Consider the following 57,671-nt stretch of genomic DNA (forward strand, 5'->3'; position numbering starts at 1 on the left):
GCTCGACTGCTGCAGCTCGCGATAGGCTAGCGGACCGTTAGCCGTCAGCAGTGCGGGCCGGTCTGGCGGCACTTGAGCGAGAAACTGCTCCAGGCGTACAGCCGATGCCTCTTCAGATTTCACAGCATCTGCCGATTGATCCGCTGAAAGGCGTGCCGCAAGATGATGTTTCGGAATCAGCGGCAGCACTTCCGCCTCCCATAGGGCAGGTTCTGTTGCCATGCGGGCAATGAGCTTGGCATAGGCTTGCTCCATATCGTCAATCATGCCGGCGGGGAAAAATGCCTCCAGCAGATCCCAGACATAATACAGACGCCCATCATCCAACTCCCAAAATTGATGGTCCAGCATGACCTGGGACGTTTCCAGGCAGCTGTAATCCGGCCGCTTGTAGCCCTCCATAAACAGTCCGCTGCCGACGACGAACGGAATCGGCGCTTGACCGAATCCGCCCCGGTCGCGGTTGAATGCCTGCATGACTTGCATGCCGCCCCATTCCCGATGGCGGGCATCGCGAATGACCTGCTCTTGCACGCGGCGCGCCCGATCCAGGAAGCGATCGCTCGGGCGGAAATCAATCTCCAGCGGATAGAGCGAGGCAAAGTTGCCGGCTATTTCCCAAATGTCCGGATGAAAGTCCAAGCGGCGCGTCATCATATTGCTCAGCACAAAATGCCGGCTGTTGCTCCAGGCGGACAACACCTCTGCATAAAGCGCAAACATCGCATTGGAAGGCGTTACGCCGATCATTTGGGCTTGTTCCTTGAACGAGCGCCATATATGGGCTGGCAGCAGTGTTTCCCTGCGATTCAAGGCAGATCGGCAGCGCCGCTCCATGCCGGAACGGACCGGGAGCTCGGGCGGACCGGGCAGGCGGGGAATGCGTTCCTCCCAGTAGCGCCGGGCAGCCTGCCCCCGGGGGGATGCAGCCAGCTTGTCCAAGGCAAGCACAGCATCCCGATAACTAAGCGCAATGCCAGGCATGGTCAAGTCCGGATTGCGGTAGTAAGCCTCCACTTCTTCCAGCAGCCGGTTCGTGCCGTAGCCGTCCCAGAAGAAATTGTTGTGATTGTAGTGAATGCGAAAGCGGTCGCGCCCCTTGTCCTGCCAGATCGTGATGCGCAGGTCCAGCCACGGCCACTTGTCAAGCGGAAGGACGGAGCGCTCCATCGTCATCCGTGTCTGCTCCAGCGCCGAATTGACTGCTTGCTCCGTGTACCCGCGCAGGTCCGAAATACGGCAGCGGATTGGCTCCGGATCGGTTGCCGTTTGCAAATTCCCATCCGGCAGAACAATCGCGATTTCCTTGCTGTGCCGTGCCAGAGCCTTGTTCCAGGCATTCTCGTAGCGGACGATGTCCAGCTCCTCCCGATCCTTCTCCGAGTAATAGTGCGGCCTGACGTGAAATTCCATATACGGGTCATCCGCCATATAAAACCCCAACTGCAAATCGCCCAAAGGAAAAGGATCATACAGCGCCTCCGGCGCAGGAACACAGGCGAAATCCTCCACTTCCGTCTCCTCTGCCTTCTCATGCAAAAATTCGAGCAATTCCGATTTTGCTTCCCGCAATTGTGCCAGCAGGTCGGGGGTCAGGGCCTCTTTTTTGCCTTGCACCTTGATCGCATCGCCAGTTCTTCTAAGTGCAATGCCGCGGCTTCTGAGCTCTTCAAGGAAGTTCAGCATATTCATATGACCAGCTCCTCCATATCTCCGTCAGCAGAACGGACTTCATCATCCCGCTCTGCTGCGCTTAAAGACAGGAGCAGCACCCTCTGGCGGATGAGCTGCAAGACGTCTTTCACCAAGCCACCCCCAATAAATTGGTGTGCCGGGATGTCTGCACCTACCCATGCCCGGATTCTGCTTCGAAGCTCCATGGCCATTAGGGAATCCAGTCCGAGCGCGGAAAGCTTGACCTGCTCCCACTGCTGCTTCCGAGCCCACGGCTCATCTAATTTCAGGCGCATCACTTCGCTGACCATGCTGCGCAAGCCGTCGGCGATCGCCTCTTGCATCAACCCCGGCTCCATATGAACAAGCTGTTCAGCCGGAGTCAGGGCAATCGAATGTGCCGGCTTCTCCGCAGGCTCGGACCGTTCGGCGTCCATCTCTGCAAGCACCCGCTCATCGGCCCGAATGGCCACCAGCTGACGTGCGGGCAGAACTAACGCCTGTTCGATGACGCGCATGCCTTCTTCGATAGAAATCGAGCCGATACCCTGCTTCGCCAACCGCTGCTTATAATAGTCGTCTGAAGCGACACCGACTTGCCCCCAATAGCCCCAATTGATGCTCTTGATCGGATAATCCGCCCTCTTGTCCATCCATTCAGCCAGCGCATCCTGAGCTGTGCAGGCAGCTGCATAGTTCGCTTGTCCAGCATTGCCGATGAACGATTGCGCCGAGGAGAAGAACAGGAGGAAATCCAGCGATTCGTCCCGTACCGCACTATACAAATTCATGCTTCCAACCGTCTTGGGAGCAAGCACGCTCCGCATTTCCTCCTCCTGCATATGGGCGATCGCCCGGTCTTGCAGCATTACAGCCGAATGAATGACGCCATTCAATTGCCCATAACGGGATTTCGTATTAGCAACGGCATTCCGAATCTGCTCCGGCTCGCTCGCATCGGCCTCGATATAGAGGGCTTTCCCGCCGAGCGCCTCTAATTCCCGGATCAATGCCCTGTGCTGGTCGTTGTAAGGACTGCGGCCGACAAGCGCCAGGCCTGCCTGGACTTCCTTGGCCAGCTTTCGGGCAAGCTCCAGGCCGATGCCGCTTGCTCCGCCGATAATCAGGTACGTTCCTTTCTCCTTGAACGGAGACTGATCAAGCTTGGCTGGCGGCGGCAATTCTCGAAGCACACGCTGATAAAATTTGCCATAGCGAAGCGCTAACTCCGCAACAGGATAGCTGTGCCTTTGCTTCACCAAGGGATGAACAAGCGATGCGACCGCCTCCTCGCTTTCCGGCAATCCGATATCTGTCAATTCGAACTGCCAGTCGGGGAATTCCCGCTGTGCCGTGCGCACGAATCCGGAAATCGCAGCGCTGTGCGGATGCAGATTGTCCGGCGGCAGCACCCCGTACACACCGCTTGTGACAAGCTTGAACACGACACGGCGCTGATCGGCGCCAAGCCTCGCGAGCGCCTTGACCAATCGGAACATACCGATGACACCTGCTTCTTCGCCGTGCTTCAGCATTAAAGAAGGATCGATGTCAGGCTTGCCAGTCAGGACCCCGCCCAGATAATAGATCTTCTGTACAGCATTGGCTTCATCCGCTATCCGTTCGGCCCATTCGTCCTCAGAGAGCTGCAGCGTCTTTTTATCCAGCGGGAATGTGCGGCATGCATCCTTGCTGTATTGCTGCGCAATCGCGCGCTTCAGCTGCTCTGCTTCCGGAGGATAGAAAATCCATACAGAGCCGCTTCCTGCAGCTTCTTGTACAACCGCCGAATTCACCGGCGATTGTTCCATTTCTGTCCATACCGGCACCCAGCACGGCACATCCTTTTTTTGCTCCATGGCTGCTGCATCTTTCGCATTTGCCCAGATGGTTTGCAGGCCGGTTGCTTGTGCCGCCAGTTCGCCTGATTCCGTGCGAATCCATAGATCTGCAATGGCGCCGCTCTCCGACACTTCCTGCAAGCTCGTAGTGACATGCATACGGCCGGTTAACCACTTGTGTACAGTCAGTGAGCCGATTCCCGCAGGTAGCGGGACTCTGTTCCGATCATCGTGATCGAGCAGCAATTGGCCCAAGGTTTGAAATGCGGCATCCATCACGATGGCATGCAGCAACCCGGCATACTCCCCATCGTCGGGGACGTCCAGCCAGGCTGACGCCTGCTTGCCTGACTGCTCCAACGAAGCAATGGCCCTGAATTTGCCTGCATAGCTCATATCCCGCGTAGCCCAGCGCGCATAAAATGCCGCTGCATCCGCTTCCTGCCTGACGTAGCCGGAAAGTTCCAGCATATCCGTCCGCTGCTCCAGTGCCTGCACAGGCTCAAGCGTGCCGGAAGCATAGGCTTCCCAGTCCCGATGCTCATCCCGTCGTCCCATGATCTCGATTTGCCACAGCTGTTTGTTTTTGTCCGCTCGCCGCAAAATCGTCTGAATGCGCATCGTGCGGTCCGTCAGATCCATCGGACGGTAAAAGCTGAAGTTATCCAAGCGAACCGCGGCTCCCTCTGGAACTATTTGCGCCTCTATCGCTGCGTCAATGGCGAGGCTGATCGAGCCGGCGGCGGGCATAATGCTTCTCCCGCCTACTTGGTGATCGAGCAGATGCCGGTTTGACGGGCCGGACAAGTGCGTCTCGAAAACGATCCAATCCGCTGCCGCGACGTCTATGCGCCAACCGCAGAAGCTTGTCTGCTTGCCAGCTACGTCTGCTCTAGTCTTTGCACGCTGCTCGAACCAGTAGGCTTTGCGATCAAAAGGATAGGCTGGCAGCGCCGCCCTTGGTACAACGACATCCTCATCCATGCGTTTGAAGTGAACCTGTGCGCCATGCACAAATACTTCCGCTGCTGCCCGTTTCAGCTGCACGCAATCATCCGTGTCCCGCCGCAAGCTCGTTACCCACCGTCCGCCTGGCAGGCTTCTTCGTCCCAACCCGGCAAGCACCGCAGTCGGCCCCAATTCCAGGAACAGATTGGCGCCTTCTTCTTTCAGCTTGTCAACAGCATCGGCGAATCGCACCGGCAAGCGGATTTGATCCGCCCAATAGCTTGCATCCGCCAGAGATCGGTTGGCGCTCCCGCCGGTCGAGATCAGCTTGACCGAAGGGGAACCGAACTGGAACCTCCGGCATTCCTGCAGAAATGGATCGAGAATCGGGTCCATGTGCCGAGAATGAAAGGCTCGGTTGACCTGGAGCTCGGCAACGTCCAAACCATGGGCGCGCAACAAGCTAACAACACGTTGAACCAGGTCGACTGAACCGGACAGAACAACTTGATCAGGGGCATTGACTGCCGCCAAATCCAATTGACCCCAGTAATTGGCCAAGATTTCTCTGGCCTCGCTCTCTCCGCAATTGACCGAAATCATTCGACCCGCTTCTTCTACCGAGTCCATGAGGCGTCCGCGCATGGCGACGAGACGCAGAACCGTTTCCATATCCATCAACCCGGCAACATAGGCAGCCGCATATTCGCCCACGCTATGACCAACAGCATAAGCTGGTTCGATTCCCCAATAGCGCCATTGCTCGGCCAGCGCTATCTCTAGCGCGACTATTGCCGGCTGAGCATATTGTGTTTCCTGCAGCAGCTCGGTGCGTTCTCCGAACATGATCGCTCGCAAGGAAACTTCCAAGATAGGAGTCAGCACTTCGTCGCAGCGGTCAATCACCGAACGGAAAACCGATTCGGACGCATAGAGTCGTCTGCCCATTCCCGCATACTGTGAACCTTGGCCGGTAAACAGAAAAGCTGTTTTCGGCGATGGATTGGCTCTTCCGCGAATTGTCCCTCCTTTCTTTCCGTCATCGTTTGCTGCTTGTATTAATGCGTGCAATATTTCGCCCGCGCTTTCCCCTGCAACCGCCAGCCGTTCCGGCAGCTGTGCCCGCGATTGATTGGCAGTGCGGCATAGAGCATACAAGCGGCGATTCGCATCCGGTTGCTCGATGCATGCCGCATATTGATTCGCCAGCTCAAGCAAGCTCGCTTCACTCTGGGCGGACAAGGCGAGCAAGTATCCGCGACCCGGATCGGATAGCTGAGCGGCATCTCTGGCTTCCGCAGGATCGGGCACATATTGTTCGACAATTACATGCGCATTCGTTCCGCCGAACCCGAAGGAACTGACGCCAGCCCGCCTCGGATGGTGCTCTGGCACCGGCCATGGAACAGCTTCATCCGGAATGCGCAGACGGCTTTCCGCCAGATCGATCTGCGGGTTCAACTTGTTGAAATGGAAATTCCCCGGAATGACTCCGTTTTGCAAGACTAGTACAGCTTTGATCAACCCGGCAATGCCTGCAGACGATTCCAGATGGCCGATATTTGTCTTGACAGCGCCAAGCCAGCAAGGTGCAGGCTCCCCGTTAGTGTCCCGATCCAACACAGCTTGAAGAGACCGGACCTCAATGGGGTCGCCAAGCGGCGTGCCTGTGCCATGCGTTTCCACATAACCGATCGTACTTCCCTCTATGCCTGCCCGTTTCAGCGCGCTGCCGACAACGCGCTGCTGGGACAAGCCATTTGGCGCTGTCAGTCCATTGCTGTACCCGTCCTGATTGACGGCTGAGCCCCGGATGACGGCAAGCACCTGATCTTGATCTCGTATGGCATCAGACAAGCGCTTCAGCACAATGATGCCGACGCCTTCCCCCCTTACGTAACCGTCGGCTGCCTCGTCAAACGTGTGGCATTTGCCAGTCGGCGACAGCATGCCCGCTTGCGTGAAGATTTCGCCGTAATCGGAGGACAGCACGAGATTGACGCCTCCAGCCAATGCCAGGCTGCATTCGCCGGATGCCAGGCTTCTGCAAGCTTGATGGACGGCAACCAACGAAGAGGAGCAAGCCGTATCGATTGCCATGCTCGGGCCTTGCAGGCCGAATACATAGGAGATTCGGTTGGCTGCGATGCTGAAGGCATTGCCTGTGCCTGCGTAAGGGTCGCCATGGCCCCCGGCTTCGTGCTGCAAGCGGAAATAATCATGGGTGCTGATGCCGACAAAAACGCCAGTGCTCGATCCGCTTAGGCGATCTGGCGCGATATAAGCCGATTCAAGCGCCCTCCATGCTGTTTCCAGCAGCAGACGCTGCTGCGGGTCCATGCTTGCCGCTTCGCGCGGCGTAATATTGAACAGAGCCGCATCGAACAGATCAATATTTTCCAGAAAGCCTCCCCAGCGAAACGGCGCATGCGCCTCAGCCTTGTAACCGGTCCGTTCCCGGCGCTGCTCAGATACTTCCCGCACAGCTTCTCGATTCTCCATGAGCAGCTCCCAGAATTGCCGCGGATCTTCCGCATCCGGGAATCGGCAATCGAGCCCGATTATGGCAACGGGCTCGAATTCGCCCCCATCTGAAGCAAGCTCCTTGACACTGCCGCTTAAGTACTCCGCCAATGAGGAAATCGTCGGGTATTCAAAAGCCAGTGACGGCGGCAAGGAGAGATCGAAGGCATGTCCAATCTCGGCAATCATTTCCACGACCTGCACAGAACCGAGCCCCAGTGAGGAAAAGGATTGATTCGGACTCATTTCCGCAAGCGGTATCCCGGTCCATGCTGCCAGCAGGTTTCTCATCCAATCGACCATTTCGCCCGGAGCAATGGCTTTTTGTTCCGCATGCGGACGGGCGCCCGCCGCTGCGGCTGCGGGGCGCTGCCACCTGCCGATTTCCTCTAGTTCTCCCTGTTCGAACATCTTCTTGCACGCACGCCGCTGCAACTTGCCGCTTGACGTTTTTGGCACTTTGCCCGGCGGCACGAACACAACTGTGTCCAAGTCAATGCCATGGCATTCGGAAATGGCCTGTGCCATAGCGCGTCCGGTTTTCCCGACATCAATGCGCTTGCGGGCTGTGCGCTCGACTTCCTGAACAACAATGAGCTTCTGTTCGCCGCCGTCGGTCACATCGAATGCAATGCCCCAACCGCCCTGACGCAGCTCATCGCTGACCGAAGCGGCTGTCCTTTCTATATCCTGCGGATAATGATTGGCTCCGCGAATAATGATCATATCCTTCAGGCGCCCGGTCATGTAAAGCTCGCCTTCATGGATAAAACCGAGATCGCCCGAGCGCAAATAGCGTACGCCGGGCTCATCAAGCAGCTCGATGCCGAAAGTTTCGGCTGTCGCATCCGGCCGGTTCCAGTACCCCGGACATACGCAGCTGCCTGCAATCCAGATTTCGCCGATGCGGTCCGGCGGACACGCCTTGCCGCTCTTCGGATCAACGATCCGAATCTGGGGATCGTCCAGCAAGTATCCGCATGAAACGAAGGCCTGGACGTTGCCGGCATGCTCGTCGCGAATGACAACATGATCCAGTTCGAGCGCCGGCCTGTCCAAGTACAGCACGCGCGTAGCTTGATCGTTTTTGCCGAACGTTGCAAACAAAGTGGATTCAGCCATGCCGTAACCGCCAACCCAGGCATTCTCTGCAAAGCTGCTCGCCCTGAATTTATTGACAAACGCACGCATGGTGTCGATCGAAATCGGTTCAGCGCCGTTCAAGGCAACAGACCAGGAGGACAGATCCAATTGCTTCGCTTCCTCCTCTGATACTTTGCGCACACACAGATCATAAGCGAAATTCGGAGCGCATGAGAATTCCCCTTTGTAGCGATCCAAGGCTTGCAGCCAGCGAATGGGCTTGTCAACGAAGGCAATGGGCGGCATGAACACAGCCGTACCGCCGAGAATCAGCGGATACAAAATTCCTTTCACCAGACCCAAATCATGAAAGAGCGGCAGCCAGGAAACGATTACAATCCCTTCATGAAGACCGAATGGAGCCACAATCTCACAGTTTCGAATGGGATCCTGGTGCCGCACCATCACGCCTTTGGGATTTCCCGTCGATCCTGAGGTATACTGAAGATAAGAAACGTCATCTGCGGCCACTTCTTCATTCGTCCAGCCGGGCCCGGTCAAGTCGAAATCCTCCAAGGCCATGACCTGCACCGAAATGTCGGCGAAACGGCTGATGCGGGCATGAATATCTTGACGCAAATGATCCGGCGCAAGCGCCGTTCGGGCTCCGGAATCCCTGGCAATGATCGCCACCCGCTCAGCATGGTAATTGTTGCGCGGCGGGTAGACAGGAATCGCGATCACCCCTGCATACATGCAAGCCAGAAATGATACCACATAATCAATGCCAGAAGGAAATAGCAGCAAAACCCGCTCGCCTGTCAACCTGCGTTCCCTCAATTGCAGGGCTGCTGCACGGGCGCGCGTGCGGAGCTCGGCGTACGTCAATGACTCCGATTCATCTGACCCATTTTCCAAAAACACTAGTGCTCGCTTGTTCGGCTGGGTCTCTGCCCATCGATCCAGCAAGCTGCTCATCCGATAATCACGCCCGATGTTCATCACCTGAATCCCTCCACTCTTTTTTTTCTTCTCTCTTTTTCTCTTCTCTAGTACAGTATGGTAGTTTTTATGATTATTTTCGATTATAGAGCACGGCGAAATAAGCCGACAACAACCAGATGCGGCATTTATGTTCATAATTGGATGTTGTCTGCCATTCTGTTCGGTAACGCACAAAAAAATATGACATGCTTTGTACATGTCATTGTTTCATCTTAATGAGTGATGGGTTCCACCGATGCCTGTATGCTCGGCAGGATCAGCGTATGGAAGATTTGGTCCATTTTTTCCGTCGGATAAGGCATATCATGGTCCAGCCACCAATTCAGCAGTGACATGTAGGCATTGGAAATATAGTAGACGAGCACCTCCAGCGGCAAGGTGTACCGGTAGGAGTTTTCCAACACCTCCAACTCCTCTCGCACCAGCTCGCGGAACAGCTCCAACATTTGCTCCTGGACCATGGCGCCGCTCTGTTTGCCGACAAAAGCCTGATAAAGCCGATAGTATTCACGGGCGTGTTCAAACATGATCAAGCTGAATGAAAAGTAAAAGTGCTGCGGGCTGACTAGCCGCTTTTGCGATAGGGGACATTGTGCTGTCAGCATTTCCTTCAACATTTGAAAGCCGTTTTGCAGCAGATCGCGCTTATCGTAGAAATGGGCGTAAAAGGTTGACCGGCCTACATTGGCGCGGTCAATAATGTCCTGGACCGTAATCGCTTCATAGCCCTTCTCCAGGATGAGCGACAGCAGCGCTTCATGCAGAAATTGCCGGGTACGGGATACCCTGCGATCCACTTTCTTGATCTTCATAGCTCCCTCCTCTGTTTCGATTATGATTGATTCACCATCATTGGTAGATTATATCAGATGATGGCATTTATTCAAAACAGTGTGTCTGGTTTGGCCTCGGCCCTTTTTTTATGAACAATCTTGTATATCATGTCTGTTTACGAACATCTCTTTCTACATTGGTTGTTGTATCAGGCAATTCCGCTTTTTATAATAAAGGCGTTCGTTGATGCGAACGATTGCCTGAAGGAAGGAGCGTGGACAGTGTACTTTCACGCGTCACGCATCCGCTTGAGACGACTCACCCTGTTCCAGACAATTTTGTGGCGCCTCTGGACGCTGCTGATGCGCTTCGTGAAACCGAAAGGATTGCGCAGGGTCTCGTTAAGAACGGATAATGGATTTAATTGGATACTTGAGGAGTGGGATTCCAAGAAGGCCATGATCACATTCCGTCGTGGCGGCGGGCACCAGCATATGGCCAAGAAGGTGCGAGCATTTGTTGCGATTATGGAAAGCCGTCCGATCCATACAGTAGATCGTCCTGATTGGGAAACAGTCCGTCACGTCTTTGACAGCTCGCCGCGACATGCCGCCGACGGCCAAATCGATCATGTACAGGAGGTTTAAATGAATGCCTGATACGCTTCATCCGGTACTCTTGCATTTTCCCATCGTCATGTTGATTGTAGGGTCCATCAGTTTATGGATAGCAGTCTGGAAGCCGGACTTTTACAACCGTTTGGCGAACTTCATGCTGGTTGGCGGGGTCATCACAATGGTTCCGACTATGATTACGGGGATGAGGAGCACGGAATACGCTATAGAGACTTTTCAAGTTGAAGAAGAACTTATCCTTGCCCATCAAAATGCTTCGTTTGTCACATTCGGCGTTTTTTTGGCTCTCGTCATCCTCAAGCTGATATTCAGGAAGAAGCCCAACCGAATTGTTACCGGCATTCTGCTGGCATTATCCATTATCGGGATTGTTATGCTGTTCATATCCAGCGATTACGGCGGGCGCATCGTGTACGGTTAATATTGTGCAGCAAGCCTGTCGAGACGCTTCGATGGGCTTGTTCATGATTTATTCCCCACCGTAAAAGTCATTCAGCTCCTCCTTGATAAGCACCTCGATTTCCTCTATGCACGCCTCTGGCGTTTTGGCATACACCCGCCTTTCATTTACCAACGCGTAAGGTCTTGCCCGGCACAAATTGCACATATTCAAGCAGTTCGTCCGTATGACGGCCACCTCCGGATATTTCGTTTCCAGCTCTTCCAGAGCTTCCAAGGCTAGCGCGTTCCGGTCGCAGATCTCAACGACAATAATTCCGAGACTCATCAGTTCACATCCTCTTGTTCATGGCGATATCCCTATCCTCTAGTGTGTTGCTTTTCCAGAAAAGGTATGAAGCCAAATGGGACTTGGGCGCCAAAAATAAATCGGACTGCCGGTTGTCGACAGTCCGAGAAAATCGCTATGCCTGCTTGACCAGGTTATCGGCAGTCCGGAACGCCAGGGCCAGTATCGTCAATACCGGGTTCACGCCGCCGTTCGTTACATGTACGGAACCGTCGCACACCCACAGGTTATCGTAGCCGTGTACGCGTCCCGTCGGGTCGGTGACAGATGTCGCAGGATCGTTCCCCATCCTCAGGGTGCCGGCCTGATGCTGCCCGCCGCTTAGCCCGCTGTTTGGCGTTGTCCGCCAGACCTGCTTGGCGCCGGAAGCCCAAAGCCACTTCTCCGCCTGCTCGCCCAGCATGGCTGCGGCCCGGCTTGATGCTGGATGGACTTTTCCGGAAAGCTGTACAACCGGCAGTCCGAATCGATCCTTCACCGCAGGCGAAAGACGTACTCTCGACTCGCCTGTCGGAATCTCCTGAATCGGCCCCTGAATTTGGCTCGTCCGCAAGAAAGTCTCGCGCATCGTCTCCTTGCCTGCGATCCCCCACCGCTTCGCGCCGGGCGCAAGCGCGCGGTACCAGTGAACCAGCGGCAAACGCGTGAATTCATTGGCCAGAAAACCGCCGCCGACAATGCCGTTCCCGTTCCCATGAGCGAAGTGGAAAGTCGCAATGCTGACCCCCGGGCCCAGTCCGTCTTGCACCGGCTCGTCAAAGAGGCCGTAAGCGCCTGAATACACGTGTCCTTGCAGGTGCCTTCCTACATGACCGGACCGGTTGCCAATTCCGTCCGGCTCCGCATCGCTGGCCGAATTTAGAAACAGACGTGCGCTTTCAATCGCTCCGGCCGCAACCACGACATGCCCTGCTCGAATGTGCCGCCGCTGGATAGAGCCTCCAGCTTCCTGCACAAGCCGCACGCCTGTAGCATGCTTGCCTGCCTCTGTATCAATGCGTTCGACCATCGTGTCGCAGATCAAATCGCAGTTGCCGGTAGCGAGAGCTCGCACGAGCATTGTATTGTGGCCGCCGTTCTTGCTGTCTGTCGGACAAGCGAATCCGACGCATTGTCCGCAGCGCACGCAGGCCGCCCGACCGTCCCGTTCCACGGAGTTAATGAGCAAAGGTACCGGGCCTACCTCCCAACCGAGCTTTGCCGCTCCTTCGGCAAGCCGTTCTGCTTCAAGTGTTCTGGACAGTGGCGGCATCGGATAAGGACGCTGCCGCTGTCCGAGCCGGGAATGAGCGCTTCCGTCACCGGACACGCCGACCTCCCATTCAGCCCGATCATAGTAAGGCTCAAGATCCTCATAGCGGATCGGCCAATCGCTTAAGGAGCTTCCCTCAGGTATGCCGTAGCGGGTAGCCATGCGGAAATCATCCGGGAGAAACCGCCATGCCTGCGCTCCGTATACCCGGGTACCGCCGCCTACGGTCATGGCATTGTTATGGTAGTCGCCTTCGAATGGAACGGTGGTCCGCTCCCCGTCATCTGTCAATATCGTGCGCGGATGCCCTTCCAGGTCAGGGCCCGTGTTATGCCCGTATTTGCTCAATCGATGATTGCGCAAATGATCGCCGGCAATCTGGTTGTAGCGAAGCCAGCTTCCCCGTTCGACGACCAGCACGCGCATTCCTGATTCGGCCAGCACTGCCGCCGCAACCGACCCTCCGGCTCCAGCGCCCACGACAACTGCGTCATACTTGTCTCGAAGCTGGTCGAGGGATCGCTGCGGCAATTTCCGTTCTTGTACTGGAGACGGCGGGCTGTCGGACATGGGATAAGGGCGAAATCCGATCATGTCCCACGATTTTCTCTCCTGCTTCCCGCCTGGTTCCGGGCTTCCATAATAGCCCTCCGCGACCAGGCTCAGCAATGTGCTGAAAAAGAGTGATGGAGAAACCGGCCATTCCTGTACGCGATCCTGCTCCACTTCTTGCAGCAGACGATCTTGCTCATCAGCGGACAGTTCGGAAAAGGACTGTCCTTGTTGGGACGACGCTTCAGCATCCAAGGCGCGGAGGCCTGGGACGAGCAGCTCCGTCCAGGTAGCCGCATCTTCGCGCGCGCGGCGTTCCAGATAGGCAAGTACCCCTTCGTCGCTTGCCGAAGGCCATGCATCGCCAGGAATCATGCGGTCGGCAACCGCTTCCAAAACCGTCTGTACACTGTTCCAATTGTTCCACTGGTTCATGAATTTCCTCTCCTTTTTATCCTGTTGCCAAGTACGACTCGCCATCTTGCGCTTGATGAAGAGGTCTGGTCCATATACTTATGCTCAACAATAACAACGAATGTCTGCGGCTGCAATTGAATATTTTAAGATTTTACCGGGTGTTTTTTACCGATTTACATCTCTATGCGGGTTGCACATTGGCTAAAAGGCTAAAAGCTCCCCACTATGAAGTACAGGAAAGGCAAAACAATGAGCAGCAACCCCGTATTCAGCAGCCAGCTGGAATTTGCCAGATCCTGATCCAGTTTATAAAGTTGAGGAGGAATTAAGGAAATAAATGCGGGAGGCATCGCCGATAAAATGATAATTACCTTCAATACCATGCCGTCATACAGCTGCCCCATCCCAAGCAAGACAGCCAGGGAGGTGATCGTGACGGGAACAAGCACGAACTTGATAACCGAAACAGCCAGGCATTCCTTTATATATCCTTGAATCGCTTTGATTTTCATATTGAAGCCAATGGGCAAGACTAACAAGAATGTCGTCAACGGGACAAGAATCTCAATGACAGTGCTGTAAAATTCCGGTCGAGCTACTGGAGAAAAATTCAGCACGCCCCCAAGCACGATGGCGCAGAATGAAGCCATGATGAAGGGGTCCGTTACCAGCTTGCGGATCATCTCCCTCCGTCTGCCATTGCCCCTCTCCTGCTCGCCGTACAGCTTGGCAATGGGAAATCCGATCAAATAATAGACGAATTCTTCGAACAGACGATACATCGCAGCAAAGACGATGCTCGCTTCTCCCAGAAACACATAGCAAAATAACGTGCCGAAACTCCCGATATTCGTAAATGAGCCGGACACAAACATAGACCCCGTCTGGGCACGATCCAACTTCCTCCATTTCGCAAAGCCAATGCCAAGCACGCCGCCCAAGACCAGCGCCAGGACGCCCAGCAGAGGAAGCAGGAAAAGCCGCACCTCTTCCAGCTGCACATGCCAGAACGCGCCGATTATAATGATCGGGCTGAGGCCGATGATGACGAATCTGGTAGTCAGGCTCAAATACTTCCTCAACGTACTCTCCGCTGCTTCATTCTTGCACAACCATCGCAGCGTTCTTCCCACTACAAGGCCAAAAGCAATGATGCCGATTGCATACAAAAATGTACTGATGCTGCTCCCCCCTTTGATGTCTAATCTGCTTCTGGATCGGAATATTGGATCAAGAGCGCGTTGCTGATCGGTCTGCCTGGCTTCGTGATGTAGCTGCTTTCATAGTAAAGACCGCTGGAAGCGCCGCCGTCGAGATTCATCGCCTGTACGGCGCCAGCCTTCTGCATCCATTCAGCAAGCTCAGGGATGGTGGCAGCTGGCGTTGTCACCAGCAGCAAATAATGCTCATCCGTGATGCCAAGCGCAGTTCTGGCCCCGCTGTTGGTCAATATTTTCGGATCTCGAAACCCTTCTGCCTCTGGATTCACAGTGATCTTCCCATCCGTCAGCAATCGAGGGCCTGCTTGGATTGCTGCTGTTACGGCGCCTTGCTGCAGCCTCGCCGGGAAGACATCGCCGCTTACGATTTCTAAATCTGTATTTGGACCGACTACAAGAACCGATCGTTTCTCGGTGCTGGGATGCACCAATTCGCCATTGCTGACGATAAAACCGTACGGGATCTGTATATCGCCGTCCGTATAGGCATCGAAGAACGTGCCGTTAACAGCAGCGACAGCCTGATTGGTGTCTGCGATTTGCTTGAGTTCAGCAACTTGGCCCACCTTGTCTCGGGCTAATCCAACCGTTACTTGTACACCCGGATTTAGCAAATCAATGGCAAGCACATGGGATCGAATCTGTTTGCTTCCAACGATGAATGTTTTTTCCGTCAATTCAATCGCTTTTCTTCCATTCAGACTCCCTCTCTGGATGATTGGAAGCCGGAACGTGCGGTATTGGTCTTGAACCACGACGGCTTGTGTGCCGGCTTCCCATTCCAGCGAGATCTGCAAGTGCTGGCCAATGAATCGAAGAGGCACATAGGTGACATCTTGATCGATAAAAGGAACCCCGTCCAGAGCGTGCAGTTCGCCATTGACGATTACTTGGTGCTGGCCTACGGTCAAGGCGATGTCCATATCCTCTCGGGATAGAAAAATCTTCTGCTGCTCGGCGTCCCAGATAACTTCGCACTGAAAATGTTCAGACAAGTAACGCAATGGGACAAAGGTGCGATTCGTTTCTGTGTCGAGATAGCCGAATGGCTTGGCGCTAACTTCGGCTGTTGCCAGGATCATCCCGCATAAAAGAACTGTAATGAAGATTATAAGGCTTTTGTTCAACTTGCATCAGCTGCCTTTGCAATATAAATAATGTTCTTAATGCTGCTCATGCAGCCATCATTGCAGCTGCTTGCGCTATACCATGACGCATGCCTCCGCTTCTTTTATTTGAACCGGTAGGCGCGCGGCTCATTGAACCAGAAGCTGCCGTCTTGTGAGAAATCCTGGTATGGACTTGGACAGATAGCATCGATTTGCTGCAAGTCCTCTTCCGTCAGCTTAACCTCGACAGCAGCCAGGTTGTCCTGAAGCTGTTGTTCGTGGCGAACCCCGATGACGGGAATAACATCCTTCCTGCGGAGCAACCAAGCCAGCGCCAGCTGACCAAGCTTAATCTGCTTTTGGTTTGCGATCTCAGCCAGCTTTTCGACGATGTCGAATTTCGCCTGATTTTCCGGTGAGTCGGGGTTCATGCGTTCGCCCCTGGAGTTGTCCGGCAGCGGCTGACCCTTGCGATATTTGCCGGACAACCACCCTCCGGCCATCGGGGAATACGCCAAGGTTGCCAAACCGTGCCGTTCGCAAGCAGGCAGAATTTCCTGCTCAATGTAACGGTTGAACAAATGATATCCAGGCTGATTTGTCACAAAGCGCTCTAGATTCATCTTTTCGCTTATCCATAAGGATTCCACGATGCGCCAAGCTTCAAAGTTTGAGCAGCCAATATAGCGGACTTTGCCCTGCGTTACAAGGTCATCCAAAGCTCGCAGTGTCTCATCCAAAGGCGTATATGGGTCCGGACGGTGCACTTGATACAAGTCTATGTAATCGGTGCCGAGCCGCCGAAGGCTGGCCTCGACCTGTCTCATAATTCGGTAACGGCTTGCCCCTTCGCCATTCGGACCTTCTGCAGTGCGTACTTTGAATTTCGTAGCGACAATAACCTTGTCTCTGCGGCCCTTGATAGCCTTCCCGATGATTTGCTCACTCGTTCCCTTCCCGTACGTATCGGCCGTGTCGAGAAAGTTGATGCCAGCATCTAATACCTTGTCGATGATTGCCAAGGAGCTCTGTTCATCCATATCCCAAGCTCCATAAGTCATAGTGCCCAGGCACAAACGCGACACCTGCAGTCCGCTTCTTCCCAAATAGACGTATTCCATGCTATGCAGACTCCTTTTCGTGATTTAGCTAAAGTATAAAAGTCCACGGCTGGGCTTGCAAGAGCCGCAAACATGGACCTCATACACGCTGATATCGGTTTAGCCTAGCTTCTCGAGTACTTTTTTGCTTATTAAATCCAATTGCGTCACTTCATCTTGGGAAAGCTGGATCTCAACAGCCTTGACATTATCCAGGAAATGCTTCTCGTTTTGTGTGCCGATAATGGCAGAGGTAAAGCCTGGCTGATGGAACAGCCAATGAATGGCGATCTGTGCCAGTGCAGCGCCTTTCGCGTCAGCGATTACCTGCATGGCATCAATCAGCTCTCTTGTGATTTGCAGGCTTTCCGGTTGGAACAGCGGGCGTTCTTTCCTAAAGTCATTCACTTGTTTGCCATGGTGGAATACGCCTGTCAGGATTCCCTTCGCTATGGAGTTGTAGCTCATGATGCTTACGCTGTTCTCACGACAGAAGCCCATTAAATCCTGTTCAATCTTCCGCTGCAGCAGGTTGTACTCTGGCTGGATCGCGTCGATTTGTCCGTAGGCCATCGCTTCCTTCAATTGCTCCAAGCTGAAATTTGAAACGCCGATCGCTCGGATAATGCCCTCTTTCTTAAGCTTGTTCAGCTCATCCATTGTTTCAGCAATCGGGATGTCTTTGCTCGGCGCATGAATGTAGTACAGGTCAATATAATCGGTATCCAGCCGAAACATACTTTGCGATAAGGCCATCCGGATGTCGTTCGGGCGCAGATGATGCGGGCTGACTTTCGTGGCGATGATGCAATCTTTACGAATATCCTTCAATGCTTTGCCGACGACCCATTCTGAATGGCCGGCTCCATAAATTTCCGCGGTATCGAACGAATTGACACCTTGTTCAAACGCTGTTCGGAGCAGTTTCATGTTCTCTTCGTCCGGTTTCAATTCCCACCGATGAGCGCCGCTTGCAAAGGCGTTGCCTCCGCCGAGCTCCATAGCGCCAAATGTGATTCGAGACACCTTCATATCCGATTTGCCGAGCTGTACATATTCCATTTGTGCAACCACCTTTTTTCAATTTGATTGAACGATTCTGTCTATATAACCAACCACTGTTATTATATCAATCATTGCGAAGGCGCGGACGAAAGTGTAACCGAGAATTTCTTATGAAAAAAAACAGCCCTCCAGCGGAAATAGCTGCTGGGGGCTGCAACAAGAAAGCAGTGCTAGTGCGTACGCTTCATTCTCCGCAAGCCTAACACAAGACCTGCGGCGATCATAATGCAACCGAGCAAATAGTGCAGGGTGTAATTCGATTCGCCTGTCTTAGGCAGCATACCGTCCGATTGTGTGCTGTCGACCGCGTTGTCAGTTGGGGTCGGAGCGCCAAGCGGCACTTCCTCGACGTCAACTTCGAAGAAGAACTCTTCTTCATTGTTGTTTTCATCGATTACACTGATGCAGAAGTGATCTTTGCCAACAAACCCGGCGTTAGGGGTATAGACCCATTGGCCGTCCGGCTGCACCGTTACCTGCCCATTGGCAGGCTGCTGGCAAATGTGAAGCGTGCTGTTCTCCGGCACTTCCAAGCGCCCACCCACCGGTGTGTCTTCGGTGGTTACCGTGGCTACCGTACGCGGTGCCCGTTCTCCAGGAACAGTAGGCTCCTCTTCTGTTACAGGAGAATCCTCGGGTTTTCTCGGATCTGTCGGATCTGTCGGATCTTCAGATTCCTCTTTTTCTTCTTCCTCTACAGTCGGTTCTTCCTCATCAGGGGAATCTCCTGGGGTGGAAGGACTGCGAGGTCTAGACGGACGATCATCTGGATCCGTTGGATCTGTCGGATCTGTTGGGTCCGTTGGATCTGTTGGATCTGTTGGGTCCGTTGGATCTGTCGGATCTGTAGGATCTGTTGGATCTGTAGGATCTGTTGGATCTGTCGGATCTGTCGGATCTGTCGGATCCGTTGGATCTGTAGGATCTGTTGGATCTGTCGGATCCGTTGGATCTGTAGGATCTGTTGGATCTGTCGGATCTGTTGGGTCAGTTGGATCTGTTGGATCCGTCGGATCTGTTGGATCTGTCGGCACTTTCTTATTAGTCAGTTGCCGCTCCATGTCCTCATCTGTGAGCAACACAACAAAGGTCACAGGTTCTTCCATCGGTACATAACCGGAAGGCGCAGAAAGCTCAGTCAGCCTATACTCGCCGGACAACAGATTCTCAAATACGATTTTCCCGTCGAAACGGGTGGTTTCTCGCGCAAGCTCAACCCATGTGCCGGCGTTGTTTTTGCGTTCCAGCATAAAGGTAGCACCTTGCAGCGAGAGTCCGGTATCCTCATCGACTTTGTGCAAGGTCAGTTTGCGGTTGATGCCGCTGCCTGTTCCGCCGCCTGCAGAGAAGGTCACCGTTATTTCTTCTGAATCTATCTTCGTGACCTCTTCAACATTTTTCCCTGCAAACTCTACCTCGTTCCCGACTTTTTCCCCATGAGCGGCGTCAATCAGCGATTCGTATTCGAGAATAAATGCAGTATCGATGGGGGCGGCAAATTCAAGCTTGAACGTTTGCGTTCCCGCATCAGAATCCGTAATCACCTTAAGATCGTATACGCTGCCATCATTCGGAATCGTCGCTCCCTTGGAGACAGAGCCATCAGAACCAACTAATGTACTGTACAGAACGAACGAGTCCTCCATCAGCAATTGATTGGCAGAAGGTCGGTCCACAATCTGCGCGTCCTCTACATAAGACAATCCGCGGTTGATGTGAATGACCCACTTCATATTTGGACCTTCCTGTACGCCTGACTTGGATACATATTCCCCGCCAAAAGGAACTCTAACCGATCCGGACAGATTTTTTCCTACCTGATCAGTTCCTGACAATATCCGGGCTGTATTGCGAATATACTCATCATTAATTAACGCCCGTTCATAAGATGTTCGGAATGTCAGATAGTACGGAGTTGATATGTCTCCCAGCCGTATTTCGATTTTTTCCGGCGTGCTGAGATTATCCTCTGCCGGAATCGCAATCGGCGGACCAACGGTGTACGTGCCATCCGCAAGTACAGTCATCGGCGCAAGCTCGATCGAATTGAGATCCAGCTTCTGACCTTGCAGCATTTCGTCCACAATTACTGCGTTGTCAATCACCTTGCTGTTGTAATTGAGCCCGATCTCCCAAGTAATCTCGCGATCATTTACGGAATACTCACCCTTTTTAAAGCCATTGTTTTGTACGTTAAGGTGAATACTGCAATTGTCGCTGGTAACGGACTTGTATCTGCTTGCATAATCCGTGTGCCCTGGCCATTCGAGACTCGCCACATTTCTGAAGACGTCAATGCCACCATATAGATCGGTATAATAAGTAGCATAAGTCACTGTGTATTTATTCGATATCTCTTCATTAAATGTGATGGTGAAAGGTTCCGCATAATCTGTGCCATATGCAACATTGTACTCTGACGAAGGAACCGGGTTTCCATCCTTATCCTTGATTTCCAGTGTATCGCGGATGAATGCTAAGTTTTCGCCAGGCTTATCCGTAAGCACCACGCCTGCAGGCAGGTTATTTATTTTCCCGTGCAGATGAATTGACCAATGTACAGTCTTCTTCTCATAATCGATTGGTCCGCATGACTTCTCGATCACAAGAGGGCGAATGTCGCGTTCCCCGATTCCTATGGCACCACCATACACATCTTCAGTCACAGTGTTTTCGATGATCGCATCCTGCTTGACAGGAGCATTGGCAACCGTTTGATAGACGATCTTATGAGCCGAGTTGATCGTTCCGTTGAATTTTAAGCGGAATCCTCGTCTGTCGTCGTCTGGATCAATGGACCCTGGTGCAATCTCCTCCAGTTCATAATCCGCGCCGGCCAATTTTCTTTCAGCTGTCACTCTGCCGTTCCCGTCCAGCGTTACTTGAAATACTTCAAGCGAATCTGAAAGCAATTGTTGGGAATTATCGAACAAATCAACCAGCACGGGCGCATCCAGACTCACTTCGTCATAGTTGTACTCGATTTCCCAAGTGATCGTTTGGGTTGCCCTTTCGTAGCTGGTAGAACGCTTGTCTAGGCGGACACCCCGATCTATGGTAACCTCTGCAGTGTCAGTTACCCCCTCGATATCGCCAAGATGCGTGAAGGTTGCCTCGTTCTTGAAGGACGTCTTCTCTAAATCCACAATATCGGTTGAATAAGCGATCCGATATGCCTTATTCGTATCGCCCAGCTCTACGATCAGCTCGCCGCCTGCATCTGTCACGCTATATAAGGCAGGATCCACTGCGGGCAGTACCGGTTCAACATCGCCGTTCAGCTTCACATTAAGCTCATAGACTTCAATCGAATCCAAATCCAAAGTAAGCCCTTCGGGAATCTTGTCCGTCAGCACTGCCCCGTAAACAGACTCAGTAACCTTATTGACATCAACGGTCCAGTCGATGCTTTTGGCGTTGAAGGAGCCGTTCCTCGGAATTCCATTCTTAGTTATTGGACTTTTGATGTCCGGCTTAAATCGGATTGTGAACGCAAGGAATTGCTTCTCCTTCACCTCGAATTCAATCCTTTGGGTGATTTCATTCTTGAACGATTCCTTGTTGAAGCCTGCCTCAAACCAGAGTGAGCCCTGTATATCGCTAAGTTTTTCGATCTGTTCGTTGAACGTCATCACAGCTTTATTCGTTCTGTGGTCAACTGTAAATGTGCCTACAGGACCTCTCACCGAATTCAGCGGAAATGACAGGCTGCCTGAAAACAGCTCGAACTGCTCTGGCAATTGAAAGGTGAAGGTCGCGCCATCCGAATAGCCGTGACCATTAGGCAGCGCCCAATCGTAATCCAGCCTGACAGTAGCATTTTGTTCCCAATCTACATCCAACTCTGCTTCACCGGGATCCCCATATACGGCGTACGTTACTGATTGATTACGATCCGTAATCGTCACTTTCAGATTGGATAGTATGTTTTCTGAAATTTCAGTCGCCGCTGCGTATACCGGGCCCAATCCTGCTCCTGCCCATGTTTGTATGGCGAATACCAGAGCAAGGACAAATGCGCTCGTCTTTTTCCACCAATGCAAGTCTTGCAATCCCTCCGTTCGAAATCTTTTGAAAAAAAATGTACTAACTTGAGCATGGACTACGCCCTAATGGATACATGGTTTCCCCTCCTTTGACAATTCGAAGTGCTCCTTCCGAATCCACCCAATCCTGGTGGATAACATTATTGTGCAAGGTCAATCTCAACAATTTCTATACATGTCCCCAAAAAAAAAAAGGAACTGAATCAAGCCAACGTCGGCTTGGAACAGTTCCTTCTTGAAGGAAAAGGGTTATGCCTGCACCCTCATTATAGATTTCTTGACCTAACAGCTTAAATCAGTATGCTCTCTCGGAAGTGTACAAATCGGAATTCTGGTACATCGACGACTGGACTTGCTTGCCGATAAACGCAGCGTCATACGTCGTATCGATTGTCCTCCATTCATCTTTTTCTTTCAGATAAACCTCATTCCAAGCGTGATATTCCGAAATATCGCTTCTATGGCCCATAACCAGCTTGGTCGGAATATCTACGCTTCTCAACATGGCAGCAAATATTGCGGCATAGTCGTAACAAATACCTGACTTTGACTCATAAGTTTGCTCCACAGACGGAATATAGCCGCTTTTTACACTTTTGGCCTTCTCATAATCGTAGGTAATATTGCTCACTACATATTGATAAATAGCTTTGATTTTCTCCTCATCCGTCTCCAGCTTCTCCGTCAGTGCCGCAGCTTTCTCGATCACGTCCATCGATTCATCCCATTGGATGTTTTGAATCGACTGCTGATACACTTCCTCAGGAGTCTGCGCTTTATATGTAACCTGCTGACCCTTAAGCAGCCTATATTTGTTTCCCGTCACTTGCTCCAGCAGCATGATGGAATAGTTCCCATCGCCCATCTGCAGCGGAAAAATATTGTATGACCCGGCATCATACGTGTACTGCTGCTCCCCCTTGCTAATACGAATCTTGATTTTGGCCAGATCCGCTGTCGGCGGCAAATTTACCTGTACAACGCCTCCTGCATCCTCTTCAAACAGGATGACCGGTGCGGGCTCTGCTGCCAATACGCTAGTTGGTGCCAACAATGCACAAATCAATACGCCATACAATACCCATTTCCATGTCTTCATCTTCTTACTCTCCTTTCGGAAACTGGCTGCCATCTTACATTTGTAAGGAAGGCCCTATAGCTTTGCGTCTCTAATTTTCATTAGATTTGCCTTTATCGTATTGAGAGTTGCAGTGTTTCATTATGCGAAGGATTAGGTTTCTATCAAAATCCCCTTCACGATTAATCGATGTGTTCCTGTGTCAATGGGGTGACAGGTAACGAGTGTAATTTCCTGCTTGGTCCCTTCCGGTTCCAATACCCATACTTCGTGCGGTTCCACATACAGTTTTTCCGTGACTTCATAGCGAAAAACCTGATTGCCTGTATCGACTTCAATGGCATCGCCTTCAGCCAGCTCGTCCAAGCGATTAAAGTTGCGGCCATAAGCATGGTTGCGATGACCGGCAATGGCATAATTGCCAACTTCCCCCGGCTTCCCTGTGTCAGCGATGCTGGCTGCTGTTGTTTTCAGGTTCTGCTCTGTTGCGCCTGTCAAGATAGGCAGCTCTAGATCAATCTTGTCGATATAAAGCATTCCCTCCATATCCAAGCCCAGTTGCACGGCCTTGCGCTCAGGATACGGCGCATCGTTGGATTCGCCTTCTTCCAGAAGGTCTTCCGCATAGTCAGCAGCCGGATGCTGCTCCGCTTCCGATTGAACCGGAAGTTGGACCGTGGCAAACGCTTCCTGCCAGCGGTTGACAAGCTGCTGCTGCTGCCTGTCGTAATACCACGCAGACAAGTGGGGATAGGCTAACAGCAAGATGCCTGCAGCAACCAGCACTCCGGATAAAATCTTCGTTCTCATACTCACCTTCCCAGCCCAGCAACTGAAATGCAATAAAAAAGAAAAAAGCAGTGCATTTCGGCAACTGGCTGCCATCTTACATCGTAAGGAAGGCCCTGTAGCTTTGCGTCGCTGCCTTTCGACAGGTTTGCGGTATCGATGAACTAGCTTATATAAACGTAGCATACCAAACTATTTGACTATTGGCAATGCTTGCATGAATAATTATCCGCGAATTTTGATTTTATAGTCCCTTTTTAAATATTCGTGTATCCGTTCAAAGTCAGTAGCCGAAAGAGATCGAAGAGGCTTGTCCCGTTCCCTGCCGAGAATAATGCCAATAGTTTGGCCCGCAAGTGCAGTATTCGGCATAATGCGGACACTGCCGTAAGCTTGTGCGGTAGCTCCAACATTTTTGCCTGCAGTCAGCACATTGTCATATTCTTTCAAGAGAAAGGAGCGAAGCGGAATGCCGTAACGATCTGGCTTGCCTAACGTGATTCCGTACGGACTGGACTTTGTTCCTTGCAGGTCCACCGGATAGCCGCCGATGCTCACGTTGTCCCAATGCATCCTCCCGCTCATCACATCTTTGTAGTTGATAACGTAGTCCGTTTCGAAGCGATTGAATTCACGAATGTACAGATATTCGGGAAATCCATTCAATTCAGCCTTGCTATAACCGGGAATATGCTTGCGAAGGAAAGCCAGCACATGCGGCGCTTCCTTCATGGCTTTGTCCATGGCGGACCGAACCGATTCCGGGTCGGAGGGATCGACGTCGAAGATGAGCAGCGCATTCATGACGACCTCGCCATTCTGTTGATATGTGGTATTGAGCCCGCGAAGCATGAGTTGCTCGTCCTGCGGCTTATAATGGGCCGTAATATTGCTGAATCCTGTGCCGAAGTTCCAGTCTACATATGTGTTGGGCCCGTACTTCTTGGCCACATTCGTCAACGGGTAGTCCTTCAGAACAGCGTCATGCAGCTGTCCCCAATTCACGTTCTTGAATTTCAGGATCATCGTGGCGGCCATATAATCGGGCGACTTGCTCTTGAATACCGTTTCCACTCCCGGTATGCGCTTCACCTTCAAATGGGAGGTCAGCGCGTTGAAATCGGTATTTTCCACCCAATACTTTGCTTGAACCTTGTAAGCATGGCCATCCCTCGCAGTATAAGTAAGCGATTGAATCGATTCATATCCGTTGCGAACGGTTGTTTCAACTGACTCAATTCGAATGCCGTTCCGCATGGGCAGCTGCTTGGTCAAACCGGCATAATACTTCTGAAATGATTGAAGCTTTCGGATTTTGCGATTATTATACCCATCATACAACCGCTTGATTTCTCCCTGAACGAGGCTGTTCTTGCTTTTGTCTCTCGGCTCGTCCAGTACAAGCATCTCCCCTTGAATGAGCTGGCCGCCGGGTGCCTCCCGCGGATCAAGGACCAACACTTGCAGGCCTTCATCTTGCGCTGCTTTGGCCAACAATATGCCCTCCACCTCACTGCCGATGACAACAACATCATATTGTTTGCACCACGGACCGCACGAAGGAGCGCTCGCGCCTGATGGCAATACAAAAGGGAAGCATAGCATGGCCACCATCACTGCCACGGTTAGTTTGAACCACTTGTTCACGTGTATCTGTCTCCTATCCTTTCATGTTCACAAAATCACAAAAGAGTTTACATAATTACGTTATGGTATACTTGATTTCGCTTCTGCAGAAGAAGTCATGGCCCTCCCTTCTCATCATTTCACAAACATGATTCAATTATTTCGACAAATTCAAGACATTTCCTTTTTTTATACATAATTCTCTGTCTTCCGAAATCAATCACGAGCTCCTCCTATCCCGATAGCGCTTTAACACAATCGATGAGCATGCTCTTCGCCATGATGATTTCATGAAAAGAGCTGTCCTCCCTATGGTATTATGGGATGACAGCTCCCTATGAACAGAAAATTACAGCTTTATACCACTTAAACTTCCACCTTTTGCGAACAAACGCTCCATTCTTTTCTCTACATCCGGGTCTGGAATGAGCGGCGGTGCATGATGCGGTTTGCTGCGGGCGTCAATTATGACGTTGTCACAGCTCCAATGCTTGTTTTCATATCGACTGTTGGTCCCGTAAATATCATGGGAAGGATTGCTTCGAGTGAACGTAACCCACATGAAATTGCTCAAGGATGCGCTAACGAATGAGCTGTCATCGCAAATAATGAGCAACGGGCAATCCGCCAATGGGCCGCGTGCTTGAATGGCCTGCGCCCATTCTCCAATCTCCCGCTCAGCCTGCTCGTAGCTTGAGAAGGCCGGACCCTGGACGGCGACAACACCCGGCATGACAAGCCGTGCCTGTGCTATCCCCCGCAAGTCCTTCAACTGCTCCGGCACTTCCCGGCACAATTCTCGCTTGACATCGCCATATGCGGCAAATACCACCTTGCTCCCTTGGTTCAAGCCTGTTCCGGAATAATCGAGCGTGTCAATTGTCGTATTCGTATAAAAGTGAATGTCTCTGCGCAAGTCGATGCGTGCCAGGATATAAGTGAAAAAGTCCTCTTCCTGATGAGTATCGAGCGGCCGGTCCTCTTCGGCTGTAATGAAAACATATTTGGCCAGACTTAATTGGTTGGTGCCCAGAATACGGTTCGCTATTGTCAGCAGCTCCGCAGGCTGCTTCACCTGTTGATAAGGTGTGTATCTCTCGCTGCCAATTGCCAGCAGAAGCGGGTGCACGCCTGCCGCATCCACGGCATGAACTTCCTTGACTCCCGGAATCTCCTGCTTGATTGCATCTCCGGTAAGCTCATGAATAAGATCTCCGAAAGCAGTATCCTCCTGGGGAGGCCTGCCGACGACCGTGAATGGCCAAATTGCATTCGTTCTGGCGAACACATGCCGCACTTGCATAACCGGAAACGGGTGTATCAGGCTGTAATAGCCCAGATGGTCACCGAATGGCCCCTCGGGCTTCGTATCATGAGGATAAATATCTCCAGTAATGACAAAGTCTGCATCATGGCTGATGCAATACCCTTCATGATAGCTGTAGCGGAATCGTCGTCCGGCCAGCAGCCCCGCGAAGGTCAACTCACTTAAGCCTTCAGGCAGCGGCATGACAGCGGACAATGTATGGGACGGCGGTCCTCCTACAAAGATACTCACCTTTAACGGCTCGCCGCGCTGCGTGGCCTTTGTTTGGTGAATGCCGATGCTGCGATGAATTTGATAATGCAGGCCGACTTCTTGCCCATGCACATAGTCATTCCCGCTCAGCTGAACGCGGTACATGCCCAGGTTCGCATTCATGATGCCGGGCTTGTCCAAATCCTCTGAATACACTTGCGGCAACGTTATAAAGGCGCCCCCGTCCATCGGCCAGTGGTGAATGTGCGGAAGTTCGGAAAGCCGAATTTCCCTCATGTCGCCGGGCAACCCGTCCGGCATTTTCTTCGGCAGCGCCTTCGATGCCGATAAACCAACACCCAAATGCTTGAACGGCTGCTTCAGTGCGGCCATCGGATCGTTGCGCAGCGCAATCACATTTTGCGTGGCATCCCACGTCTGTCGGAAGATGAATTTGCTTCGCTCTACTGTCCCGAACAGATTAGAGACGGCGCGAAAGCTCGTCCCCTTCACGCGCTCGAATAACAGGGCAGGCCCTCCCGCCTCGTGAACCTTCAAGTGGATAGCCGCCATCTCCAGATACGGATCCACCTCTTCCCGGATGCGCACCAAGTGGCCGTGCTTTTCCAAATCCGCTACACACGCTTCCAAATTCGGATACATGATGCATATCTCCAGTCTCTTTTCATTTTATGCGCCAAACCAAATCTATCAAAATAAATGTATCATCGCACACGCTTCGTTTCAAGCTCGCAAGTGCCCGTCCTGTGTCAGGTGTGAAGTGATGCCTCGATCTGCGCTGTATGGTGGCGAATATGCCAAATGCAAAAATCCAGGTAATGGGCCAGGTTTCGTTCTCCCGCAACAGGGTGCACAAACGTGCGTTCAAATTGCTCGGCGGTCATGCTCCGCATGAGTACGGTCCACCTGTTACAGATCGCTTGCAGCAGCAGAAGCGAATCCGCCATGTCGCGGCTGCCTTCATCGGCTTGCATATTCCAGGCTTCTTCATCATAGGGCTTAATCGTCGGATTGTCTTCGCTTAGAGCGAGCTTGAAATGGATGTAGCTGTTCATCGCTGCATCAGCCAAATGATGGACTAGCTGCCTGATCGACCAGGCGTTGTCTCGAATCCGCTTATCCAGCCTGGCTTGCGGCAATCCTTCCAGCAGGTTTCTCGTATTAACGGGGGTTGACTGGATTTCTCCTATCCAGGCGCGAACGTCCCCTTGGGACACACTCTCTTGCGGTTGAAATTCGCCTATTGGGTATACGGCATTTTCCGAAAGAAGATTCATCGCTGTTCGCTAGAATTAGACAATTCAGCTGTCCATCTTCAATGCATCAATAATGTTCTCCCGTTTCAGCTTGCGGCTGGCATTCGTCATCGTGAAGAACACGAGCACAAATACGCTGACAATGCAAATGCCAATCTCCTGCCACGGAAGGCGAAAAGCAAAGTCAAAGGTGTTGCCGAAAGAACGATGCAGCAACCAGCTGACAACAATGCTGACCGGCAAGCCGTAGAGCAGCGCTTTGGTCCCATAAAATACACTCTCGTAGCGGATCATGCGGTTGAAGCCCGCCGGCGTGAGACCAACCGATTTCAGCATGGCGAACTCTCTCCGGCGAAGAGCTATATTCGTATGAATCGTATTGAGAATGTTGGTAACGCCAATAAGCGTGATCAGACTTATAAATCCATATAGGAAAATAGAAATGACGGTTTTCGTCTGCTGCGTTTCCTCCTTGCTGCGCGTCAGATTCCAGATGTAGGTCGGACCGGAGGAAGGATGGGCGGCATCGATAGCCTCGATGCGATCTTCGAATACCTTATGAGCAGCCTTATCCTTAAGTCCCACCAGAAACTGGGCGCGATTTCCTTCCGCTTGCGTATATTCATTGCCTTTCGAAACAATCAGGTCGAATATCTGGTCGCTGACTACGAGATGAAAGCCCGTTACATTCGTATACGCCAACCCGAATGGAAGCTCTTCGGTCATACTTCCGATTTCAATCGGAAAATGCAAGGACTCCGTTTGCTCATCATAGGCATATTCCTTCAGAATCAGATGGTCGCCGGCTTCCATTGCAAGCGGGCTGTATGCCGCGAACGCACCTACATCTGTTTTGTTCATGTTGATTAAGATGCCTCGCGGTTCGTTGACATCGGTAAACGCATCCAGCTGCAAGCCGAGCTTCTCTACATACGTAGCGAACATCTCATTCTTGATCGTGGAAACCTGTGCCTGCAGCCGATAGTTTCCTTGGCCGTCCTTCATCACGTCCTTATACCATTCCTGCTCACTGTCCGAAGAAGACGCACTGAGCAGCTTGCGCAAATATGGACCTAAATCTGCCAGCTCCAACCCGTCTACGTTCATGTAAAGTGACCGTACGATTGCATGCTGCCCTACTTCTTCCTGAGCAGCCAGCTGTTCGTAGAAGTCAAGCACATCGGGGAGCGGCGCTTCACTCTTCTCGACGTAAAGATCGTAGCTGAGATCAGCGTAATACAAGTCGCTGCCCTCGAACGCATAGTTTATGAATGAGGAGAAGGAGACGAACAGCACAATGCTGATAAACAACGAGAAGACTGTTGCCCGATACCGTCGGTGGTTGCGTCTCAAATTTTTGAGTGCCAGCTCCCCTTCCATACCGAACAAACGCCGCGTCAGCTTGGACGTTTTTAATTTTTTGCCTGTGATCTGAATATCGGTTTGAAGGCGGATTGCTTCCACCGGCGATATGCGCGAAGCCCGCTTGGCTGGAATATAGGCGGACAGGAATATCGTTATGGCGACGAAAAACACGGTAATCAGTATCGTTGACGGCGGGACTGCGACACGCAATCCTAAACCAAGGTTGAAGAAGTTCCCGTCCATAAGCTGATTGATGCTATAAAGCGTCACCGCAATGCCGCCTATGCCTGACAATATCCCGATCGGTATGGCAATAAGCCCGAGAAACAGCCCCTCAAAAAATACCATGTTGCGAATTTGTCTGTTCGTAGCGCCCACACTGGCGAGCATCCCGAACTGCTTCTTCCGCTCACTGACCGAGATCGCGAAGGCATTGTAAATGACCGTTATCGAGCCGACGACGATCAACAGAATGATGATGAGTCCGGTCGTCAGGAACAGCATGTTGACCCTGTCGTTCTTGGATAACCCCATCCATCTTAACAATTCTGTATGGTACTCGAACGTCTCTGTGCCAATTTGTTCGGCTATCTTGGGCGCGGTCTGAAAGATCTGCTTCGGATGGCGGGTCTGAACATAAATGTCCAGCTGCTCTGCATCAGCCAGAATAGCCTCATCTAAATAAGCAACCGCACTGTAGCCCGGTGCATGCCAATCCTCGAACCCGGGTCTCTTCATAATGCCCGTGACCGTGTATGTGCTCATCTGCTGGGCATCGAAAACTTCTGTCTCTGACCAGGCGTTGTGATTGCTGAGCGTGAAACCGTGATCTGTACGAGTACCGATTGCCAGGTTTAAAGTATCTCCAACGCGGAGTTCTCCTTCGGTATTGTTTTGCAGCTCTTCAGAAATGACCAATTCATGACCAGTTTCGGGCAAGCGGCCTTCCTTCAGTTGAACCGGAAGATGCTCCAGCGCAGACTTGTCAAAAGCGCTGATTGCCAAGTAGGGCTTGTTGATTTGCTTGGAGTCTGGCCATAGGGCGAAGCCAAGCTCCATGGTCCGCATCGCGATTTTCGTTTCGGCATGATCCGTAATATAGGCGACCTTGTCAGCAGACACCCCCGGGAATTTGACATGAAAATGCCCATTGGCTTGTTGGGTATGGCGGATGAGCAGATCTTGAAAGCTTGCAAACAACGTAGCGACTCCGCAGATCATGGCTGCCGATAAAATGATGCCCACCAGCGTAACGAGGGTGCGGCTGCGGTTTTGCTTCAGGTTGCGCAGCGTTAATTGTCGCAGCAGCTTCATGAGCGGATCACCTCATCCTTGACGATAACTCCATCTTCCAACGTGATAACTCGATCAGCCTGCAGGGCTATATGCGGATCATGCGTAATCATGATCAATGTCTGATTGAACTGCTTATTGGAAAGCTTCAGCAAGTCCAGAATGTCCCGCGAGTTTTTGCTGTCCAAATTGCCAGTTGGCTCGTCGGCCAGCACCAGTGCCGGGTGATTGATCAATGCACGGCCAATCGAAACACGCTGCTGCTGCCCGCCGGAAAGCTGATTCGGCAGATGGCCGGTACGACCTTCCAGATGCAGCGTTTCGACAATCTCGCGAAGCCGGGCCTGCTCTACCTTGCGGTTGTCCAGCAGCAGCGGCAAAGTAATATTCTCCTCGATGTTCAGAATCGGAATCAGGTTGTAAAACTGGTAGATGAGTCCGATTTGCCGGCGCCGGAAAATGGCGAGCTGCGTCTCATCAAGCTGATAGACGTCCGTATTGTCTATCCACACCTTTCCGCCGGACGGCCGGTCCACTCCGCCCAAAATATGAAGCAAGGTTGACTTGCCTGAGCCGGAGGAACCCACGATAGCGACGAACTCGCCCTTGTTCACGCTGAATGACACATCGTCCAGTGCCCTAACCTGGGTGTCACCTTTCCCGTATACTTTGGTCAGATGCTCTACTCTTAAAATCTCCACAATCGTTCCACTCCTTCTGTTCTGTAGATAACTTTAGTTTAGTAGGGCAAGATGACATCTCCGTGACCGGGACGATGACAATTTTGTCACCTTGGACTTTTGTAGAACGTCAGCAGGAAGGTTGCGCCCTTGCCTTCCTCGTTCTGCGCTATAATATCTCCGCCTTGCTTCTTGACGATCGCGTGCGCCATCGCAAGTCCTATGCCGACGCTGTCGTCGCCGGCGTTCGCTCCGCGGTAAAATCGCTGAAAAACATAAGGCAGATCCTCCTTGGCGATGCCTTGTCCGCTGTCTGTAACCGTTACTCTGGCATAGAGCGGGTTGTCTGTGACGGAGATCCAAAGCTTCCCTTGCTCAGGAGTATGCTCAATGCCGTTCTTGATCACGTTTTGCAGCGCTTCGCGCGTCCAGTTCTGATCGCCTGTAACGAAGACCGTAGAATCCCCTTCTACCGTTGCTTCGATCATTTGGATATCAAGCGGGATGCTTAACGATTCGAGCACGTGATCGACGAGCGCGCGGAGATCATAGCGCTCACGCTTCATCGTTACCGTACCGGCATCCAGCTTGGAAAGCTTGAGCAGGGATGTAACCAGCCATTCCATTCTTTTGAGCTGCGCCCGCATCCTTGCCAGAAATTCAGATCGGATCTCTTCCTGCTGCTCGTCCTCCAGCAAATCAGTCATTACAGACAATGACGTCATCGGTGTTTTCAACTGATGCGATATATCCGCGATAGAATCAGCCAGATGCAGCTTGTCCTGCTGGAGGGCATCCTTCTGTTCCCGCAGAATTGTGGTCATCTTGTATATCCCATTCTTCAAGATGCTCAGCTGCCCTTCCTCATTGTCGCGAATATCAAGTGACTCATCGCCGTTGGCGATTTTCTCCGCGTACAGGCTCAGTTCATGAAGGCGCCTGTAATGTTTGCGCAGAAAGTGGAAGAAGATAAGGGCCATGCCCGTAAATGACAGTAAAGCAAGCGAAGCTGCTTGCAAGAAATACAAACGGAAACTGCTGCCCGCAAAACCGGTTTCGGCGGCAAGCTCCCCTTGCTCTAATCCGTAAGCAGCCAGTACCGCTTGCCCTTTTTCCACAATTTGCGGGTCGACTGCCTGCAGTTGCCGCACGATGCTTTGTTCGGCTGCCGGAGCATGCTCCATCGCTGCGCCTACAATTGCAGCCTGCTGGATGACAATCGCTTGACGCAGCGCATGGCTGCTTAGCAGCGATGTGCAGGCAGTTAACGCAACAATGCCGATACACACGCTTGTCAGAACAAGAGCAAGCCGCTTGAATTCAGGATTGTGAATCGGCATGCGTATCTTCCTTTCGATCTCCGTCGGCTTTGTACCCCATTCCCCGAACGGTTTTAATCAGCTTCGGATTCTGCGGATCGTCCTCGATCTTTTCGCGCAGCCGCTTAATATAGACGGTCAACGTATTATCATTCACGAAGTCGCCGGCCACATCCCATATTCCCTCCAACATCTGGTTGCGGCTCAGCACCTGACCTTGATGGCCTGCCAAAGTCAACAGCAGCTTGTACTCCAAGGTCGTCAGAATGATTTCCTCGCCTCCCTTGGTCACCCTCGCTTCTGTGGTGTATATAGTCAATGGGCCCAAAGTAATTTCCGCACTCTTCCCTTGATGATTCTGATAACGGCGAAGCACACTCTTGATGCGGGAAATCAGCTCGCGAACACGAAAGGGCTTGGCCACATAATCGTCCGCGCCCATGTCCAGTCCCATCACGATGTTCACCTCATCGTCCCGAGCTGTCAAGAAAATCACCGGCTTCTCGCCTTTCTTGCGTATGAGCCGACACAACTCGAACCCGTCGCCATCCGGCAATGCGACATCCAGGAGAAACAAATCAAAGTTCTCCTCCAGGCAAGCGCTCGCTTCATGAACGGTATGACAAATCCGGGTTTCGAATCCCTCTTGCTTCAAGGAATAGGCGATGCCCATGGCAATGGTTTTGTCGTCTTCTACGACTAATATGCGATCCATGCTTTCACCCCAAACATGCATAATCCGCTTTACAAGTACAGTTGCAAATACTTCTTCATTATAGTAAATGACCGGGTTCGCTGTGTGACATTTTTGTCATCGGACACTGTAAGACATAAAAAAAACCGGGACAATCGCCCGGTTGATGTGAATGAGGAAGTTGCGTCGATTCAAAACCTCGCATAGTATTGCTTCAAATCATCAAGCAGCTGTTGGCTGCCATCTTCGTCTTGTTTTTCTTCATCGCCTGATTCCTCAAACTCTTGGCTTGCTTCTTCATCTGTATCCTCGCCCTCCTCCAGCTGATGCTCCAGCTGTTCAATCATCAAGGCTGCGATATACTCGGCATTTAGGCCATAATGCTTCAAGATGGCGACAAGCTCGTCGAGATTGCGATGGTTTTCGATGATGTCCGTTAGTCGACTCAAAGCGGCGTACCTCCTGTTGGGATTCATGGGATGTTCCTGTACGATCCTTGCTTTTAAGGATACCCCCGCCCTGCCGTTCTTATCCGCAGCATAGCGCTCTATACGCCCATTCCATGTCAAAAAATAAAGCCCATCCGAAAAATATACGGATGGACAGTTCAAGCCTGGCTTATATGGTATATGGCGTGGCTTCCATAGCTTCCGCCTTGGCGACAGCTTCTTCCAATGTCATACCGACAAAAGACTGTGCGCCCAAATATCGACCGCTTTTCTTGTCGTCGACGAATGCGCCGACAGCAATGCCTGGAATCACACTTTCGACCGAATTCGGCGCTTTGGGTCCGCCAAGGTCCGTTCTGCACCAGCCTGGGTCTGTCAGGTTAATCATCACGTCTGTTCCTTCCAGCCTGGAGGCCAAATCCTTGGTGAATTTGTCCAAAGCGGCCTTGCTGGCTGCATATCCGGCTTGCTCAGGCTCGTTCTTGATGCCGCTTGTCGTATTGATCACGCGGCCAAACCCGCGCTCGATCATCTTCGGAATCAGTCGATTGCAAATGGTCACGATAGAAATAAAATTAATGCGGAAGCTGAGCTCAAAGTCTTCAACAGGCGTTTGCCAGTAATCTGTGCGGTAGGCAATTTGCACAGCTGCGTTGTTGAATACAATATCCACCGGGATATTCTTCGCTTCTATCTCATCCAGCATGGCCGCTACCTCTTCGTGATTGGCCAGCTCGGCTTGAACGCTGAACGCTTCCACGCCAAGCGCCTTGACCTCATCCTCAACTTTTATGCAATGTTCGAGATTTCTGCTGTGCAAGATCAAATTGCAGCCTTGCTTGGCCATAAAAATGGCCGTCTGGTATCCGACACCTCTGCTCGCGCCGGTAATCAGCGCCCATCTGCCCTTAACATTTACCATTTTGAAAACGCTCCTTCTTCCAAGAAGTAAACTGTGATTCTATGCTAGCCCAATTTCCTGAATCTATCAGGAAAGCGCGTTTATTATACCATACTTGCGGCTGTAACTCTACCAGTCACAGATTCAGCTGCTTACTGAAACGCGCCAAGGCTGTACCGGTCGCAACATACTATGCGCCGTACAGCCCTGGCTCAATCTCATGAAACCATGCTTTACTTGCGCCGGATCCGGCTCATCACAAAACCGCTCTCCGGTTTGGCTGGCAATCGGTCCAAGCGATAGCTCATATCCTGATCCGGGACCTCATACCGAATATGATCTGCCAAAAAAACGAGCGTTGCCTTCATCACTTCCACTGTAATTCCTTCTCCCGGGCAACGGTGCGTGCGTTCCGGCTCTCCCCCTCCTTGGGGGATGAACGCAAACAAGCTGCCAGACCAGTTGCGAAAGCGTTCCGGGTTGAATGATTCAGGTTCCTCCCATAAGGACGCATCCCGGTTTGTCCCATACACATCCAGAAGCACTAGCGTGCCTTGCTTGAATTCGCAATTGCGCCATGTGAAATCATGTCGAACGCGTGCTCCAAGGAACGGCGCGAACGGGTAATACCTGCGCACTTCCTGCACAAACATTTCGAGCTCTTTGCCGCTCGCTGAACGAAGTGCTGCACCATGCTGCGGATGTTCATGAAGCGCCACTGCTGTGTAGGTAATGAAGTTCGCGATGGCCACGATGGGACGAAGCACGTTGATGAGCTCGATCGCGGCCATTTGCGGTTCAAGCTGCCTGCCATCCAGTTCGGTGTGAAACGCAATCTGCAGAAGCGCGCTTCCCCCTTCCGCTTGACGATTTCCGCTTCTGACATCCTCGATCAGCGCCCGGATCCAGTCCTCTGTCCTGCTTCTGGCTCGTCTTCCCTTCCAGTGGCGAGGCCCCGCCGCACCGAATGCATCCACCATCGAATAGAAGTCCTCCGCGCGCTCCTTCACTTCGGATTCTTCGAGCGGTACACCAGCCCAGCGGCAGGCTGCCCTGCACAGCAATTCCTTGGCCTCGTCAAAAAGCACAACCTGTTCGAGTCCCTCCCAACGGCTTATCGTGTCCTCCCACATCTCTGTAACAAGCCGCCCCAGCTTTTCCTGATGGGCAGGTGTCATCAACGTCAGAAACATCAGCTTGCGATGGCGATGAGCCTCCCCGTCCATCGTTTGAATGGCATGTTCACCGAGCAGTGTCTTTTGCACCCGCTTGGGCGCAGCTCCCTTCCGTTGGAACCGCGATTCATCGTAAAATAGTTCCGCAGCCTCTTTTCCGCTCATACAGATAACCTGTTGTCCCAGCAATCTTGCCTCAAATAAATTCGAGTTATAGCGCTTCACCCGATCTTGGATGAACGTATAGCCTTCCTGTGCCAATGCAAGGATATTGTCGAGGCTTTCATCATGCGGTATTCTTTGTTTCGTTTGCATAGGTGCAAATCTTCTCCTTTGCATAGCTCTGTCTGCAACCCTCACCCAAAACGGGAATGAGCATATATTGGAGGAACCGGAGTTTCCTGAACAGGTATAGTATGGCTTTTCGGCAATGTTTTCTACTCCCGATGCTGCGTTTTTTTTTACAACAGACATCCAACTAAAGCGCACAATTTCAGGGTTGAAAAATTGTGAAGGTGTGATAAAATTATTTTTGCTTGCTGCGGTACACAACGGGCCGTTGTAGCTCAGCTGGTAGAGCAACGCACTCGTAATGCGTAGGTCGGAGGTTCGAGTCCTCTCAACGGCATTTCATACGACCAGCATGCAGCCATTCCCCTAAATACGAAAAGCCCCGGCTTCACTTAGAAGCTTGGGCTTTTTTTAGGGCTGACTATTGCCAATTTATTTCCCTAAGTCGACGTTATGGTATACTTGCTGCACGTCTTCCAGGTCTTCTATCGCATCGATCATTTTCTCGAACTGCGCTTGCGCATCTGCGTCCAGCGTTACGTCATTCTGTGCAAGCATCGATATTTCCGCAACAGCGAATTCTGAGATGCCATGTGCTTGGAACGCTTGCTGTACGGCGTGGAATTGATCGGGTTCGGCATATACGATAATCGTCTCATCCTCTTGGATGACATCGCGGGCATCTACATCTGCTTCGAGCAAAATCTCTAGCACTTCTTCCTCCGTCTTGCCTTCCAGGCCGATGACAGCCGTTTCGTCGAACATATACGCAACGGAGCCATTGACACCCATGCTTCCGCCGTTTTTGTTGAATGCGGAACGCACCTCGGCCGCTGTCCGATTTACGTTGTTGGACAGTGCGTCCACGATGACCATCGCGCCATTCGGTCCAAATCCTTCGTAACGAAGCTCATCGTAGTTCTCGTCAGAACCGCCCTTGGCTTTCTCAATGGCCCGGTCAATAATGGCCTTCGGCACATTGTAGGTTTTGGCGCGTTCCAGAACAAATTTCAGCGTCTGATTAGATTCGGGATCCGGTTCTCCTTGTTTGGCAGCCACATAGATCTCGCGCCCGAATTTGGCGTAGATACGGCTTGTATTGGCGTCTTTCGACGCTTTCTTTTCCTTAATATTGTTCCATTTGCGACCCATACTGCTCCACTCACTTTCAGCAATTAATCTCCATTACCACTGCTCTCTATTATAACGCGATCTGATCTTTGCATAAAGTAGAAATACTTGAGCGGCCGGTCGTAGAAAGGTTCAGCCAAGAAAAAAGCCAATCCGCATGGGCGCTGACAGCGACCGCATGAGACTGGCTTTTTTTCTATGGATTACGCATGGAACTCTTGACCGGAACGAACTTCCTTCACATAGCCGGCACGGATGACGAAATCGCCAAAGTGCTCGCCTTCCTGACGCTCCTTCGCGTATTGCTGAAGGAGCGGCTTGAGCGTATCCAATATTTCTTCTTCGCCGATATTTTCCTTGTACATCTTGTTCAGGCGCTCTCCTGCAAACCCTCCGCCCAGATACATATTGTACTTGCCCGGCGCTTTGCCGATAAAGGCGATTTCAGCCAAGGCGGGACGGGCGCAGCCGTTCGGACATCCGGTCATTCGGATGACGATGTCCTCCTCGCGCAGCCCGGCTTCATCGAGAATCAATTCCAGCTTGTCGAGCAGGCTAGGCAGGTAACGCTCCGATTCGGCCATCGCCAGACCGCAGGTTGGCAATGCCACGCAAGCCATGGAGTTTCTGCGCAGCGCGGAATATGCAGCGCCATCTGTCAGTCCATATTCTTGAATAAGCTGCTCGACCTTTTTCTTCTTCTGGCTGGATACATTGCCAATAATCAAATTTTGATTCGGCGTCAATCGGAAATCGCCAGTGTGTACCTTGGCAATTTCGCGCAGCGCTGTCATGAGCAAATATCCTTCCTCATCCTTGACGCGTCCATTTTGGATGAAGAGTGTGTAGTGCCACTTGTTGTTGCTGCCCTTCACCCAGCCATAGCGATCTCCATTGTGCTCGAACGTATATGGCTTCGCCGCTTCCAGCTTCCAGCCCAAGCGATTGTGCAGCTCGCCGACAAACCAATCGATGCCGCGATCGTCAATCGTGTATTTGAAACGCGCATGCTTGCGCACGGAACGGTCGCCGTAATCGCGCTGTATAGTGACGGTCTTCTCCGCCACATCAATCACCTGTTCCGGTGTACAGAAGCCGATAACCCGAGCGATTTGCGGATACGTGTTCGGGTCGCCATGCGTCATTCCCATGCCGCCGCCTACAGATACGTTAAAGCCTAACAGCTTGCCATTCTCTACGATCGCAATAAAACCGAGATCTTGGGAAAATACGTCTACATCGTTCGAAGGAGGAACGGCGACGCCTATTTTGAACTTGCGCGGCAGGTAAACCGGACCATAGATTGGCTCCTGTTCTTCGCCGTTGCTTTCGCTGTCAACAACCTTTTCCCCATCCAGCCAGATTTCATAATACGCCCGTGTACGCGGGTCAAGGTGATTGCTGATCTTGCTTGCCCATTCGTATACTTCTTCATGTACTTCCGACTGGTACGGATTCGGATTGCACATCACATTGCGGTTGACGTCACCGCATGCTGCCAGCGTGCTCAGCATCTGCGCGTTGACTTCCTGAATCGTCTTTTTCATATTCCATTTAATAATGCCATGCAGCTGGAACGATTGGCGTGTCGTCAAGCGAATGGTGCCGTTGGCGTACTTTTGCGCGACGTCATCCATCATCAGCCATTGCTTCGGTGTAATGACACCGCCGGCGGCCCGCACGCGCAGCATGAATTGATAGGCAGGCTCCAGCTTTTGCTTCGCCCGCTCGTTGCGCAGATCGCGGTCGTCCTGCATGTAGCTGCCGTGGAACTTCATGAGACGGTTGTCGTCCTCCGGTATGGAGCCGGTGATTCTGTCCTCCAGCGTTTCGGCCAAGCTGCCCCGCAGATAATTGCTGCGGCGCTTTATATCCTCCACATCGCTGTGCGGCGCACTGTTCGGTGACAATAAATTATTTTCAGACATAAGGCTCTTCTCCTCTCGCAATCTTTGGGCTTGTTCTTAGTATACATCCCGCTGATAGCGTGATTGTTGTTGCAATTCATTTAAATATTGAGCAGCTTGCTCCGGGGTCTTGCCGCCTTCCTGCTCGATAATTGTTGCAAGCGCGGCGTGCACGTCATGGGCCATTTGCTTTTCATCGCCGCAAATGTATACGTACGCGCCGTCTTCCAGCCATTGATACAGCTCGCGGCTGCGCTCCAGCATCCGATGCTGGACATAGACTTTCTGTTCCGTATCGCGCGAGAAAGCAACATCCATCCGGCTCAGGACGCCGTCCTTCAGCCAGCGCTGCCATTCTACCTGGTAGAGGAAATCGGTCGAAAAGTGCTGGTCGCCATAGAACAGCCAGGACTTCCCGCTTGCGCCGATTTCTTCCCGTTCGCCCAGGAACGCACGGAACGGCGCTACGCCTGTGCCCGGTCCGATCATGATGATTGGCGCATCCGGATTTTGCGGCAGCTTAAAGTTCGGATTATGCTGCACGAAGACCGGCAAGCTGTTGCCCGGCTCCACTCGTTCAGCCAAATATGTCGAGCAAACCCCGTAGCGTTGGCGACCCTGCGATTCATAGCGAACGGCGCGCACCGTAACGTGAACCTCCTCCGGGAATGCCTTCGGACTGCTGGCAATGGAATACAAACGGGCAGGCAGCTTGCGCAAAATGCCCACAAATTCGGAGGCTGGCACGCCTTTCAACGCGTAATCCTGCACCAAATCCAGCAGGTCTCTTCCCTGGATATACGCACGCAACTCCTGTTCATTGCCGGCTCCCAGCAATTGCTGAAGATCGCGGTTGCCTGTAAGCTTGACGACCTGCTCAAGCAATGGCTTCGTCAGAACAGTAATTTCTACATGACGCTGCAGCGCATCGCTTAGCGATGTATCGCCATCCTTCACGCGTACCGTATCGTCGCCGTTCCAGCCCATTGCCTCGATCAGTTCCTTAACAAGACGCGGATGGTTCTGCGGATAAATGCCAAGACTGTCTCCCGGTTCATACTGCAGGTTCGAGCCTTCCAGCGAAATCTCAAGGTGTCTGGTTTCCCGAGCGGAGCCGCGTCCATTCAAATTCAGGTTCTCCAACACTTCCGCATGGAACGGATTCGATCTGGAATAATCGGAAGCCTCCGATTGCGCTACAGCCGAGCTAACAGCTGCTGTCGAAGCCGAACCGGCGCCGCTTCCTGCTTCGCTTAGTGCGGCTGCTACTTTATCCATCCATTCCGCTGCCGCTTCATCGAAATCTACATCGCAGTCAACACGCGCTGTAAGCTGCTTGCCGCCAAGCTCCTCGAGGCGCTTGTCAAAGTCTTTCCCTGTCTGACAGAAGAATTCATACGAGGTGTCTCCCAAGGCAAGCACAGAGAACCGCAATTCTTCCAATTTAGGCGCTCTCTTGCTGTGCAGGAACTCGTAGAAGGCGAGCGCATTGTCTGGCGGATCTCCTTCGCCATGCGTGCTCACCACGATCAGCAGGTTCTGTACCTTCTTCAGGGTGTTCGGCTTGAAGTCGGACATTGAGGATACGGTAACCTGAAAACCCAGATCCTCCAGCTTCTTGGCTGTCTTTTTCGCCAGACTTTGGGAATTGCCCGTTTGGGAGCCGAACAGTACGGTCACTTCCTTGGAGACTGGCGCTGCGGTTACCGCTTGCCCTGCCGGTGCCGCCGTTCCTGCCGGTACAGCAGCTGCTCCGCCAGACAAAGCGGACATGTAGCCGCTCAGCCATAGCCGCTGCGATTCGCTCAGCGTTGGTATCAGACGATTGAGCAGTTCCACCTGCTCTTGGTTAAACGGACTGTTCGTTACTTGTAGTTCCAACAATATCCACCTCACGTAACATGCATGTTATGAAAAAATAAATGCGTCTTCCTTCTTTTAGTACTCTATAGAAACTATCACAGCAAGCAATGCCGGTCAATTCGATATATCTTATAGGATTTATCAGATTTACTGATAAACGAAAAAATCGTTCATTTTCGTTGCCTGTTATTCCGGCTCCAGCTCCAGTATGACCGGACAATGATCGCTCCCCAGAATCTCTGCCTGGATATGAGCGTCCTTCACTCTGGGCAGCAGCTCCTCGGAAACGATGAAATAGTCAATTCGCCAGCCGATATTCCGTTCCCGGACCTTCGGCATGTAACTCCACCAGGTATAGGCTTCCTTCTGATCGGGATAAAAATGCCTGTACGTATCCACAAAACCCCCGTCCAGCAGCGCGGTCATTTCCGCCCGCTCTTCTTCGGTGAACCCGGAGTTTTGCTTGTTGCTTTTCGGATTTTTCAGATCGATCTCCTGATGCGCGACATTCAAATCGCCGCACAGCACAACAGGCTTCTTCTCTCGAAGTTGGTTCAGATAATGCCGGAACGCCTTTTCCCACTTAAGCCGAAAGGGCAGACGGGCCAAGTCTCTCTGGGAGTTGGGCGTATACGCATTGACCAAATAGAACGCTTCATATTCCACAGTAATGACTCTGCCTTCGGTATCAAGCTCGTCCAAGCCATAGGCTACCGATAAAGGCTCCGGCTTGCTGAACACAGCCGTGCCGGAGTAGCCCTTTTTCTCCGCGTAATGCCAATACGAATGGTAGCCCTCCAATGGCAAATCAATCTGCCCTTCCTGCAGCTTCGTTTCCTGTACGCAGAAAATATCGGCGTCCGCTTCCCGGAAATAATCCAGGAAGCCCTTTTTCACGCAGGCCCGCAACCCGTTTACATTCCAAGATATGAGCTTCAATGACATGTCTCCCTTTTTCTCTCGATCGTTTATCCGTTTCCCCTCATGCCAACCTTCTCCAGCTGTCCGATTAACCGTTCCAGCGCCTGCTCCTTGTTCGGAGCTTGCATGTGAATCGGCGCTTGCATATACTGATCCCCCGCATGCTGATACCGTGGGTCGTAATAATGAACCAGCAGCAAATGAACGGCCCGTTCGAAATGCTCTGCGTTCAGGCACTCTTCAATTTCTTTCGCAACCGGCGTATGAATGCGCGACTTGATGCGGCGGAACGCCTCGCGAATTTCTTCAGTGTGCTTCCATGGCTGGTACTCCTGCAGGATGGATTGAACCCGCTCTTCCACAGGCAATTCAAGCACCAGATGGAGGCCGCTTTCTTTCTTCTCCATTAGAAATTCGGGTAGAACGACCTTGCCGATACGCCTGCTTTCACCTTCAAGCAGAATGTATGGCTGTTCGTTCAGCGCAAGCAGCTCATGCACCAACATGGCGTCAAACTGCTTCTGATTGCGAGCTTGCAAGCCGATTTGGCCGAAGATGGAACCGCGGTGTCCCGCCATGCCTTCCAAATCCAACACAGGGAACCCCCGCTTTTTGAGCTCGAGCAAAATGTCCGTCTTGCCGGTGCCTGTGTGCCCGTTCAAGACAATAACCTGCGGCTTGAGCACGAAGCCTTCCAAAGTCTCTACGACCCATCTGCGGTACTCTCGGATACCGCCTGTCAGCCGCAGCGCTTCAATGCCCATAAGCGAGAGCATGGTGGCCGTCGTCTTGCTGCGCATGCCCCCGCGCCAGCAAAATACTGCTTTTTGCCCGTCTACTTGCGAAATGGAGCGAATGAGCTGAGGCAGCTTCGCCGAAACGATTTCCAGGCCGCGATCCATCGCGGCCTGTCTGCTTTCCTGCTTATATAGGGTGCCGATCTCTGCCCGCTCTTCATCATCGAACAGCGGGAAGTTCAAACTGCCCGGGATAGTGCCCTCCGCATATTCCGATGGCGAACGCACGTCAATCGGCACAAGCTGCTGCTTCCGCTGCAGCTCCAGCAGCTGTTCCACGTTGATCTCTTTCGACACGACCTTATCGCTCCTTTTATGCTAGTACGCTGATTTGTCCGGGATGGTTCGATACGACCTCGCCGATGAGACTTGCCTCCACATGATTGGCAAGAAGCTCGCTGAGGAGCTTGTCCGCTTGGCTGGATTCTACAGCAATAAGCAATCCGCCAGAAGTTACTGCATCGCAGAGCATCCATTGATCAATTTGATCAAGCGATGCGTCAAAGTGGACCGTTCCTTCCAAATGAGCAAAATTGTTTTTGGTTCCTCCCGGGACGAACCCTTGCTCTGCCAATTCCCGTACGCGGGGAAGGAACGGTACCTGGTGCCGGATCATGCGAATGCCCGCTCCGCTCGCTTTGGCCATCTCTGAAGCATGTCCGAGCAAGCCGAAGCCAGTCACATCCGTGCAGGCGTGTACCTCGAACGCGTCCATTACTTCTGCGGCAGTTTTGTTCAATGTCGCCATGACGCGGGTAACGTTCGCAATTTCTTCTTCACTCAGCTGATCCTTTTTGATTGAGGTTGTCAGGATGCCAACGCCAATGGGCTTTGTCAGAATCAGCTTGTCTCCGGGCTTCGCGCCAGCGTTCGCCCTGACCCGATCCGGATGAACGAGTCCTGTCACGGCCAGCCCGAACTTGGGCTCCTTGTCGTCAATGGAATGACCGCCTACCAGTGTAACGCCGGCCTCTTTCATCTTGTCGCCGGCCCCGCGCAAGATGTCCGCCAACACTTGCTTGTCCAGCGTATGGATAGGAAAGGCCACGATGTTTAACGCCGTTAGTGGCTTGCCGCCCATTGCATAAATATCGCTGATAGCGTTGGCTGCCGCGATTTGTCCAAAGTCATAGGGCTCGTCTACAATCGGTGTGAAGAAATCAACGGTCTGCACCAAAGCCAGGTCGTCGCTCAAGCGATACACGCCCGCATCGTCGCTTGTATCCAAGCCGACTAACAGATTCGGATTCGGGACGGTCTCCGGCAGATTGCGCAGCACCTGCTGCAAATCGGCAGGTCCGATCTTGCATCCGCAGCCCCCCTTGCTCGAATAGGATGTCAGTTTGATTTTCTCGTTTTGGCTCAACATGCCCATCTCCTTTATATCCCCAGTGTGCTGCAAACGATATTTCTATTATAGAGCAGGACCGTTGAAATAAAAACCGCAGATCATTTGCTCAGATGGATTGCGGCTGCAAACGCAAAAAGAACCGTTCGCACACAGTTGCTGCGCGAAACGGCCATTTTCGCTAGAGACTGTTTAGGGGCGGCAGCGGCTCGCCTTTTTGAATTCGCGCCATTCCTTCTTCGCAAACTCCATAGCTGAGCCACTGGCATGTTGCGCACCATTCCGGAATGTGCCTCGGCTGCACGCGTACCCGAATGCGTTCTACCAGTTCGTCCCACGTCACGCTATCGCCCGGCTTGACATCCAGATGACGTGCGATTCGTTCGTCATGTTGAAGCACGGTTGTATGATCGCAATGGTATTCTTGATCGCAGGGAAACTTGGCGCAAAGATCATCCGCTCCTTCGACGATTCGAATTACCGTTTCCGGCGATTGCCGCAGCTTCTCGTAGACCCCGCTCATATTCCGGGCGAATTCCTCCGAGTACCCCATCCCGCGAAACCCTAGCAAACAAAGCAAATGATGTCCCCGCAGACGCACGCTCATCCCCTGTCTCCTTTCTGTACATGTCTGTATCCCTTGATCTCCATAGCTGTGATTAAATCCTCGACCATCTGGAAGAGCGATAGCAGCAAGGGAATAACGAAAACATGGACATCTTGAAATCTGATCTTTCCGGGCTTGACGGGCTTTTTGCCGCGGGCGGCTGTAATGACGGAAAATCGCTGCGTTTCATCCACGATCAGCGGAATAAAGCGAAGAATGAGCGCAGCGGACAACGAGATCATGTCAACCGGGAGGAAGCGTCTGCCCCAGGACAGCGCCCGATTCAAGCTCCGCTGCATCTCGGCGGTGCTGGTGGATAGCGTAAAGACGAAGCCTATGAGCGTAATAGCGAAAAATCGCGTCATTCGTCTTATCGTTAGCAGCGCATCCTCCACATTCAACATGGATGTCCAATCGCCCGCAGTCAATTGCAAGCCCGAAATGGCTCCTGTGATCAAGATAAAATAAATGAGCGGCCGACTTAAGCGGAATCCCTTCAGTGCGTCTTGCTTCTCCAGAAGCAGAAACGAGCCAAAGGCCAGCAAAAGCGCAATCCCCGTTCCCCACCATCCCTGCAGCAGCAGAATGAGTACCGACAAGCCTGTGTAGGACAGCCACTTCAGTCCTGCCCGCTGCCGGTAAATCCACCTGCGTTCAGACAGTTCTTCTGCACGGCAGATTTCTTGCGTTCCATGGGAGCCAGCCTGCTTATTTCCCGCATCAGAGTCATGGTGCCTTGGCGCAGCTGGCAGTTTCGAGACAGGCTCGCCTGCTTGCACGTCCTTCCAGCCCGGATCATCCTGCCGTGATCCTGTGTGACACTCTGCCTGCTCTTGACCAGCAGCGCTTTCCGGTACGGCCGAATGGCTGTTCACACACGACAGCACAATCCTTTCAGCCAACTCTTCCGGCGAATAGAGCTTGCTTTCAACAGAAATCCCTGCTTGCTGCAACGCATAAGCCGCCTGCAGCGAAGCGGGGCAGCCAACGCCAGAGCGCTGCAGCAGCTCCGGCTGGTCCAGCAATGCGCTTGGCGGCAGGTCGGCAAGAAGTCTGCCCTGAGCGATCACCAGCACGCGATCGGCAATCGGCAGAAACGCTTCCCAATCGTGAGTGGCCATGATGATGCTGCGGGTTTGCTTCCACTCAACCAAGCGATCCTTCAACTGCCGAAGCGAAGGACCGTCCAGACCAGCCGAAGGCTCATCCAACAGCAGCCATGGCGTACGCGCTGAGATCGTCGTTGCAACCGCCAGACGCCGCTTTTGGCCACCGCTCAACGCAAACGGCGATGCCTCCAGCGAGAGATTGGCCAATTGCAGCTCGCGCAGCGCTTCCGTGCTGCGTTGAAATCTCTCCGTGCGCTTATAGCCATAGGGCTTAAGCGAATAAGAAAATTCGCCGCCAATGCTAGAAGCGAACAATTGATGCTCAGGAAACTGGAAGGCGACTGCATGACGCATCATGACAGCTCGGTTCACCTTGCCTGGATTGAACCAAAGCGGCTCGCCGTCATAGAGAATGCGGCCCGCATCAAGCTCAGCGAGTCCTGCCAGAGCGCGAAGCACCGTTGTTTTGCCTGAGCCGGATGGACCGATGAGCAAGGTAAGTGAATGTTCTTCCAAGTGAAAGCTGATTCCATCCACAATAGGTTTGCCCGGTGTCTCCTTGCGGCCGCCGACACGCAGCTGTTCAACGATTAACGACATAGTCCGGCAGCGGCTTGCGCCAGTTCTTCGGGAAGCAGCGGCTGTGCACCCAAGGTCAAGCCTTTCCTTTCTAATTGTCGGGCTACTTGCACCACATAGGGCAGTTCCATGCCATATTGCTCGCAAGGGCTCGACTGCTCATTGAATGTCCCATAACAAAATTGACTTGTTGAGCCATCAAACGACAAAGTCCCCTGGTCGAGCACCAGTACCCGGTCTGCGTGGACAAGCTCCTCGGCACGATGCGTAATCCATACAATGGTTTTTCCCATCCGATGCAAACGGCGAATAAGGGTCAGTACATGTTCCCGCGATGCGGGATCCAGCATCGAAGTCACTTCGTCCAGGACAAGCACTTCTGCATCCAGCGCCAAACAGCAGACGATATTGAGCAGCTGCTTTTGCCCTCCGGAAAGCTGACGAACAGGCGTATGGAACGGCAGCTGCAAATCTGCCTCCTCCCATGCAGCTTGGATTTGCTCCATGCGAGATGGGGATTTATCTGCGGTTTGCCCGCGGCTAAGAGACAGCATCAACTCTTCCTCGACTGTGTCGCCAAGCAGCTGCGTTTCCGGGTTTTGCAGCACGATATGTACGGCGATATTGTCTGCAATGGATATGCTGCCGCCGCGGATTGAAATTAATCCAGCAATCGCTCGGGCAAGCGTGCTCTTCCCGCTGCCGTTCGAGCCCGCAATGGCAGTCCACGACCCCTCTGGCAAAGTAAAGCTGATATTTTCGAGTACATTCTTCTCCGTTGTTCCATCCTGCTGAGATACGGTTAATCCTGTTACCGTAATAATAGATTCTTTCTTTTTCATTTTGTCTACCCATTTCCAAATTTTTATGCTAAAATGCCAATTGTCAACCTCCACCCTTTGCTTTCGGTTGACATTTACAGGACTACTATATCAAAAAGTAAGGGGAGAAAGCAATGTTCAAGCTTACAGTGCGCGGAGTCGCTTTCAGTGCGCTATTCGCAGCATTGGTCGTTGTCTTCGGTTTTGTCAGCATTCCACTAGGATTTACACCGGTTCCTATCACTTTGCAAACATTGGCTGTCATGCTGGCAGGCGGACTACTGGGGGCTGCATACGGGTTTTTCAGCATGTTTATGGTCGTTGTGTTGACTGCTGTTGGTTTCCCGCTGCTTCATGGAGAAGGGGGCATCAGCGTGCTCCTTGGCCCGACCGGCGGATACGTATGGATGTGGCCCATTGCTGCGCTGCTCATCGGATGGCTCGCACAACGGCTTCGCACGAATAGCGTAATTTCTGTCATCTCGATTTTTCTGGCCATGGAGGTTTTTGGTTCCCTTCTGCTGTATGTCACCGGCGTCCCTTGGCTTGGTTATGTTGCCAATTTATCGCTTGCTGAAGCTATGGTTGCCGGCTGCTATCCTTACTTGCTAGGCGATGCTATTAAAGCGGTAGCTGCCACGGTCATCACTGTATCCGTCAGACGGCTGTATCCGATTCAACGCTTGACCGGAATCGACTTCTCAACACCAGCCAGGTCACGTTCCTTGAATTAAGGATTGCGAGAGACCTGTTCCACTTCTCAACATGCAAAACGACCCTCATCCCAACCATTAGGGACAAGGGTCGTTTTTTTTGCTATACGTTCTGCTCTTCCTCCCGCCAGCTGAACTTTGCTTCAAAATTCAGCAGGCGCTTGGCCTTGCTGCAGTCCTGGAAGCTTTGGAAGCCCTGGATCGGCTTCCTCAGTTCGGTATTGGGGAAGTATCGGGCAATCAAATCCTCGGAGCGCACGATGGCGCGCGTCTCATGCGAAGCAATCGTAATAATTTCGTGTCCGGGAATATCCGCCTCTACCGCGAGTCGAAACGCGCGGGCACAATCCCGAACATCAATGTAGGTCCACAAATTATCGGTAACGCCTCGTTCTGGATTGTGCAAATCATGAATGAACCAATCTGCTTTATAAATTTCCGTATTGAGGACGGCGCTGATTCGCAGCGATAGGATGGACATCCCGAAGCGCTTGGCCATTCCTTCTGCGATTTGCTCGCCGACCAGCTTGGACAATCCGTAGCAGTTGTCCGGCGCAGTAGGGTGGTCTTCATCCAACGGCAAATACGCCGGGCTCGTCAGTTGATGGCTGAACGTAATGCCAAGCGCGCAATCGCTAGAAGCGATCACAAGCTTGGGTAAATTCAAGTTTCCGGCAGCAAGGGCTGCATTGAATACACCAGTGGTGTTTGTTTGGAATACTCGGGTTTCATCATCCTGGAGCGGGTTCGGAATTCCTGCCAGATGTATGATGGCATCGCATCCCTGAAATGCTTGGAACAGCTGATCATATACCGTTATGTCAGCTACACGGTTTTCCGCCGGCGATTCTGCCCATGGTTCCATAGTTATGGCTACAACTTCATGTTGATGGTTCAGGAGCTCATTGACAACGTATTGACCTACGCGTCCTTCCGCCCCGGTTACGCCGATTTTCATAGATGTCTCACCTCAGATTCTGATATGCCTGTCCATTGCCTATGTAATATACCTCATAAAAGGGATGCGCAACAAGAGCTCAAGTTCTACAAAGGGAAAGCAGATTCCTGTTTCCGAACATCAAGATCATAAATTTCTCCCCTGGTTGCGCCAATCCTTTCCTGTTTCAGGACTGGAGATGTCAGAAAAAAAACGTTATGAATGGCTGAATTGAAGGAGAACAAATAGCCCTTCGCTATCCGAAGGGCCCGCAGATTTTTATTGCAGCCTGTATGGTCAGTCAGCGTCCACCTTTGTTGAAGCCAGCTCCCCTTTCTAACGGGCCAAACCCGCAAGCGGCCATTTGCTCTGCCATCGTGCGGTAACCATTTGCGTTGGGATGAATGCAGTCCTCGGACAGCAGCTGATGCTCTTGTCCGAGGAAGGACGTATACATGTCCGCGATAACTAAATTAGGCAGACTGAATTGACGGAGCATCTTATTGTACATTTGCACCCAGAAGACGGATTCCGAAAAGGCGGGGACTGGATTGTACAGGTCCGCTACACGCAGCAAGTAGGGTTTTGCAGATGAAAGCTTACAAGCTTGTATCACATCGAACATTTCCGCAAACACGGTTCTGCATGCTTTCACCGCCTGCTTCAGCACGTTTCGGTCGCCTTGCGAAACAAATTGATCGGCTGCCTGCAGCATGTCGTTTCCCCCGGCTGTGATTGTGATGATTTGCGCTTCCTTCAAAGAAGCTTGTATGGAAGGATCGGTCTTTATAGACTGAAGGATTTCCATGGCCTTGAAACCGTTGACGCCATGATTTTCTGCATGGACGGGGGCTGATAGACGCGATTCTGCCAAAGAACGGAATTGTTCTACGAAGCCAAGCCAAGGATGCACGCCGTACCCAACCGTAAGAGAATCGCCTAGCGCCAAGTAATGGATGCTTTCACCCATGTGCCGCCCCTCCTCTTTTAGAGCATTACTGTATATCTGTATGATAGTCTTTAGACGGAAAATGTCTGAAATCGTCTGTCACTGCTTGTCTTTTTTGACACAGGTTATTCCGGCTGGATGCTGAAGAAACACAAAGAAAAACGCCGCCGCATCCGTCCAATGGAAACTGGACGGATGTAAAAGGCGCAACATTCAGCTGCATAGATTAAGCGTGCGACTCTTCTTATTTTGACGCAGTTAACGCATTCAGTTCTATCCTGTTTCCTTCCGGATCTGAGATAAATACTTGATGCCAGCCTGTAATGCTGTCCGCTTAATTAATTATATTAAATATAAATATTGATAAATATTAGGGTTGTGGAAAAGGACCCCTCCTGGCGATCCTTTTCCAAACTTGCTTCTTCTCAGCTCTGGTTTCTGTGTCTAAGAGCGGCATTATCGATATCAATGAACGGATCCGTATCCGCTTCTTGCGAAGGATCGCCGTAAAATATGCGGTCCATTTCGATGTTCGCCCGCTCTGTATCAGTAAGCTCAGCAGAGCTTCGCTCACGTTCGCCGGCAGCTTCTTCAGATTCCCTTTTCATTACTTTATTCGTCCTCCCTTCTCCGGTTTTGGGATAGCGTCCCCGTCTTTAATTGAAACTATCCAGGCGCTCCCTGCATTTCCGAATTACCATTATTTTAGCGCCCCAATCTCCTGTTTTCTCTTGTATACTAACAGACAAGAACGCTTCGTTTCATACATAGGAATTGGAGGATATGTAGATGAAAATTGTAGTAGTCAGAAGAAGAGTCATTCCGAAAAAAGAAGAATTCCTGCAAATACTGGAGAAGATCAAAGAAGAGCACAAAACGGAGAATGGCAGAGAGATTAATTAGGAAACATGCTGACATTGTTTGCGCAGCAGGCATTGCTTGCGCGCTTCCAAGGCATGACGAATGACACACTGCTTCATATGCGCGCGCTGCTCCATTTCCCCCATGGAGAAGAAAGCGTCATTTTTGTAAATTTGGATGAAAGCTTGAGACACTGCTTCAATTGCTAGCTCTTCCTTTTCCAGCAAGTAATAGGAAATTTGAAAGCAGTAGGTTTCATAATGACGCAATGCTGCCGTTTTATCTATCGTAGCTTGCAATCCGGACACTCCTTCCCAGCAATGACAATATCATCACTATATCGAAAATGATCACTCGCATATAGTGTCTATCGTCACATTTTCTGCAAAGGATTCTCCTTCTTGATATGACTTTATTCACTAATCATGATGACTGTTCAATCAGTTCAAACGGTGAGGCCAGAGATGCTTGGCTAGCTGCGGCTAGCATGCAACCGCGGCCTCTTTTTTTGTTAATCGCGTTCGTATATGGTGCCGGAACGTCCTGCGAACAGTTCCGCATATACTTTTTCCGCATACGAATCCGTCATCCCGGCGATATAATCGGCAACAAGTCTCTCCCACGGCCATTTATCCTTGTGCCGTTCGTAGTTCTCGATCCAGTCAGGCGGGATAATCAGACGGCCGGTTTCCTGATCCTTGAAGCTGTCCCACAAACGGCGGATAATGATTTCGCTTCTTTTCTGCAGTCGCTGTACGCGAAAATCCTTGATCATCGTTACCCAAGCCAGCTTCTTCAATATTTCCATCGTTCGATGCAGGTCCAAATCGCGCTTTCCCTCACGAACGAATGTGATTTTTTTCCATCCTTTTTCCGTATCGTCGATAATCCCAACCTGGTTTGCGAACAAGCTTACCCACCGCGCCTTCATTTCCCTTCGTGCTCGGGATGCCTCTCGATCACACTGCGCATAGATATGTTGCCACTGCGCCAAGTAATGCTCGAGTACCTGAATGACTTTCCCTCGGATATCGATCTGGTCCCATTCCATATCCGTATTTCCCTCATCGCACTCAATCTCCTGAATTAGTGCGCGAATCAGCCGTTCATCCCCGAAAAAGACAGAGGTCATTTGGATTTTCCCTGCACGGATGCCATCCTCTATATCATGCGTGGAATAAGCGATATCATCGCATAAATCCATCAATTGTGCTTCCAACGTCGCACAGCCGTCCGGCATCTTCCAAGCTCTCCGAAGCGATGCGATTGCCTCCCACTCGCTTTCATAAACTCCTTTCAAGCGACCCGGCTCACTAAGTGAAAAAGGGTACTTGTTGATGGCAAGGAGTGCTGCGGCCGTCAAATCGAGTCCGCTTTCGCTGCCTGCTCTTTTCTCCAGGAACATCAGGATGCGGAAATTTTGCGCATTCCCCTCGTAAGGGATGCCGTATGCCTCCATTAACAAGCTGTTCAACACTTCTTCTCCCTTATGTCCGAATGGCGGGTGACCGAGATCATGGGCGAGTGCGGCGATTTCTACAACCTCTGGCTGCAGGATGAGTCCTGGGTGCAAGTTTGCGGAGAGGAACGGATAGGTCTTCCCTAACCGGCGGGCAACCTCTCTGGCAATTTGCGATACTTCCAGGGAATGCGTCAAGCGCGTTCGATAATAGTCCCCCGTACCGGCGCCAAAAACCTGTGACTTGCCCTGCAATCGCCGGAATGCCGGGGTTTGGATCAATCGCGCATAATCCTTCTCATATTCATCGCGCTCCTCGCTGGATTGCACGTTCTCCATGTCCAGGAGCCTGAATTTTCTAACGTTCATAGGTCCCCCCCTGCTTTCTTCTCATTCGTAATCCTATTGTATCACGAATCGTGACCGTGAAAAAAACAAGGCCTGACCTGATTCCCATTGCCCTTATAACAAAAAGGGCGCCTATGTACCATCCATAGACACCCCTTCGGTTAAAGCATGATTAGAAATCGAAATTGTCCGGATCTGCCCCGAATCGCTTATTTTGGTTCAGTGCATCGATGCGCTGCATATCTTCCTCGGACAGCTCAAAATCAAATACTTGCGCGTTTTCTGCGATCCGATGCGGCTTGACTGATTTCGGAATCGTAACGATTTCATTCTGCAGGTCCCAGCGAATGATGATCTGTGCCTTGCTCTTGCCGTATTTGGCGGCAAGCTCGTCGAGCAGAGGCACATCCAGATTTCCCTGCATCAGCGGACTCCACGCTTCCAATTGAATCTGATTTTCACGACAGAACTTTAACAGCGGCTTTTGCGTAAGCAGCGGATGGCATTCCACCTGGTTCACCGCCGGGACAATATCACTGTCATCCATAATGTCCTGCAGGTGATGAATTTGGAAATTGCTTACACCGATCGCGCGTACATATCCATCCTTGTACAGCTTCATCAGCGCTTTCCATGTATCGAGATACTTGCCTTTAACCGGCCAGTGGATCAAATAGAGGTCCAGCACTTCTAGGCCAAGCCGCTTTCGGCTCGCTTCAAACGCTTGCAGCGTGCTTTCGTAGCCCTGCTCCGAATTCCATACCTTGCTTGTAACGAAGATTTCTTCTCTTGGGACACCGCTTTCCCGGATCGCTTGTCCTACCCCTTGCTCGTTGTTGTAAAGGGCGGCCGTGTCAATATGGCGATACCCCGTTTCCAAGGCTGCTTTAACGGATGAAATGACTTCATCGCCATCCTCCACCTTGTAAACGCCCAGTCCGAGCCAAGGCATATTCACCCCGTTATTTAAGGTTGTTGTATCTTGAAGATGCTTCATATTTTCTCGTCCTCCTTAAATTCTCTGTCGCCTGCTTGCCTCTGTCAGAAAATACTTAAATCCCAACGTGCAGACAAGCTTTGCAGAAGCTGCACGCCTGCCACGCTATTGCCCTTCTCGCTTAATGCCGGACCGATGACGCCAATGCCCATCTGTCCAGGCACAACGGCCAGGATGCCTCCGGAAACTCCGCTTTTCGCGGGAATGCCAACCTGTATGGCGAATTCCCCGGATGCATTGTACATGCCGCAGGTGATCATGAATACCTTCGCAATTTGAACGTATCTTCGCGGGATCAACTTCTGCCCGCTTTCCGGATCCACGCCGTTGTTCGCAAGAATCATAGCCATTCGGGCAATATGGCGGCAGGTCACTTCGATCGAACAATGCTTGAAATAAACCTCGAGATGATCCTCCACACTGCCTTCCAGCACTTGATTATGCTTGAGAAAGTACGCCAACGACCGGTTTCGGTCGGCCGTTGCCGCCTCAGACTCATATACATTCGAGTTGACTGCAATGGTGTCATCTCCCGCCATCGTGCGGATAAAGGCAAGCAATCGCGCAAAACGCTCGTCAGGAGTTTTCCCGGCTATCATCGAGCTGATAGCAATGGCTCCGGCGTTAATCATCGGATTGAACGGCTTGCCGGGATTCACCAGCTCCAGCTTCACCATGGAATTGAAATTGTCGCCGGTCGGCTCCATGCCAACCTTGTTGAAGATCCGTTCCTCCCCTTGGTCCATCAGCGCCAGAATCAGGGAGAAAACCTTGGATATGCTCTGCAGCGTAAAAGATGTGCCGCAGTCTCCAGCCGACACCGGCTCCCGATCGATTCGATGAACGGTAATGCCGAGACTGTTCGGTGCACGCTTAGCCAGCTCCGGTATGTAATCGGCCACCTTGCCCTTGGCGCTATATGCTCGCGACTGCTGCAGCAACTCCTCCAGTACAACGCGATCCTCCACTGACGACACCTCGTTTCGCGACTTTTGGCATTATTTTAACATGTTGGCCTCCCGAATACCAAATCGCGAAGCAGACGCTACAGCCTGATCCAGATCGCTTCCCAAACTCCAAGTTCGGGCAGTGTAATGTGCCAGCGTTGTGCCTCCTCTTTCAAGGACAAGGATTCTCCGGTCATGACAGCGGTAGCCTGCACAGGCGTCGAATTTAGCCATGCCTTGTCTATGGACACGGACAGCTGACGCTGCACCAAATTGGCCGTCAACGGGCGGCGTCCAGCACCATTGACCAGATGAATTAGCACGCCGTCTGTTTTGCGAAAGACAGTTACCTGCACACCAGGGGCATGATCGACTTCTACGGCGAGACTGCCTCCCGCCATATAGTCGATCAGATTGCGAACCAATTGATAGTGGTCGCCCAGCTTGTATTCCTGAATCAGCTGACTGAACGAAAACGGCAGCAAAACGACTCTCCCCCGCGCACAGCGCGCGTGCATCACGAGCGGAATCTCTGTCCGCCGCACAGCCATTGATGCCCGTTCCGGCGGGGCCCCGACACTCTCCAGCGGTGAGAATGGCGGAACAAGCGTAATCGGCACTTCTGTATCCGGTAACGGTCGGCAGTATGTTACCTTCCCCCGATGCGGAATCAGCTCGGTCTGCTCCAGCTTGCGCTGCAACGGGTGGGCGGCTCCTTCAAATCGCATATAAGACGCTATGAGCGGTTCGCTGGTGTACGTTTCCGGCTCAATGCCGAGAAAATCCGATACGTCTTCACGATCAGGCACCCCTTCTACAATCAGACTGCCGCCTTCGCTTGCGTACCGCTTGACAGCATCGGTAAATGCATCGTTCCACGCAAGCGCTTCCGGGATTACAGCTGCTTGGTAATGCTTCAGTCTCCCTGCTTCCACCTGTTCCGGCAATAGTACATCGAACGGCACCTGCTGCTCCAAAAACGCTTCCGCCCATCCTTCTGCCGAGGTAGCCGCGTTCCAAATTAACGCAACCTGATTGTCCGGCTCTGTTCCGGTCATATAGGGCTCGACCTTCTGCACCATGGCATTGTGTTCCTTGACAACTTCCAGGATGCGCTTGTCTGTAATGGTGTCCGGCACTCCAGTCAATGAATGCCAGATCTGTCCGCCATTCGCAGTAATTTGACACAGCCAGAAGCGATACTCCGCCGGCGGCAAGCCGGTATGGCGCCAGTCCATGCCCGGGCAGCTGTGAACAATCCCGAAAGGATTCGGATAATCGGGCAGCGTTCTGCCGAGCTTGATGCTGAGGGCGGGTTTCCAAAATTCCGGGATATGGCGATGTCCGAGCGACAATACATCCTGCGGTTCTGTACATAGCATCTCCGCTGTTGCCGCACGATCGTCCAGATTGTCCTTGTACAGGTTATAGTATAGAATAAGCGGAATCTGCGACGCTTCCCGTTGAATGGCCTGATGCAAGTAGTCAATATTGTCCTTCAGACAGCGGGTAGCCCAGTCCTTCTGAAATTCGCTGGCATTTTCCGGCAGCTTTTCGCCATAATAATTGAGGTATTTGCGCTTGCACCTGTCGCAGAAGCAAGGTAGAAAGTTCGGGTTGTTGAAAAAAATCCCATCAATCGGATAGCGCGCCAGCACCTCCTTAATGACAGGAACGGCAACCCCGTCACGCCGATAGTCACCGTTCGTGCAGGTTGACATCAGCAGGGACCAGGCTCCCGGTCGCTTGGCGCCGAGCACCTGCGGCTCCCCAGCTGCATCCCTGACGAACCATTGCGGCCTCTGTTGATAAACTGCGTCCTCCGCCTTGCTGAAGTCAAAACGGGCGATAAAGCGGATGCCGCGCTTATGGCAAGCATCAATCACATCCCGAAGCAAGTCTCGGTCCGCAGGCAAGTATTCGTTCTGCTTATGAAACGGAACTTCTGTCGGATACCATGCGTAAATCCCTCCGACATTGAATACAACGGTATTCGCTCCCATCTCCTCAAGCTGGGCAGCCAGTCTGCTCGGATCAATCAAGGCTGTGTCCCTAACCTGCAAATTCGGCTGAATGATGCGCAGCGGTTTCTTCCACCAAACGTCCATGCCCTCTCTCCTCTCTTGCTGATTGGGAAAAGCCGGGACCACATCGATCCCGGCTCTGCGCAGCGCTATCAGGCAATGACAATTTCCCACTCATGTATTTCGTAGCTTCTTGCCCCTTCAATTATATAAGGGTCCTGCTTCACCATCTCTTCCACTTGCTGTTCGTTCTCGGCTTTATAAATGACCAAGCCGCCGGCACCGTCAACAAAGCGGCCGTTGGCGAAAATCGCCCCTTCCGCACGCCGCTTGTCCAAATACGCGAGATGCTCGGGTCTGAATTTCTGGCTTAATTCCGCATCCTGCATTTTTAGAAATACTGCATAATACTTCAATTTGCAAACCCCCCCGGAGAAATTGACAATTCCATGCCTGTATGTATGGCCATATACGTTCAGTTTATCGTTTTGCCCGCAGAATTTCCATGGATAAACCTCAGCCGCATGTATCATTCTACAATGAATTTTGCCAGTCGCATGTCTGTTTCCTCCAAGCCCGCAATCTAACCAACGCTTGACCGGACACGAATCAAACATCCGGTGAATAGCCGGCCGCCGACTATGCTATAATGCCTACATAGACTATTATGGAGGGATCATATGGAAGCATTTCAGCACAACTTGGAAAAATACGCTGCTCTGGCCGTTGAAGTAGGCGTCAACGTTCAGCCCGGGCAGATGCTCGTCGTTTCTGCCCCGATTCAAGCTGCTGCCTATGTGCGAAGCATTGTGAAACATGCCTACGAGGTTGGGGCTCGCTATGTGCACGTCGACTGGACAGATGATGCCATTACCAGAACTCGCTTCGAATTGGCGCCTGAGGAT

Annotated in this window: 44 protein-coding genes, 1 tRNA gene and 2 riboswitches (1 of these 47 running past the window's edge); of the genes, 5 read left to right on the forward strand and 40 right to left on the reverse strand. The window is 52.1% G+C overall.

From position 1 onward, the window contains the following. The 3 genes from XYCOK13_RS00005 to XYCOK13_RS00015 all read right to left on the reverse strand — a co-directional run. A partial coding sequence (locus XYCOK13_RS00005; protein WP_213409788.1) for a condensation domain-containing protein occupies window positions 1–1,692 on the reverse strand: 1,692 nt, incomplete at its 3' end. Next, window positions 1,689–9,071, reverse strand: a complete 7,383-nt coding sequence (locus XYCOK13_RS00010; protein ID WP_213409789.1) for a type I polyketide synthase — start codon at window positions 9,069–9,071, stop codon at window positions 1,689–1,691. The genes XYCOK13_RS00005 and XYCOK13_RS00010, both read right to left, overlap by 4 nt. Before the next feature lie 215 nt (window positions 9,072–9,286). After that, window positions 9,287–9,886, reverse strand: coding sequence for a TetR/AcrR family transcriptional regulator (locus tag XYCOK13_RS00015; protein WP_213409790.1), 600 nt, complete (start codon window positions 9,884–9,886; stop codon window positions 9,287–9,289). Between the two features lie 243 nt (window positions 9,887–10,129). Between XYCOK13_RS00015 and XYCOK13_RS00020 the strand changes: the two genes are divergently transcribed. Further along, window positions 10,130–10,495 carry a hypothetical protein gene (locus XYCOK13_RS00020; RefSeq protein WP_213409791.1) on the forward strand — a complete coding sequence of 122 codons (366 nt, stop codon included), beginning with the start codon at window positions 10,130–10,132 and terminating at the stop codon, window positions 10,493–10,495. A 4-nt stretch (window positions 10,496–10,499) separates the two neighbouring features. Beyond that, window positions 10,500–10,904 (forward strand): DUF2231 domain-containing protein, encoded by a 405-nt coding sequence (locus XYCOK13_RS00025; RefSeq protein ID WP_213409792.1) that lies wholly within the window; start codon window positions 10,500–10,502, stop codon window positions 10,902–10,904. 48 nt (window positions 10,905–10,952) lie between these two features. Here the strand turns inward: XYCOK13_RS00025 and XYCOK13_RS00030 are convergent, their stop codons facing one another. From XYCOK13_RS00030 to cypC, 19 genes are all read right to left on the reverse strand, one after another. Further along, window positions 10,953–11,210, reverse strand: coding sequence for a DUF1450 domain-containing protein (locus XYCOK13_RS00030; protein ID WP_213409793.1), 258 nt, complete (start codon window positions 11,208–11,210; stop codon window positions 10,953–10,955). A gap of 136 nt (window positions 11,211–11,346) precedes the next feature. Then, the gene (locus XYCOK13_RS00035) at window positions 11,347–13,470 is read right to left on the reverse strand and encodes a GMC family oxidoreductase (protein WP_213409794.1); all 2,124 of its coding nucleotides are present in this window, start codon (window positions 13,468–13,470) and stop codon (window positions 11,347–11,349) included. A gap of 191 nt (window positions 13,471–13,661) precedes the next feature. Then, window positions 13,662–14,534 carry an AEC family transporter gene (locus tag XYCOK13_RS00040; protein ID WP_213409795.1) on the reverse strand — a complete coding sequence of 291 codons (873 nt, stop codon included), beginning with the start codon at window positions 14,532–14,534 and terminating at the stop codon, window positions 13,662–13,664. A 119-nt stretch (window positions 14,535–14,653) separates the two neighbouring features. After that, window positions 14,654–15,799: a phosphodiester glycosidase family protein gene (locus XYCOK13_RS00045; RefSeq protein ID WP_213409796.1), complete on the reverse strand. Its 1,146-nt coding sequence runs from the start codon at window positions 15,797–15,799 to the stop codon at window positions 14,654–14,656. Window positions 15,800–15,903: 104 nt separating this feature from the next. Further along, complete coding sequence (locus XYCOK13_RS00050; protein WP_213409797.1) at window positions 15,904–16,902, reverse strand: aldo/keto reductase; 999 nt, start codon at window positions 16,900–16,902, stop codon at window positions 15,904–15,906. A gap of 99 nt (window positions 16,903–17,001) precedes the next feature. Next, entirely contained in the window at window positions 17,002–17,943 is a 942-nt protein-coding gene (locus tag XYCOK13_RS00055; RefSeq protein ID WP_213409798.1) for an aldo/keto reductase, read from the reverse strand. A 173-nt stretch (window positions 17,944–18,116) separates the two neighbouring features. Continuing rightward, window positions 18,117–21,989, reverse strand: a complete 3,873-nt coding sequence (locus XYCOK13_RS00060; RefSeq protein ID WP_213409799.1) for a collagen binding domain-containing protein — start codon at window positions 21,987–21,989, stop codon at window positions 18,117–18,119. 298 nt (window positions 21,990–22,287) lie between these two features. Next, window positions 22,288–23,091: a transglutaminase-like domain-containing protein gene (locus XYCOK13_RS00065; protein ID WP_213409800.1), complete on the reverse strand. Its 804-nt coding sequence runs from the start codon at window positions 23,089–23,091 to the stop codon at window positions 22,288–22,290. 14 nt (window positions 23,092–23,105) lie between these two features. Next, window positions 23,106–23,192, reverse strand: a riboswitch (cyclic di-GMP riboswitch). A gap of 31 nt (window positions 23,193–23,223) precedes the next feature. Beyond that, complete coding sequence (locus tag XYCOK13_RS00070; RefSeq protein ID WP_213409801.1) at window positions 23,224–23,880, reverse strand: class D sortase; 657 nt, start codon at window positions 23,878–23,880, stop codon at window positions 23,224–23,226. A gap of 56 nt (window positions 23,881–23,936) precedes the next feature. Further along, a riboswitch (cyclic di-GMP riboswitch) is annotated at window positions 23,937–24,022 on the reverse strand. Window positions 24,023–24,084: 62 nt separating this feature from the next. Next, on the reverse strand, window positions 24,085–25,506 hold the full coding sequence (locus tag XYCOK13_RS00075) for an FAD-dependent oxidoreductase (RefSeq protein WP_244864913.1): 1,422 nt from the start codon (window positions 25,504–25,506) through the stop codon (window positions 24,085–24,087). Between the two features lie 328 nt (window positions 25,507–25,834). After that, the gene (locus XYCOK13_RS00080; RefSeq protein WP_213409802.1) at window positions 25,835–27,667 is read right to left on the reverse strand and encodes a UbiD family decarboxylase; all 1,833 of its coding nucleotides are present in this window, start codon (window positions 27,665–27,667) and stop codon (window positions 25,835–25,837) included. Between the two features lie 107 nt (window positions 27,668–27,774). Then, on the reverse strand, window positions 27,775–28,302 hold the full coding sequence (locus XYCOK13_RS00085; protein ID WP_213409803.1) for a YfiT family bacillithiol transferase: 528 nt from the start codon (window positions 28,300–28,302) through the stop codon (window positions 27,775–27,777). 24 nt (window positions 28,303–28,326) lie between these two features. Then, complete coding sequence (locus XYCOK13_RS00090) at window positions 28,327–30,960, reverse strand: ABC transporter permease (protein WP_213409804.1); 2,634 nt, start codon at window positions 30,958–30,960, stop codon at window positions 28,327–28,329. Beyond that, window positions 30,957–31,640 (reverse strand): ABC transporter ATP-binding protein, encoded by a 684-nt coding sequence (locus tag XYCOK13_RS00095; protein WP_213409805.1) that lies wholly within the window; start codon window positions 31,638–31,640, stop codon window positions 30,957–30,959. Before XYCOK13_RS00095 ends, XYCOK13_RS00090 begins: the two co-directional genes overlap by 4 nt. Window positions 31,641–31,726: 86 nt before the next feature. Further along, window positions 31,727–32,959 carry a sensor histidine kinase gene (locus tag XYCOK13_RS00100; RefSeq protein ID WP_213409806.1) on the reverse strand — a complete coding sequence of 411 codons (1,233 nt, stop codon included), beginning with the start codon at window positions 32,957–32,959 and terminating at the stop codon, window positions 31,727–31,729. Beyond that, the gene (locus tag XYCOK13_RS00105; protein ID WP_213409807.1) at window positions 32,940–33,653 is read right to left on the reverse strand and encodes a response regulator transcription factor; all 714 of its coding nucleotides are present in this window, start codon (window positions 33,651–33,653) and stop codon (window positions 32,940–32,942) included. The genes XYCOK13_RS00100 and XYCOK13_RS00105 overlap by 20 nt, the downstream gene beginning before the upstream one ends. A 170-nt stretch (window positions 33,654–33,823) precedes the next feature. Further along, a complete protein-coding gene (locus XYCOK13_RS00110; protein WP_213409808.1) occupies window positions 33,824–34,081 on the reverse strand; it encodes a hypothetical protein in 258 nt (85 codons plus the stop codon). Window positions 34,082–34,250: 169 nt separating this feature from the next. Further along, window positions 34,251–35,003 carry an SDR family NAD(P)-dependent oxidoreductase gene (locus XYCOK13_RS00115; protein ID WP_213409809.1) on the reverse strand — a complete coding sequence of 251 codons (753 nt, stop codon included), beginning with the start codon at window positions 35,001–35,003 and terminating at the stop codon, window positions 34,251–34,253. 212 nt (window positions 35,004–35,215) lie between these two features. Beyond that, window positions 35,216–36,472, reverse strand: coding sequence for a CYP152 family fatty-acid peroxygenase CypC (cypC, locus tag XYCOK13_RS00120; RefSeq protein ID WP_213409810.1), 1,257 nt, complete (start codon window positions 36,470–36,472; stop codon window positions 35,216–35,218). 240 nt (window positions 36,473–36,712) lie between these two features. Between cypC and XYCOK13_RS00125 the strand changes: the two genes are divergently transcribed. Next, window positions 36,713–36,785 (forward strand) — tRNA-Thr (locus tag XYCOK13_RS00125). A 95-nt stretch (window positions 36,786–36,880) separates the two neighbouring features. On the opposite strand, the gene XYCOK13_RS00130 is transcribed toward XYCOK13_RS00125, so the two are convergent. The 9 genes from XYCOK13_RS00130 to XYCOK13_RS00170 all read right to left on the reverse strand — a co-directional run bounded on the left by XYCOK13_RS00130 (window position 36,881) and on the right by XYCOK13_RS00170 (window position 47,552). After that, window positions 36,881–37,600 carry a YebC/PmpR family DNA-binding transcriptional regulator gene (locus XYCOK13_RS00130; RefSeq protein ID WP_213409811.1) on the reverse strand — a complete coding sequence of 240 codons (720 nt, stop codon included), beginning with the start codon at window positions 37,598–37,600 and terminating at the stop codon, window positions 36,881–36,883. A gap of 182 nt (window positions 37,601–37,782) precedes the next feature. Continuing rightward, window positions 37,783–39,507 (reverse strand): assimilatory sulfite reductase (NADPH) hemoprotein subunit, encoded by a 1,725-nt coding sequence (gene cysI / locus XYCOK13_RS00135; protein WP_213409812.1) that lies wholly within the window; start codon window positions 39,505–39,507, stop codon window positions 37,783–37,785. A 36-nt stretch (window positions 39,508–39,543) separates the two neighbouring features. After that, window positions 39,544–41,367, reverse strand: coding sequence for an assimilatory sulfite reductase (NADPH) flavoprotein subunit (locus XYCOK13_RS00140; protein WP_213409813.1), 1,824 nt, complete (start codon window positions 41,365–41,367; stop codon window positions 39,544–39,546). Window positions 41,368–41,535: 168 nt separating this feature from the next. Next, on the reverse strand, window positions 41,536–42,288 hold the full coding sequence (locus XYCOK13_RS00145; RefSeq protein WP_213409814.1) for an exodeoxyribonuclease III: 753 nt from the start codon (window positions 42,286–42,288) through the stop codon (window positions 41,536–41,538). A 29-nt stretch (window positions 42,289–42,317) separates the two neighbouring features. After that, a complete protein-coding gene (mnmH, locus tag XYCOK13_RS00150; protein WP_213409815.1) occupies window positions 42,318–43,364 on the reverse strand; it encodes a tRNA 2-selenouridine(34) synthase MnmH in 1,047 nt (348 codons plus the stop codon). 16 nt (window positions 43,365–43,380) lie between these two features. Beyond that, on the reverse strand, window positions 43,381–44,436 hold the full coding sequence (selD, locus tag XYCOK13_RS00155; RefSeq protein WP_373314280.1) for a selenide, water dikinase SelD: 1,056 nt from the start codon (window positions 44,434–44,436) through the stop codon (window positions 43,381–43,383). Window positions 44,437–44,596: 160 nt separating this feature from the next. After that, complete coding sequence (locus XYCOK13_RS00160) at window positions 44,597–45,022, reverse strand: DUF1284 domain-containing protein (protein ID WP_213409816.1); 426 nt, start codon at window positions 45,020–45,022, stop codon at window positions 44,597–44,599. After that, on the reverse strand, window positions 45,019–46,731 hold the full coding sequence (locus XYCOK13_RS00165) for an ATP-binding cassette domain-containing protein (RefSeq protein WP_213409817.1): 1,713 nt from the start codon (window positions 46,729–46,731) through the stop codon (window positions 45,019–45,021). Before XYCOK13_RS00165 ends, XYCOK13_RS00160 begins: the two co-directional genes overlap by 4 nt. Further along, window positions 46,722–47,552 (reverse strand): ATP-binding cassette domain-containing protein, encoded by an 831-nt coding sequence (locus tag XYCOK13_RS00170; RefSeq protein WP_213409818.1) that lies wholly within the window; start codon window positions 47,550–47,552, stop codon window positions 46,722–46,724. Before XYCOK13_RS00170 ends, XYCOK13_RS00165 begins: the two co-directional genes overlap by 10 nt. Before the next feature lie 113 nt (window positions 47,553–47,665). Here XYCOK13_RS00170 and XYCOK13_RS00175 point away from each other — a divergent pair, with 113 nt between their 5' ends. Continuing rightward, a complete protein-coding gene (locus tag XYCOK13_RS00175; protein WP_213409819.1) occupies window positions 47,666–48,265 on the forward strand; it encodes a biotin transporter BioY in 600 nt (199 codons plus the stop codon). Between the two features lie 82 nt (window positions 48,266–48,347). On the opposite strand, the gene XYCOK13_RS00180 is transcribed toward XYCOK13_RS00175, so the two are convergent. The 9 genes from XYCOK13_RS00180 to XYCOK13_RS00220 all read right to left on the reverse strand — a co-directional run bounded on the left by XYCOK13_RS00180 (window position 48,348) and on the right by XYCOK13_RS00220 (window position 57,182). Then, window positions 48,348–49,202, reverse strand: a complete 855-nt coding sequence (locus tag XYCOK13_RS00180) for an NAD-dependent epimerase/dehydratase family protein (protein ID WP_213409820.1) — start codon at window positions 49,200–49,202, stop codon at window positions 48,348–48,350. Between the two features lie 280 nt (window positions 49,203–49,482). Next, entirely contained in the window at window positions 49,483–50,151 is a 669-nt protein-coding gene (locus tag XYCOK13_RS00185) for an SGNH/GDSL hydrolase family protein (protein ID WP_213409821.1), read from the reverse strand. A 404-nt stretch (window positions 50,152–50,555) separates the two neighbouring features. Then, window positions 50,556–50,738: a hypothetical protein gene (locus XYCOK13_RS00190; RefSeq protein WP_213409822.1), complete on the reverse strand. Its 183-nt coding sequence runs from the start codon at window positions 50,736–50,738 to the stop codon at window positions 50,556–50,558. A 291-nt stretch (window positions 50,739–51,029) separates the two neighbouring features. Continuing rightward, a complete protein-coding gene (locus XYCOK13_RS00195) occupies window positions 51,030–51,290 on the reverse strand; it encodes a hypothetical protein (protein WP_213409823.1) in 261 nt (86 codons plus the stop codon). A 212-nt stretch (window positions 51,291–51,502) separates the two neighbouring features. Continuing rightward, a complete protein-coding gene (locus XYCOK13_RS00200) occupies window positions 51,503–52,819 on the reverse strand; it encodes a deoxyguanosinetriphosphate triphosphohydrolase family protein (RefSeq protein ID WP_213409824.1) in 1,317 nt (438 codons plus the stop codon). Between the two features lie 151 nt (window positions 52,820–52,970). Further along, on the reverse strand, window positions 52,971–53,795 hold the full coding sequence (locus tag XYCOK13_RS00205) for an aldo/keto reductase (protein WP_213409825.1): 825 nt from the start codon (window positions 53,793–53,795) through the stop codon (window positions 52,971–52,973). Window positions 53,796–53,839: 44 nt separating this feature from the next. After that, window positions 53,840–54,763 carry a glutaminase A gene (gene glsA / locus XYCOK13_RS00210; protein ID WP_244864914.1) on the reverse strand — a complete coding sequence of 308 codons (924 nt, stop codon included), beginning with the start codon at window positions 54,761–54,763 and terminating at the stop codon, window positions 53,840–53,842. Window positions 54,764–54,840: 77 nt separating this feature from the next. After that, entirely contained in the window at window positions 54,841–56,850 is a 2,010-nt protein-coding gene (locus tag XYCOK13_RS00215; protein ID WP_213409827.1) for a family 10 glycosylhydrolase, read from the reverse strand. 68 nt (window positions 56,851–56,918) lie between these two features. Continuing rightward, complete coding sequence (locus tag XYCOK13_RS00220) at window positions 56,919–57,182, reverse strand: YciI family protein (RefSeq protein ID WP_213409828.1); 264 nt, start codon at window positions 57,180–57,182, stop codon at window positions 56,919–56,921. 264 nt (window positions 57,183–57,446) lie between these two features. Here XYCOK13_RS00220 and XYCOK13_RS00225 point away from each other — a divergent pair, with 264 nt between their 5' ends. Then, window positions 57,447–57,671, forward strand: the 5' end (the start) of a protein-coding gene (locus tag XYCOK13_RS00225) for an aminopeptidase (protein WP_213409829.1). 1,011 nt of this gene lie beyond the right edge of the window; only the first 225 of its 1,236 coding nucleotides appear in the window; the start codon lies at window positions 57,447–57,449; its stop codon lies off the right edge, out of view.

The organism is Xylanibacillus composti (assembly GCF_018403685.1).
GTDB lineage: Bacteria > Bacillota > Bacilli > Paenibacillales > K13 > Xylanibacillus > Xylanibacillus composti.

Excerpts from the sequence above, each read along its gene's own strand:
- XYCOK13_RS00130 (WP_213409811.1), bottom strand. The coding sequence starts at position 37,600 with ATGGGTCGCAAATGGAACAATATTAAGGAAAAGAAAGCGTCGAAAGAC.
- XYCOK13_RS00100 (WP_213409806.1), bottom strand. The coding sequence starts at position 32,959 with ATGCCGATTCACAATCCTGAATTCAAGCGGCTTGCTCTTGTTCTGACA.
- XYCOK13_RS00080 (WP_213409802.1), bottom strand. The coding sequence starts at position 27,667 with ATGTATCCGAATTTGGAAGCGTGTGTAGCGGATTTGGAAAAGCACGGC.
- XYCOK13_RS00185 (WP_213409821.1), bottom strand. The coding sequence starts at position 50,151 with ATGGGTGAAAGCATCCATTACTTGGCGCTAGGCGATTCTCTTACGGTT.
- XYCOK13_RS00190 (WP_213409822.1), bottom strand. The coding sequence starts at position 50,738 with ATGAAAAGGGAATCTGAAGAAGCTGCCGGCGAACGTGAGCGAAGCTCT.
- XYCOK13_RS00175 (WP_213409819.1), top strand. The coding sequence starts at position 47,666 with ATGTTCAAGCTTACAGTGCGCGGAGTCGCTTTCAGTGCGCTATTCGCA.
- cypC (WP_213409810.1), bottom strand. The coding sequence starts at position 36,472 with ATGCAAACGAAACAAAGAATACCGCATGATGAAAGCCTCGACAATATC.
- XYCOK13_RS00115 (WP_213409809.1), bottom strand. The coding sequence starts at position 35,003 with ATGGTAAATGTTAAGGGCAGATGGGCGCTGATTACCGGCGCGAGCAGA.
- XYCOK13_RS00050 (WP_213409797.1), bottom strand. The coding sequence starts at position 16,902 with ATGGAATACGTCTATTTGGGAAGAAGCGGACTGCAGGTGTCGCGTTTG.
- XYCOK13_RS00180 (WP_213409820.1), bottom strand. The coding sequence starts at position 49,202 with ATGAAAATCGGCGTAACCGGGGCGGAAGGACGCGTAGGTCAATACGTT.
- XYCOK13_RS00200 (WP_213409824.1), bottom strand. The coding sequence starts at position 52,819 with ATGAACGTTAGAAAATTCAGGCTCCTGGACATGGAGAACGTGCAATCC.
- XYCOK13_RS00205 (WP_213409825.1), bottom strand. The coding sequence starts at position 53,795 with ATGAAGCATCTTCAAGATACAACAACCTTAAATAACGGGGTGAATATG.
- XYCOK13_RS00070 (WP_213409801.1), bottom strand. The coding sequence starts at position 23,880 with ATGAGAACGAAGATTTTATCCGGAGTGCTGGTTGCTGCAGGCATCTTG.
- XYCOK13_RS00065 (WP_213409800.1), bottom strand. The coding sequence starts at position 23,091 with ATGAAGACATGGAAATGGGTATTGTATGGCGTATTGATTTGTGCATTG.
- XYCOK13_RS00090 (WP_213409804.1), bottom strand. The coding sequence starts at position 30,960 with ATGAAGCTGCTGCGACAATTAACGCTGCGCAACCTGAAGCAAAACCGC.
- XYCOK13_RS00010 (WP_213409789.1), bottom strand. The coding sequence starts at position 9,071 with ATGAACATCGGGCGTGATTATCGGATGAGCAGCTTGCTGGATCGATGG.
- selD (WP_373314280.1), bottom strand. The coding sequence starts at position 44,436 with ATGTTGAGCCAAAACGAGAAAATCAAACTGACATCCTATTCGAGCAAG.
- XYCOK13_RS00170 (WP_213409818.1), bottom strand. The coding sequence starts at position 47,552 with ATGAAAAAGAAAGAATCTATTATTACGGTAACAGGATTAACCGTATCT.
- XYCOK13_RS00160 (WP_213409816.1), bottom strand. The coding sequence starts at position 45,022 with ATGAGCGTGCGTCTGCGGGGACATCATTTGCTTTGTTTGCTAGGGTTT.
- XYCOK13_RS00025 (WP_213409792.1), top strand. The coding sequence starts at position 10,500 with ATGCCTGATACGCTTCATCCGGTACTCTTGCATTTTCCCATCGTCATG.
- XYCOK13_RS00035 (WP_213409794.1), bottom strand. The coding sequence starts at position 13,470 with ATGAACCAGTGGAACAATTGGAACAGTGTACAGACGGTTTTGGAAGCG.
- XYCOK13_RS00085 (WP_213409803.1), bottom strand. The coding sequence starts at position 28,302 with ATGAATCTTCTTTCGGAAAATGCCGTATACCCAATAGGCGAATTTCAA.
- cysI (WP_213409812.1), bottom strand. The coding sequence starts at position 39,507 with ATGTCTGAAAATAATTTATTGTCACCGAACAGTGCGCCGCACAGCGAT.
- XYCOK13_RS00215 (WP_213409827.1), bottom strand. The coding sequence starts at position 56,850 with ATGGACGTTTGGTGGAAGAAACCGCTGCGCATCATTCAGCCGAATTTG.
- XYCOK13_RS00105 (WP_213409807.1), bottom strand. The coding sequence starts at position 33,653 with ATGGATCGCATATTAGTCGTAGAAGACGACAAAACCATTGCCATGGGC.
- XYCOK13_RS00030 (WP_213409793.1), bottom strand. The coding sequence starts at position 11,210 with ATGAGTCTCGGAATTATTGTCGTTGAGATCTGCGACCGGAACGCGCTA.
- XYCOK13_RS00055 (WP_213409798.1), bottom strand. The coding sequence starts at position 17,943 with ATGGAATATGTACAGCTCGGCAAATCGGATATGAAGGTGTCTCGAATC.
- XYCOK13_RS00015 (WP_213409790.1), bottom strand. The coding sequence starts at position 9,886 with ATGAAGATCAAGAAAGTGGATCGCAGGGTATCCCGTACCCGGCAATTT.
- XYCOK13_RS00165 (WP_213409817.1), bottom strand. The coding sequence starts at position 46,731 with ATGTCGTTAATCGTTGAACAGCTGCGTGTCGGCGGCCGCAAGGAGACA.